The organism is Nocardia sp. NPDC001965, assembly GCF_053594175.1.
This window is the reverse complement of the sequence record NZ_JBSFDZ010000013.1, coordinates 1-56,350: the sequence shown is the minus strand read 5'-3', so window position 1 is coordinate 56,350 and position 56,350 is coordinate 1. Positions and strand designations below refer to the sequence as shown.

Genomic DNA, 56,350 nt, shown 5'->3' with positions numbered 1-56,350 from the left:
ACCGGCCGAACCGATATCTCGACCGGCGTCCCGTTCTACGACCATATGCTCACCGCGCTCGGCGCCCACGCCAGCTTCGATCTGATGGTACGCGCCGACGGCGATATCGAGATCGAAGCGCACCACACCGTCGAGGACACCGCCATCGTGTTCGGGCAGGCGCTCGGGCAGGCACTCGGGGACAAGAAAGGCATCCGCCGGTTCGGCGACGCCTACATTCCGATGGACGAGACGCTGGCGCATGCCGCGGTGGATGTCTCCGGACGGCCCTACTGTGTGCACACCGGAGAACCGGATCATCTACTGCACGCCGTGATACCCGGCGCGCCGGTCCGGGGCCGCAACGATCCCGGGGCCCCGTACTCGACGGTGCTCAACCGGCACGTCTTCGAATCGATCGCCCTCAATGCCCGGATCGCGCTGCACGTCCGGGTGCTCTACGGCCGCGACCAGCATCATGTGACGGAGGCGGAGTACAAAGCGGTGGCCCGCGCACTGCGCGCCGCCGTGGAGCCCGATCCGCGCGTACCGGGTGTGCCGTCGACCAAGGGAGCGCTGTGATGCGATACCTCCGCCTTCGCTCCGGCCGCCGCGGACCGTTCGAATACCGGCTGGTGGAGGCATTATGACGTCGGTGGTGCTGCTGGACTACGGTTCGGGCAATCTGCATTCCGCCGAACGAGCGCTGGTCCGGGCCGGTGCGCGAGTCGAGGTGACCGCCGACCCCGAGGCCGCGCTCGCCGCCGACGGGCTGGTGGTCCCCGGTGTCGGTGCCTTCGCCGCCTGTATGGCCGGCCTGCGCGCGGTGCGCGGGGAGCGGATCATCGGGCAGCGGCTGGCCGGTGGGCGACCGGTGCTCGGTATCTGCGTCGGTATGCAGATCCTGTTCGACCGCGGCGTGGAGTTCGGGGTGGAGACCGACGGCTGCGGTGAGTGGCCGGGCACCGTCGACAAGCTGGAGGCGCCGGTTCTGCCGCATATGGGCTGGAACACCGTTTCCGCACCCGCCGACAGCGTGCTGTTCGCCGGCATGGATCCGGCCACCCGGTTCTATTTCGTGCACACCTACGCCGCCCGCACCTGGGAACTACCGCCCAGCGACCATCTCGCCGCCCCCCGGTTGACCTGGTGCGAATACGGCACCGGCCGGTTCCTGGCCGCGGTGGAGAACGGCGCGCTCTCCGCGACCCAGTTCCACCCGGAGAAATCGGGCGACGCCGGTGCGCAGTTGCTCTCCAACTGGGTGAAATCGCTCTGACCCGGCGGATATCCACCGCACGTCGGTGGCCTGCGCGTCTGCGCCCGCTATTCGGCGACCGGCCACCGAGTAGCCGGGCCGACCGGTAGCCCCGGCCGGCCCGCTAGGCGGCGCATTTGGCGTTCGGTGGGGGCGGGGGCGCGGCCACGACGCCCCGCGCCACATCGACCACATAGTCGCGGTTGCCGTCGAGCGGTTCGGTGCCCAGAGCGAGCCGCTCCACCACACAGCCCGCCTCGAAAAGCGCCGGGCCGATATTGTGGCGCCCGGGTTCGACCGCGCCGGTCAGGGTGCGCCCGCTGACGATGGAGTACAGCGTGCTGGGTTTACCAGCGAGCATGAGCGCGGCCCGCATCTGGGTGCTGGCCGTATACGGCACCACCTCGTCGGCCGTTCCGTGGATGAGGAAGGCATGCCGGATACCCATCCGGCCGGCCTGGAGCGCCGGGGAGCGGTCGGCATAGGCGAGTGGGCAGACGACGGGAACGCAATTGCCGGCGTCGCGCTGGATCTGCGCCTGCAGGGCCGGGTAGTCGGCGGCCGGACCCGACCAGTGGGTGAAAAGGTCGGACGGGCCGAAGGTGTCCACCCAGTAGTCGAACAGTCCGGCGGGGCCGTAGGCGGCCGCCAGCCCCGAGGTCATCGCCCCCTGGCTCCAACCCCACAGGATGGTGCGCGCCACACCGGGATGTGTTCCCTTGTACCACTGCGTCGCGGCGACCAGATCCTGCCAACCGGCCCACAGGTTCCACTCACCGGTACGCCACTGGGCACTACCCCGCATATCCATCGACACGACCGGTGTCCCGGTGCGGGCGGCGATCGAGGTGAGGTACTCGGCGTACTGGGCCGCCGAACCCTTGTGCCCGTGCGCGGCCACGATCAACGCGTTGCCGACCGCGCACCCGTGGGGTTCGTAGGCCAGGCCGGTGGCCCGCTCACCGTCGACCGGCACCGAGATCGGCTGGGTCACGACCGCGCACGCCTGGGTCGCGGCGGCGGGCGCCCCGGCCAGCAGCGTCGCCGTCAACGCCGGTAACAGCACCCCGGCCAGGAAGCTCACTGCGCGTCTGCTCATCCTTCGAATATTCCACGGCGCGGGCCACATTCGCAGGAACCGGGCCGGAGCGGCTCAGGGGTGTCGGATCCGGCGGCTAGCATCCGGGCCATGTATTCGATCAGTACCGCGCAGCGCCGCGCCCGGATCGGCGTCCGGCACCGGCTCGCCGATCCGCACCGCGGCTCCGATCCGGGTGAGATCACGCGGTCGATGGTGGTCCTGCATGCCACCGATCCGGCCACCGTGCACCTTTCGGTGGCGGCCCGTGGTCGCGACCTGGGTCCCGTGCAGGTGGAGCACGCGCTGTACGAGGACCGGTCGCTGGTACGGATGCTGGCGATGCGGCGCACCATGTTCGTCGCGCCGGTCGATCTGGTACCCGTGCTGCACGCGTCCTGCGGTGCCGAGCTCGCGGCCAAACAGCGCCGGACCTATGCGCGGTACCTGGAGCAGGCGGGAGTCGGGGCCGGCGATGCCGCCGGCTGGCTCGCCGAGGTCGCCGATCGGACGCATCGGGCGTTGCTGGCCCGCGGCAGCGCCACCGGCGCGCAGTTGAGCAAGGACGTTCCCGAGCTCCGCACGCAGGTCGATACCGCGCCCGAGAAGTCGTATTCGCGACCGTCCAACATCACCAGCTGGGTGCTGGTACTGCTCGGTACCGAGGGCCGGATCGTCCGGGCCCGGCCGAACGGTACCTGGTCGAGCAGTCAGTATTCGTGGGCACCGGTGGAATCCTGGCTGTCGGGCCCACTCGGCGATATCGGGGTCGACCGCGCCCGTAGCGAACTCGTCCGAGCCTGGTTGCGCACCTTCGGCCCGGCGCCGATCGGTGATCTCAAATGGTGGACCGGATGGACGCTGGGACAGGTGCGCAAGGCACTCACCGATATCGAGACCGTCGAAGTCGATCTCGACGGTGCCCCGGGTCTGCTGCTGGCCGACGACCTCGAGCCGGTCGCGGATCCGCCGCCGTGGGCCGCGCTGCTCCCCCCGCTCGATCCGACTCCGATGGGCTGGCAATCGCGGTCCTGGTACCTGGGCGACCATCGGTCGCCACTGTTCGACCGCAACGGCAATATCGGGCCGAGTATCTGGTACGACGGCCGGATAGTCGGCGGCTGGGCACAGCGCAAGGACGGCGAGATCGTGACACGGATCCTCGAGGACATCGGGGCCGACGGCGCCGCGCTGGTCACGGCCGAGGCCGAACGCGCGGCCGGCTGGTTCGGTGCGGTGCGGCCGATTCCCCGGTTCCGCACGCCGCTCGAACGGGAACTCACCGCCTGAGGTAGCCGCAACGAAGTAGATTGTCCGATATGCGGATTCGGCCTTTCGAGGAAACCGACCGGGATGCGTTGCGCGAGCTGTTCGTCCGCGCCGGGGCGGGATCCCCCACCGAAAGCCTCTGGGGTCACCCCGAATCGGAGGCGGCCATCTATCTGGAACCGTATATGGACCATGAGCCGGAGTCGCTGCTGCTCGCCGAGGACGACGGCACGCTCGTCGGCTACCTCACCGGCTGCCTCGACAGCGCGGCCTTCCCGAGCGAGGACCGGCGGATAGCCGATGCCGTCCGGCGGCACCGCCTGGTCCTGCGCCGGCGGCCGGCCGCGTTCTTCGCGCGCAGCGCTTTCGACGCGGCCACGGTGGCACTGCGTCGTGCTCCGTCGGCGGGCGAGATCAGCGATCCGCGCTGGCCGGCCCACCTGCACATCAACGTCGTGCCGGAGGCTCGCGGCACCGGCGCGGCCGACCAGCTGATGGACCGGTGGTTCGAACGGCTGCGATCACACGGCGCACCGGGCTGCCACCTGCAGACGCTGGTCGAGAACCCGCGTGCGGTCCGGTTCTTCGAGCGGACGGGATTCACCCCGTACGGTCCGACGCCGCTGGTACCCGGTGTGCGGTACGCGGGCGGGCGGGTCCATCAGCGCACCATGATTCGCGACTGCTGATCGCGCGGCGGGCGTCGGGGCCGACGGACGTCCGGTGCGGTTCCCGGGGACCGGCCCTCCGCCTGCGGCCGGTCTGCGCGTGGTTCAGCTCCTTGCGACTGCCGCGGCGCCGGTCCGCGGGCCCGCCCGGTGATCATCTGCCGGTGTGATCGTCCAGTATCCGGGTGAGCAGGGCGACCAGGGTGCGACGCTCGGCGCCGGACAGGGCGGCGAGCAATTCGTCCTGCGCCGAGTCCAGCCGGCGATCCAGTTCGGCGAGGTGTTCGGCACCCGGTTCGGCGAGGGTGACGATATTGCGACGGCGGTCGGCGGGGTCCGCCTCCCGCACCGCGAATCCCCGGGCCACCAGTTCGTTCAGCACCGCCACGATATCGCTGCGATCGATCCCGGTGCGGCGACCGAGCTCGGCCTGGCTCGCCGGACCGCCTTCCCGGAGCGTGGTGAGCACGGCGTAGTGGTACCGCCGTGATCCGGTATCGGCCAGCGCCTGCTCGGTGGCCCGGTCGGCCAGTAGCGCGGTCTGGTTGATCAGTCGCGTCGGCAGCGAGCGAAGCCTGCCGGGGACGTCCTCGTGCGCGATCTTCATACCGGAAATGTAGCAAGCAATTGTTGGCAATCCCCACAAGTTGCTATATCGTTGGCTATACCAACATTGGTATAGCCAACAGATAGTGGAGGGCTTCCGCCGTGAATTTCCGTAGCCGCCAGATATCCCTGACCATCCTCGCCGCCATCGTCGCGGGCGCGATCGGCGCAGCCGGAGCGCACGCCACCACCGATCGTCCCGCGCGCGGACTGCACGAACTCACCGACCGCACCGAACTCACGGCCCTCGTGGACCGCCTGGCCGGGGCGCTGGACGCCGGAGATCTCGAACAGTTCCGCACGATCTACACCGCCGACGCCACCGCTCGCACCCCGGGCGGCGAGGCGACCGGCCGCGACGCTCTGATCGCACAGGCAGCCCGTAACCATTCCCCGGACAAAGTGATCCAGCATTTCGTCAGCAATATCGCAATCGACCTGGATACCGATACCGCCGAGATCCGGGCGAACCTGCTCGCCGTGTTCGCCCCCGCCGCCACCGGCACCGCCCTGCCGAACCCCGGTTTCACGCTGGGTGAGGTCTACCGCTTCTCCGCGCGGCGCCTGCCCGAGGGCTGGCGGCTGACCCGGGTGCACTCGACACCGGTCTGGTCGGTCGGCACCCGGTTCTGATCGAATCATCGGCGCCCGCGAACCCGGTCAGCCGACGGCCCACGGGGCGTGGACCAGCGCCTCCGAGTCCCCGTCGGCGAGCTCGATATCGAACACTTCGGCGAGGACCTTCGGCAATTCGGTGAGCCCGAGTTCCCGGGAGTCGCTCGACCCGTCCGGATACTCGGTGGTCAGGGTGCGACCGTCCAGCGTGTGATGCACCCCGGGCAGGAACCGCTGGACGAACGGCCGCTGGGTGAACGGGGAACGCGGCGAGGTGGCGACGAAATGGTTGCCCACCTCGTAATCGATCCGGTATTGCGGGTTCGTCGTGAAGGTGTAGCGGTCGACCCAGCCCTCCCGCGCGAACTGATGCAGTACCCACCGGTCGGCACCCAGTTCGCCCGGGGTGCGTTCGAGCCGGAACCGCCAGCCGCCGAGCCGGAACTCGCCGGGCTCGTCGACGAGGGCATACGGTTCGGACGGTCCGGCGCCGAACCCCACATCGGCCAGCCATACGCGGTCGTCGTCGGCGACGGTGACCCGCAGCAGCGCGTGGGTGGCCGGACGGAGACCACCCGAACCCATGGTGACCCGGCCGGAAAGGCCGGTGACGCCGAACCCGAATCGTTCCAGTGCCGCCGCGAACACGGTGACGTTCTCGTAGCAGTAACCCCCACGCCGCCGCCGGATCAGTTTGTCCTGCAGGGTTTCCAGATCCAACGGAACCGGCCGCCCCAGCACCGCCTCCAGATTTTCGAACGGTACGGCGGTCGTGTGCGCGGCGACCAGATCGCGCAGCACGGACAAGGTCGGGGTGCGCGGGCCGGTATATCCGATCCGCGCCAGATACGCGTCCAGATCCAATGCGTCGCCGTTCCAGTGACAGGCGGCATCCGCGGGCTTCGACATCAGCATCCCTCTTTCGTCCGGGTCCGACACGAGCAACCGCGCGAGCTCCGCGGATGTTCCGCACCGCCCGGTCCGCCATCGCCGACCGGCAGCCGGTCGGCGGCTGTGCGCTTTCCTGGAGGAAGTCGCACGGTCTCAGACGTGCAATGCCCTCCGTATCTCATCGGCCGATGCCGGGTTACCGGCGGCGATGAACTTCTCACGCCGATCCATGGCTCGACCGATGGTCGATATCGACCCCAGGTCGTAACCCGGTCACCGCCGCCGCTCGAGGCATCGATGAAGTCTCGTTGCCGGGCGAGCGGTGCGAACCGCTGCGCGGGACGCTTGAGGTAGTCGGTGACCAGTGCCTCGGACAAGCTTGCGGGGTGCCGAATGACAGATGGGACACATCAGCGCAACGGGCACCACGCTTCGAATTCCGGCGACTCGGCCGGCGACGCGTCCACCGAGATACCCGGCCGCAGCGGGTTGCCACCGCTTCCGGGCAGATCGCCGATCGTCAACCATGTCCCAGCGAGGTTTCCTACCCCTGCGACCGCGACCGATCCAACGAGATCACCGTGCTGAGGCGGATCATGGATCGGGGACGGTATCCGCCTCTCCTGAAACCCGAGTGATCCGAATGTGGCCACATCCAGCGCAAACGATTGTGCTCGTACCGCTACATATCGAGGCCGAGGTCGAGTACCCGAACCGAATGGGTCAGGGCCCCGACCGCCAGGAAATCGACCCCGGTACGGGCGTAACCGGCGGCCATGTCGAGAGTGAGGCCACCGGAGGATTCCAGCTTCGTGCCCGGAGCGGTGGCGTTGCGGCGCTGGACCGCGGCCTGGGTCTGCCAGAGCGGGAAGTTGTCCAGCAGGACCAGCGCGACGTCCTCACCGAGTACCGCGTCGAGCTGGTCGAGATCGTCGACCTCGACCTCGCAGTCGATATCCGGTGCGGCGGTGCGCACGGCGCGCAGCGCCTCGACCACCGATCCCGCGGCGGCGACATGGTTGTCCTTGATCAGAGCGGCGTCGCCCAGGCCCATCCGGTGGTTCACCCCGCCACCGGCCCGGACCGCGTACTTCTGCAGGCCCCGCAGGCCCGGCAGCGTCTTGCGGCTGTCCCGGATCCGGCAGCCGGTGCCGTCGACCGCGTCCACCCAGGCGGCGGTGGCGGTGGCGATTCCCGACAGGTGACACATGAGATTGAGCATGGTGCGTTCGGCGGTGAGCAGGCCGCGGGTCGGTCCGACCAGGCCCAGGACCGTTTCACCGGGGGCGATCCGGGTGCCGTCGGGAACCCGGTCGGTGACCTCGTAGCTTCCGGCCCCGATCACCTCGTCGAGAACGAGCAGGCCGATATCGATACCGGCGACAGTCCCCGGCTGCCGGGCCACGACCGCCGCTTTCACCACCGCGTCCGCGGGGACGGTGGCCGTGGTGGTGATATCGGGCCCGTAGCGCAGATCTTCGTCCAGCGCCGTCCGGATGACACCGCGCACTTCGTCGAGATCCAGACCGGGATCCAATGTCATTGCCTTCTCCTCGTTTACGATTCGCCTCGGGCGGTTCCGTGGGGGCGGCCCCGATCGGACGACGGGTCGGCGGCGCGTGCCGGCGTCCCGGTTATCATGACGGCGTCGTCAGCGTGGTGGGTTCGGTGACCACTCGCGGTGCGCCCCGATCGTCGAGTCGCAGCACGGTCGAACGGGCGGCGCTCGGCACCGAACGCGGATGATCCGAGCGGGTATGGCAGCCGCGGCTCTCCGTCCGTACTCGCGCTGCCAGCAGCAGCGCCCGGGCCGTCACGGTGAGCGCGGCGTCCTCGAATCGGGCCACGAGATCGCGGGCGGTGCGGGCGGCACCCGCCCCGGGTGTCACCGCACCGGGCACGGCCTCGAGCGTCCGCGCCGCTCGTGCGAGACCGGCACCGGCACGGACGACCGAGGCGTGATCGGTCATGGTCTGCTGCAGGACGGTCCGGTCGACCGCCGGGCGGATCGTCGCCGAGCCGACCGCCACGTTCGCGGGTTCGCCGAGACGCTCCAGTGCCGCGAGCCCGGCCCGCTCACCCATCACCAGGCCTTCGAGCAGGCTGTTGGAGGCCAGGCGGTTGGCGCCGTGCAACCCGGTGCGCGCGACCTCACCGGCCGCGTAGAGCCCGGGTACCCCGGTGCGTCCGTGCAGATCGGTGTGGACACCGCCGCACTGATAGTGCGCCGCGGGGGCCACGGGTATCAGTTCACGGCGCGGATCGATCCCCGCGGCGCGGCAGGACATGGTGATGGTCGGAAAACGCCGGGTGAATTCGGGGACGTCCCGGGCATCCAGGTACACATGATCGTCACCGAGCAGCCGCATCCGGGCGGCGATGGCCCGTGACACCACATCCCGTGGCGCCAGATCGCCGCGCGGATGCACGCCCGCAGTCACCGACTCGCCCCGCGAATCCACCAGCCGCGCACCTTCACCGCGCACCGCCTCGCTGATCAGCGGCTGCCTTCCGAAACCGTCGGGCGTGTAGAGAACGGTGGGGTGGAACTGCACGAATTCCAGATCCGCCACCGCCGCGCCGGCCCACAGTGCCAGCGCGACGCCGTCGGCGGTGGCGCCGACCGGATTGGTGCTCAGCGCGTACAACTGGCCGAACCCGCCGGTGGCCAGCAGCACCGCGGGCGCGTGCACCGCACCGACACCCCGATCCGAGACCGCGAGGACGCCCTGGACACCGGTGGCGTCGGTGACGATCTCGAGTACCGCCGTGCCGAACAGCACGGGTAATCCGGCTGCCGACAGCGCCCGCTGCACCTCCGCGCCGGTGGCATCGCCCCCGGCATGGATGATGCGGCGCGTACTGTGCCCGCCTTCCCGGGTCCGGGAGACCTCCCCGTCCCGGCCGAGGTCGAATACCGCGCCCAGGTCGGTGAGGGCGGCCACTGCATCCGGTCCGCTTTCGACAATGGAACGTACCGCGTCGGAATCGCACAGGCCGCCACCGGCGCCGAGAGTGTCGGCGACGTGGGAATCCACCGAGTCCCCGTGTGGCGCGACCACGGCGATGCCGCCCTGCGCGTATTGGGTGGCGGTATCGGCCGGGCCGCCCTTGCTCAGGATCAGCACCCGCAGTCCGGCTCGCGCGGCGGCCCGGGCCGCGGTGAGCCCGGCGACCCCGCCGCCGATCACGACCAGGTCGGCGCTTGTCTCCCACTTCCGATCCAGTTCATCGGTCATCACGTACTCCGCACCGGTCGAACCGAGGTCACTTCCGGGCCCGCGTCATTCCCCGCCGCCGGGGTTACCGATCTCGATCATCCGCTGCACCGAATGCCGGGCCAGTGCCGCGGTCTCGGGGTCGACGTGGACCTCGTCGCGGTTCTCTTCGAGGCAGCGCAGCAGCGCGGCCGGGGTGATCATCTTCATGTACTTGCAGGCGGCGCGGTCGTTGACTGCCTGGAAATCGATTCCCGGGGCGGCTTTGCGCAACTGGTGCAGCATGCCGACCTCGGTCGCGACCAGCACCTGACTGGATTTGGCGGCCCGCGCGGCGTCGATCATGCCGCCGGTCGACAGGATGTGCACCCGGTCGGCCGGGAATTCGCCCGCACCGGCCAGATACAGCGCCGAAGTGGCGCAACCGCATTCGGGGTGCACGAACAGTTCGGCGTCGGGGTGGGCGCGCGCCTGCTCGTTGAGCTCGTCACCGTTGATCCCGGCGTGCACATGGCATTCACCCATCCAGATGTGCATGTTCTCGCGACCGGTCTCGCGCTTCACATGCGCGCCGAGGAACTGGTCGGGCAGGAAGAGCACTTCGCGATCCGGATCGATCGAGGCGACCACGTCCACAGCGTTCGAGGAGGTGCAGCAGATATCGGTGAGCCCCTTCACCGCGGCAGTGGTGTTCACGTAAGAAACCACCACCGCTTCCGGGTGTTCGGCCTTCCATTCGCGCAGTTCCTCGGCCGTGATCGAATCCGCCAGCGAGCAGCCCGCGCGCTCGTCGGGGATCAGCACGGTTTTCTCCGGGCTGAGGATCTTGGCGGTCTCGGCCATGAAGTGCACACCGCAGAAGACGATCGTCTCCTCGGGCGCTTCGGCCGCGATCCGGGACAGTGCCAGCGAATCCCCGACGTGGTCGGCCACGTCCTGGATTTCGGGCAGCTGGTAATTGTGCGCGAGAATGGTGGCGTTGCGCTGGCGCGCAAGACGTTTCACCTCGGCCGCCCATTCCGGTGTCGCCTCGACCCCGGTGTAGCCGGCCGGCCCGTCGCTGATCCGCTCCCGCAGTGCGGTACCCGGCGCCGGGGCCAAATCTGCTCCCATCGTCGCCATGGTCGCTCCTTCCTCCGTGCGATCGTCGTCTCTGCCGATTCGCACTCACCAGGTTTTCGACTTATGATCGAAAACGTGGACCAGTTTAGCACCATCCATGAATCGCTCACCGCAGTGTTCCAGGTTCGCCGCTTCCCCGCCGTCATCCCCGCAGGTGAGAGCACTGCGAGCGTGCGCAGTCGTCGCCCGCACCGCCAACAGCGGGAACTCGCGGTCCTACTGTGGCAGCGGGCGCTGGACCCTCAGCGCGGCACCTGGTCGCTACCGGGCGGCCGGTTGCGCAACGACGAGGACCTCGACACCTCGGCGCGCCGGCAGCTGGCCGAGAAGGTGGACGTCCGCGAGGTGGACCACCTCGAACAGCTGTCGGTGTTCAGCGCCCCCGACCGTGTCCCGGGACCGCGCCGGATCGCCTCGGCCTACCTCGGCCTGGTCCCGCTCACCGCCGATCCACAACTCCCCGACGACACCTCCTGGCACCGGGTGGCCGCGCTGCCGGAGATGTCGTTCGACCACGGCACGGTCGTCGAACACGCCCGGGCCCGCCTCGCCGCCAAACTGTCCTACACCAATATCTCGTTCGCCCTGGCACCCGATCGGTTCACCATGTCCACTCTGCGGGAAATCTATTGCGCTGCACTGGGTTACGACGTCGATACGACGAACCTGCAACGTGTCCTCACCCGGCGCAAGGTCATCACCCCCACCGGTGACACCGCGGCTCCCGGCCGCGCGGGCGGGCGGCCCGCCTCGGTGTACCGGTTCAGCGATTCCGACCTGCGTGTCACCGACGAATTCGCCGCACTACGCCCCCGCGCCTGACCGGAGCCGATTCCCGACCGCCGACGCGGCGCTACACCCGGCCGGAGCGGATCAGGTCCGCAGATCGGGACGCGGCACCGGTTTCGTTTCCGGATGCCGCACCGAGCGATCCAGCGGCCAGGCGATCAGTTCGATCACCCAGAACAGCAGCAGGAACACCGTGACCACGACCGTGGGAATCACCAGGAACACCAGGGAGAGCACCGCGACCACGGTGCACACCGCGAAGGCGGCCGGCGAGATCCCCTGCAACCGGCTGCCGAAACGCACCGCGGTCCACATCATCCACCGGCGCGGTAGCGATACCGCGCATTCGCGCAGGGCCCGGCGGAACAGGCCGTCGGCGTCGACCTTGCTCACCAGTCCCGAGCGCAGCAGATAGTCGTGCAGGATCGCCGCCCGCGTGTACACGCCGTACCGCGGTATCAGCCACACCACCGGACGCGGTACCGAGGCGAAATCGGTACGGAAGCCGACCGGTACCTCGAAATGCTCCGCCGCACCCGCGTAGCCCAGCGGCTCGCGGACCGTCCAGAACGTCCCATCGATCTCCTCGACCACGAGCGCACTGGTGAACCCCACGACGTCCTCTCCCTGCCGGCCGGATCCGGTCAGCCTACGACCGCCCGGGACGACACGCGCATCCGGACGGGATCCCGGCCCACCCACCGGGACTCCGGGATGTTCACGAAATGGTCGGGGCCGCTACATGATCCCGCCCCGTACGCCAACGCCGGACGCGATTCGCCGGGCGTCAGTGCGCCGGGTTCGGTGGGCCCTCCGGCGGCGCGCCGGCCTGTCCGCCGGACCCGGTCGCGGCACCGGCCCGGGCCGGATCACCGGTGGTCGCGCCATCGGGCGGGACCGGCCGGTACGACCCGTCTCCCGGCTCCGGATCGGCGTAGGGCTGGGGCCGGGTTTCGCCGAACGGGCTCATGAACCCGGTTCCCAGATCCTCCGCCGGACTGAGCCCGGCCAGGATCAGAATCACCAGGCCCGCCATCAACGGCTGCACCACCAGCGCGAACTGACTGCCCAATTCCACGGGCAGCGCAACGATCCGGCCGACCGCCGGATCATCCGGGCGCGGATTGTCCAGATCGACGACCAGATTCCCGATCCACGCCATGAGCCATGCTCCGGCCACCGAACCCAGCACCAGTCCCGCACCCTGGATGGGACCGCGCATACGGCGCCACCGCCACGCGGCGATCGCGGACAGGAAACCGGTCACCGCTCCGGCGCCGGCGAACAGTGCCGTCGCGTCGAACCGGTGCAGACTCTCCCCGACCAGTGCGGCACCGCGACCGGGTTCGACCACCAGTACCCGTTCGGTGGGCGCCAGCAGCCCCCACAGTGCGCCGACCACCAGACTCACCAGCACCACCACGAGCAACAGGACGAGGGCGGCCCGTAGCTCGCGGCGCGTCCCGGCGCGACTCCCACCGGGCATCGCTACCGCCTCTCCAGGTTCGCGGAATCGATCAGACCGTGCCGCGAGCATTTCGCCCACCAGCCGTCGGGGTCGATCTGCACGATCATCCGGCGGCCGCACTGTTCGCAGAACCGCGGCGGTTCCAGTCCCAGCTCCACCGCCCGGGCGATCGGTTCGTCGAGCCCGGGCCCGGCAGGCCGGCCCGTGAACGGGTTGTAGCGCGCGTCCATATCGCCGACAGTACTCACGGGTTCGGCCTTTCCCCGGCTGACGTCGCCGATCAGAAGGTCTCGTTGAGTGCCTTGATGGGCATTTCGAGCTCGCCCAGCAGGTCCAGATCCTTTTCGGCGGGACGTCCGAGCGTGGTGAGGTAGTTGCCCACGATCACCGCGTTGATCCCGCCGAGGATGCCCTGGCGGGCGCCGAGATCGCCGAGGGTGATCTCCCGGCCGCCCGCGAACCGCAGCAGGGTGCGGGGCAATGCGAGACGGAACGCCGCGACCGCGCGCAGCGCGTCGGCGGCCGGGAGGACCTCGAGGTCACCGAAAGGTGTACCCGGACGCGGGTTCAGGAAGTTCAGCGGGACCTCGTCGGGATCGAGCTCGGCCAGGTCGGCGGCGAATTCGGCACGCTGCTCCAGAGTTTCGCCCATACCGAGGATGCCGCCACAGCAGACCTCCATCCCGGCCGCGCGCACCATCCGCAGGGTGTTCCAGCGTTCCTCCCAGCTGTGTGTGGTGACGACGTTGGGGAAGTAGGACCGCGCGGTTTCCAGGTTGTGGTTGTAGCGGTGCACACCCATCGCGGCCAGCCGGTCGACCTGGTCCTGGGTGAGCATGCCCAGCGAGCAGGCGACCTGGATGTCGACCTCGTTGCGGATCGCCTCGACACCGGCGGCCACCTGGGCCATCAGCCGCTCGTCGGGCCCGCGCACCGCGGCCACGATGCAGAATTCGGTGGCACCGGTCTTGGCGGTCTGCTTGGCCGCCTCCACCAGACTCGGGATATCCAGCCAGGCCGCGCGTACCGGCGACTGGAACAGGCCCGATTGGGAGCAGAAGTGGCAGTCCTCCGGGCACCCACCGGTCTTGAGACTGATGATGCCCTCGACCTCCACCTCGGGTCCGCACCATTTCATCCGTACTTCGTGGGCGAGTTCGAGCAATTCTTCGAGGCGGTCGTCTTCGAGGCGCAGGACGGCGAGCGTCTGCTCCCGGGACAGGCCGATCCCCCGGTCGAGCACCTGCTCGCGGGCGACAGCCAGTACGTCCTCGACGGTGACGGCGGTTTCGGAGTTCCTCACGGGTGCCCGGTTCACTGGCGGATCCCTTCGTCCGGCGGGTTTCCTGGTCCCGGCCTTCGCGGAACCCAGAACTTGAACAGTGTTCAAGGCAGGGTAGCGCCAAAGCTTGAACGGTGTTCAGGCTGGGGTAGCGTCGAGAGGAACCGCCGCCAGACCGGGAGGGACTCCACCGTGCAGCTACACCGGGACGACGTCGTGGACGGCGCCGTCGCCATCCTCGACCGGTACGGTCTGGCCGACCTCACCATGCGCCGCCTCGCCGGGGCGCTGAAGGTCCAGCCCGGCGCGCTGTACTGGCATTTCCCGAACAAGCAGGCCCTGCTCGGCGCGGTGGCCGACCGGATCCTCGCACCGATGGAGCAGCCGGTGCGCGCCGGCGACTGGGCGGGCGCGCTCGCCGAGTTGGCCCACCGGCTGCGCGACTGCCTGCTCACCTACCGCGACGGCGCGGAACTGGTCTCGGCCACCTACGCCTCCCGCCTGACCACCAGCAAGGGCCGGGAACGCCTGGCGGCCGCCGTCATCCGGGCCGGTATCCCCCGCGACGAGGCCGAACTCGCCGCGTACACACTGCTGTACTACGTGCTCGGCCATACGGTCGACGAACAGTCCCGGATGCAGATGGACTCGGCCGGCGCCCTCGCCGGCGATTCCGGCACGCTGGTCGAATCCGAGGATCCGACCAGCCGCTTCGATTTCGGTCTTCAGCTGTTCACCGCTGGAATCCGGCACCGGCTCGGCGCCGATATCCGCTGACGCGCAGGGCCGGTTTCCGGCACCGATCGGGACACCGGCGACAACCTTGAACACCGTTCAAGTATGGTGCCCACGTGACCTCCGATCCGCTGGCCTGGCTCGACGACCGCGCCGCCGCGCGCGAGACCGCCGGACTACGCCGCCGCCTACGGCCGCGTACGGCCACCTCGACGAGCCTGGATCTGGCTTCCAACGACTACCTCGGACTGGCCCGGCACCCCGAGGTGATCGCGGGTGCCCTCGAGGCGGTGAACCGGTGGGGCGCGGGGTCCACCGGTTCCCGGCTGGTCACCGGCACGACAACCGAACACGAGCTGCTCGAAGCCGAACTCGCCGAATTCACCGGGTTCGCGGCGGGGCTGGTGTTCGCCTCCGGCTACGCCGCCAATCTGGGTGCCGTCACCGCCCTGGCCGGGCGGGGATCGCTGATCGTCTCCGACGCCGGCTGCCACGCCTCACTGGTGGACGCCTGCCGGCTCTCCCGGGCGCGGGTGGAGATCGCTCCCCATCGCGATATCGGCGCGGTGCAACGGCTGCTGGCCACCCGCGCCGAGGAGCGGGCGCTGGTGCTCACCGATTCGGTGTTCAGCGCCGACGGTGACCTCGCGCCGCTGGCCGGACTCCACCGGGTGACCCGCGCGCACGGTGCGGTACTGCTGGTCGACGAGGCCCACGGACTGGGTGTACGGGGGACCGGCGGGCGCGGACTCGTCCAGGAGTCCGGCCTGGCAGGCGAACCCGATGTGGTCGTGACCGGCACCCTGTCGAAAGCCCTCGCCGCCCAGGGCGGGGTGGTACTGGGCGGCGAACGGGTGCGCGCCCACCTGATCGATACGGCCCGCACCATGATCTTCGATACCGGTCTGGCGCCCGCGGCGGTGGGCGCGGCGCGCGCGGCCCTACGGATCCTGCGCCGCGACCGGGAACTGCCGCGACGGGTACTCGACCGGGCCGGTGAGATCGCCCGGATCGCCGGTGTTCCCACTCCCGATTCGGCGGTCGTGCCGGTGATCCTGGGCGAGCCACGGATCGCCTACGAGGCCGCCGTAGCCTGTCGCGAACAGGGCCTCGAAGTCGGCTGTTTCCGGCCGCCGTCGGTACCCGAGGGCACCTCGCGATTGCGGATCACCGCCCGCGCCGACCTGTCCGCCACCGACCTCGCCACCATCGATTCCGTGCTGACACCGGTCCTGTCCCGCGCCCGCAGCACCGGGGTGGTAGCGGTATGAACCTGCTCTTCGTCACCGGAACCTCCACCGAGGTAGGCAAAACCGTCACCACCGCCGCCCTGGCCGCGGTGGCCCGCGCCGCCGGACTCGAGGTCGCCGTCTGCAAACCGGCCCAAACCGGTGTGGGCGCGACCGAACCCGGCGACCTCGCCGTCGTATCCGCGCTCGCCGGAGTGACCCGGACCGCCGAACCGGCCCGCTACCCCGAACCGCTGGCCCCCGATACCGCCGCCCGCCGCTGCGGCGCCCCACTGCTCACCCTGGCCGAAACCGCCGCCGCGATAGCGGAGCTCCGATCCGCCGACCTGGTGCTGGTGGAGGGTGCCGGGGGGCTGCTGGTGCGGCTGGGTGAATTCACCCTCCTCGACCTCGCCCGGGAAATGTCGGCGCCGGTGCTGGTGGTCGCCGCGCCGGGGCTCGGCACGCTCAACCACAGCGAGCTCACCACCTGGGCCCTGCGGCAGGCCGGTGTGGAATGCGCCGGACTGGTGATCGGCTCGTGGCCCGCACAGCCCGACCTGGCCACGCGGACCAACCGGACCGATCTGCCCCGGGTCACCGGCACGCCGCTGGTGGGCTCCGTTCCGGCGGGGGCGGGCGCGTGGAATCCGCGGCGCTTCCGGGCAGCGGCCCCGGACTGGTTCGACCGGCAGTGGGCGCATCGCCGCCTCGGAAGCACCGGTACCGACCCGGAGATTCACCCGTCGGCCGGGGCATTCGCTCCCTAGAGTTCGGGAATGGCCGCGATCGGAATCCCCCGCCGCCGGCCGGAAAGGCATGGCATGCGCCCGGACCCGCCGACCGAACCCGATCCGGCCGATGCCGCGACCGCTCCGCTGTGGCGGGCGGTGCAGGCCTTCCGGCTGGTCACCCTGCTGTACGCGGTCGGACAGCAGATCGCCTCCGTGCAGTACTACGAGAACCAGCGGCTGAGCTGGGTTTTCATCGCGCTCATGGTGCTCTGGTCCGGAGTTTCGGCGCTGTTGCTCGCCCAGTGGCACACGCCCGAGACGGTGCGGACCCGGACGCTGGTGGTCGTCGGCGACCATCTCGTGGTCCTCGGCCTGATCGCGGCGACGCCGCTGGTCGCCGATTACCAGTGGTATCACGGGCATCAACCGCTGCCCACCACCATGTGGTCGGCCAATGCGGTGATCTCGGCCGCGATCCTGCGCGGACCGGTGGCGGGAGTGACCTCCGGGCTGATCGTCGCGGCCGCCATCATCACCATGCGACAGCAGTGGGGGCAGGACGTCTGGGCCGATGCGACCGCGCCGGTACTGGTCTCGGTGGGCCTCGCGCTGGGCCTGGCGGCGAACACCGCGCGGCGCGCCCAGGAACAACTCCAGCGCGCGGTCCGGCTCACCGCGGCGGCCGAGGAGCGCGAACGACTGGCCCGGCAAGTACACGACGGCGTCCTGCAGATCCTCTCCTACATCAGGCGGCGCGGAAACGCGATCGGCGGACCGGCCACCGAACTTGCCCAGCGGGCCGGGGAACAGGAGATCGCGCTGCGGCGGCTCATCTCCGAACAGAGCGCCCCGGCCTCCACCGATACCACCACCGTCGACCTGCGCCCGCTGCTCACCGCGCACGCCACACCGGATGTGGTGGTCTCCACGCCGGGCGACCCGGTGCGGCTCGGCCGCTGGACCGCCGACGAGATCGCCGCCGCCGTCGCGGCGGCACTCACCAATGTGGCATTACACGCGGGTCCCGCGGCCCGGGCGTTCGTCCTGCTGGAGGACACCGGCACGGAACTCATCGTGAGCGTGCGCGACGACGGTGTCGGTATCGCGCCCGGCCGGCTCACCGAGGCCGAACACGAAGGCCGGATGGGGGTGTCGCGCTCGATCAGCGGACGGATCGCGGCCCTGGGCGGCACCGCCGAACTGCTCACCGCGGCAACCGCCGGCGAGGGCACCGAATGGGAGTTCCGTATCCCGCGCGGCTGAGACACCGCCGATCACTGCCCCGGCCGAATCGGCGGTTCTGGCAGTATGAGGACGCCCGAACACAGAAGGAGCGTCGGTGACCGGACAAGACGCGGAGACGATCTCGGTGATGGTCGTCGACGACCATCCGATCTGGCGAGAAGGCGTATCCCGCGATCTCACCGAGGCCGGCTTCCGGGTGGTCGCCACCGCCGAGAGCGCCGCGGCCGCCGCGCGCCGCGCGGCCGCCGCCCGGCCACAGGTGGTGCTGATGGATATGCACCTGCCGGACGGTAACGGCGCCCCGGCCACCGCCGAGGTACTGCGGGTATCCCCGGAGAGCCGGGTGCTGGTGCTCTCGGCCTCGGGTGAACGCGACGATGTACTGGACGCGGTGAAAGCCGGAGCGTCCGGATACCTGGTCAAGAGCGCCTCCGCCGCCGAACTCGTCGCCGCGGTCCGGGCGACCGCCGCCGGGCAGGCGGTGTTCACCCCCGGTCTCGCCGGACTGGTGCTGGGTGAGTACCGCCGGATCGCCACTGCCCCGGCCGATCCCGGTGAACCGCACCGGCCCGCGCTCACCGATCGGGAGACCGAGGTGCTGCGCCTTGTCGCGAAAGGCCTGTCCGCCAGGCAGATCGCCGCCCGGCTGGATCTGAGTCACCGGACGGTCGAGAACCACGTGCAGGCCACCCTGCGCAAACTACAGCTCGCGAACCGAGTCGAACTCACCCGCTACGTGATCGAGCAGGGCCTCGACGACTAGCGCGGCACCCGGCCGGGCGGCGCACGGAGTGCGCTCGGGCCCCTTCGCACCGGACCCCGGCGGATTCCGTGATACCGCCCGGCCGGGAACGTTCGCGGCCACGCTCGACCGCGCCACGGTCGGCGGCCACCGGAAATCGGGTAGATCCCGGCCCCGGCCCGAGTAGTCCTACTCATCCGTCCGACCCGTGTGCGGCCGACCATCGAATCATGACGACTTCGATCGATCCGGCGCTGGTCGCCCGCCTGTCCGGCGAGTTCACCACCATGGCCGGAGATTTCACCGCGCTCGGCGGTCAGCTGAGCACTCTCGGCCGTGATCTGGAGGATCTGCACCGGCAGGTGCGCGCGGCGGCCCCGGCGCGATCGGACGCGGCGGCTACCGGCATCACCGCCGGGCCGTCGACCGAACCCGGTACCGCGACTCCGGCGACTCCGGCGACGGAAACTACCGGATCCGCCCCCGCACCGGCCGCGGCGGGGACGCCCGGTGCGGGGGCCACCCCGGCACCGGGGCACCGCGTTCCACCAGCGGGTGCGACGCCGGTTCCCCCCGGCCACGCCCCGTGGGGTGTCCCGGCGCCCGGTGCTCCTCGGCAGTCGTGGCCGGTTCCGCCGCCGCACAGCAGATATGCCGGGGCATACCCGATTCACCCGGACCGGCCGCCCGCACCACCCCGTCCGCCCGGCCGTCCGGCCGTACCCCGCACGCCGTGGTGGCAACGCGAGGGCGTGATCAGCCGGCTGCTCGCGGTCGCGGGTGTGGCGGTGACCCTCATCGGAGTCGTGATGTTGCTGGTGCTGGCCGCTCAGGCCGGTATCTTCGGGCCGGTCCCGCGGGTGATCGCCGGGGCCGCGTTCTCGGCTGCCCTCGTCGGAGCCGGTATGCGGGTCTACCGGCGCACCGGCGGCCGGGTCGGCGGGATCGCGCTGGCCGCTACCGGTTTCGCGGGCGCCTACCTGGATGTCGTCGCGACGACCACGATCTACGACTGGCTGCATCCGGTACCGGGCTTCGCGGTCGCACTCGGGGTGGCGGCTGCCGGGTTGGGCCTGGCGGTGCAATGGCGCGCCCAGTCGCTGGCGGTTCTCGTCGTCGGCGCAGCGGCGGTGCTGGCGCCGTTCGTGAGCACCGAACTGTCGCTGCTCGCGTTCCTGATCGTGCTCCAATTGGCCTGTGTACCGGTGCAATACCGGCACGACTGGCCGTATCTGCACCTCGTGCGCACCGTCCCGGCCGTCCTCGCGACCCAGATCGCCGTCGTCGCCGCGGCGATCGGCACAGACGACCCCGGCCGATCGATCCTGGTCCTGGTGGCGGCGGTCGCGATCGCCACGGTCGGTCTGGCGGGTACGGTGCTCGTGGTCCGGCAGTGGCCCGGCGATATCGTCGCCACCCTGACCTGCGCCCTGGCCACCACACCGTTGCTCGCCGCCCCCGCGCTGTTCGGTCCACCGGCCGCGACGGTGATCTCATCGGTGTACGCGGTCGTACTACTGGCTCTTGCCGCGACCCCGTTACTGCCGAAGATCGGCGATATCGCCCGCATCCCGGGTCATACGGCCACGGTCGCGGCCGTCGCGGGTTCTTTCGCCCTGTTGGAGACCTGCTGGGGTGTGACCACCGAGGCCACGCTGCCACTGGGCCTGTTCCTCGTCGCCGGCTGCCATCTGACGATCGCGGGCCGCACCCACAACCGGGTGGCGGCGGCGCTGGGCGCCGGGTACGCCGCCCTCGGTGGCCTCGCGTTCCTCGTGATCGCGGGACCGGGCACGCTGGCGGACGAACGGATCGCCGTCGGTGAACTGTCGGCCGGTACCGCGGCCTCGGCGGTCGCCGGACTCGCGGTGGTCGCGGTGGCGTTGTGGGGGTCGGGCCGGTTCACCGGGACCGGCGCGCCGCGGCTTCCCGGCGGTCCGGCCGCCGCCGGCACCCGCTCCTCACTGCTGTGGATCGGCGCCAGCCTCGCGGCGCTGTATCTGGTGACCGCGGCCACCGTATCGCTGGGGGTGATCGCCGGTCTCGCCGACGGTTTCGTGGTCGGACACAGTATCGCCACCATCGCCTGGATGGCCGGGGCACTGGCCGCGCTGCTCTACGGTCTGCGTTCGCTGAGCGCGGAGACGCCGACCACCGCCAAGATCGCGCTCGGATCCGGCCTGCTGGTCACGGCCGCGGCGCTGGCGAAACTGTTCCTGTTCGACCTGGCCACCCTCGACGGACTCGTCCGGGTGACGGCGTTTCTCGTGGTCGGTGTGCTCCTCCTCGTCGCCGGGACCCGCTACGCACGGGCGTTCGCCGAAACCGGTACCCGGCACGACGATTCCCGGTCATCGACCGAACCTCGCTGATCGGGCCGGGCCCGGTACCGCCCCCGGTGGCATCCCGCCGCCGGGGGCGGCGGCGGTCGCGGTGCTCAGGAGCCGGTGCGGGCCGCCGCGACCATGGCGGCGGTGACGGTCGCGATATCGGCGGTATCGCTGATGTAGGGCGGCATCGCGTAGATCAGGTTCCGGAACGGTCTGATCCAGGCACCCGCGTCGACGGCGGCCGCGGTCGCCGCTCGCATATCCACCGGCCGCTGCAGTTCGATCACCCCGATACCGCCCAGTATGCGCACCTCGGACACACCCGCGATATCCCGGGCGGGAGCCAGGCCCGCCCGTAATCCGGCACCGATCCGCGCCACCTCACCGCGCCAGTCCCGCGACAGCAGCAGTTCCACCGACGCGACCGCGACGGCACAGGCCAGCGGATTGCCCATGAAGGTCGGGCCGTGCATGAGACCGCCGTGCGCGGCACTGATCGTCTCGGCGATCTCGGCGGTGCACAGGGCCGCGGCGAGTGTCATGTACCCGCCGGTGAGCGCCTTGCCCACACACATCACATCCGGCGAGACGACGGCCTGCTCGGCGGCGAAAAGGGTTCCGGTGCGGCCGAATCCGGTCGCGATCTCGTCGAACACCAGCAGCACCCCGTGCTCATCGCAGAGACGTCGCAGATCGGCCAGGTAGCGGGGGTCGTGCCAGCGCATCCCGCCGGCCCCCTGGACCACCGGTTCCACCACGATCGCCGCCAGTTCGGCCGCGTGCTGCGCCACCGCGGTCTCGAGTTCCCGGACGTAGTCGTCGTGGTAGTCGCGGGGCGGGGCGGGAACGAAGATCTGTTCGGTCAGGACATCGGTCCACAGCGCGTGCATCCCGCCCGCCGGATCGCACACACTCATCGGCGTGAACGTGTCGCCGTGATATCCGCCGCGCCAGGTGAGCAGGCGGCGTTTGCCCGGACGGCCCACCGACCGCCAGTACTGCAGGCACATCTTCACCGCGACCTCCACCGAGACCGAGCCGGAATCGCAGAGGAACACCCGGTCGAGCCCGTCAGGGGTGTGGCGCACCAGTAGTTCGCACAGCCGGGCGGCCGGTTCGTGGGTGAGGCCGCCGAACATCACGTGGCTCATCCGGCGCGATTGCGCCACCAGCGCCTCGTCGAGTACGGGGTGGCGATAGCCGTGCACCGCGGCCCACCACGAGCTCATCCCGTCCACCAGCTCCCGCCCGTCGGCCAGGGTCAGCCGGGTACCCGCGGCCGCGGCGACCACGAGCGGTTCGGTGCTGGGCGGGAAGCCCCCGTAGGGGTGCCATACGTAGCGCGCGTCGAGTTCGGAGATCTGCGCGGCGGTGAGTTCTGCGGGTGCGACGAGCACGGCGGTCCTCCACGTCGTAGTGCGACCGGATCCGGCCGTACGAAACCTTGAACGCCGTTCAAGTTACCAACCCGGGTCTCGGCCCTCACGCCGAACCGTCCAGCACCGCCACCACCCGGGCGAGCAACCGGCGCAACTCCACGGCCCCGGCCTCCCCCACATCCGCCCGGATCCGGTCCTCGATCAGCCGGATCCGCTCCCCGGCCAGCCCGAGAGCCGCCCGGCCGGCCTCCGTGCACACCACCTGCCGGGCGCGCCCGTCCCGGGGGTCGACCCGCCGGTACACCAATCCGGCACGTTCCAGTTGCCCGACCAGTTCGCCCATCGACTGCTGCGTCATGCCCGCGGCCTCGGCCAGTTCGCCGACCCGGGATCCCGCCGGATCCAGATACCGGAACACCGCATAGTGCGCCGGGCGCAGCTCACCGGACAGCCGCGCGCGCAGTTCGCCGTGCAGTTCGGTTTCGACCGCCTTCGTGGCCAGGGTGAGCAGCTTCAGCAGCGAGGGCTGCGGGTGGGTTGACATATCAAGAAGGTTACCTTTCTAATTGACCCATGCCAGACCGGGTCATCACCTTCCGCAACGGCCACCGGGTCACCGTCCTCGCCGAGGGCACCGACGAGACCGGCCCGTATCTCAGGTTGCGGCACGAACTGCCCACCCCCGGGCGGCAGGCGGGCCCGCACTGGCACCCCGTACTCACCGAGGCATGGACAGTGCGGCAGGGCACTCTCGTCTTCCGCATCGACGGACGCGAGGTCACCGCCGGCCCCGGCGATACGGTGCGCGCGGCGGCCCGTACCGTGCACGAGTTCCGCAGCGCGGCGGCCGATACCGTGCTCGATCACGAGATCCGGCCACCGTTGCGCCATCTCGATATGTTCACTTTCTGGAGCACCCTGGATCGCGCCGGTGCCACCACGAACTCCGGGGTGCCGCGCAATCCGCTGGCACTCGCCCTGCTCTGGGAGTTACAGGACGGCTACCTCGCCGGAATCCCGGCCGTGCTCCAACGCGCCGTATTCGGCAGCCTCGCCGCAATCGCCCGGCGAACCGGCTATGCGAAGCGATGGACCGCCCCCGGCGACCCGAGCTGAACAATCGGCCGGCGACCCCTGCCATCCGCGCGCCGCAATGGCGCTAATGTCATGTCCATGCACGCGTCCGATTCGACGACCGAGGCAGCGGCACCGCCGGTGCCATAGCCCGAGCAGTACCGGTCGTCGGCCGATGCCGAGCATCCACGCCGACGCCGGTCCCCGCACCCGCGCCGCCGGATCCGGCGCCTCCCCGCCCGCCGCGCTCCTCAGGACCCCGACCGAGAAACGTATGCCCGCAGACCCGCCGAGCTTCCACCGCCAACCGCGCGTCACTCCGGTCCGCAGCACCTACCGGCTACAGCTGCGCCCGGACGGACTCACCTTCGCCCAGGCCGCCGCCACCGCCGAATACCTTCAGCAACTGGGTGTCTCGCATATCTACCTCTCCCCGGTGATGACCGCCGCCCGCGGCTCCGCCCACGGCTACGACGTCACCGACCCGACCACCGTATCCGCCGCCCTGGGCGGCCCCCTCGGTCTGAAGGCTCTCGCCGACGAGGCGCACAACCGCGGAATGGGCCTGATCATGGACCTGGTACCCAACCACGTCGGGGTCGCCGATCCGCAGCAGAACCTGTGGTGGTGGCATGTGCTGCAATACGGTCGGAAATCCCAGTTCGCCTCGTTCTTCGATATCGACTGGAGCCCGGGCAACGGTGTGGGCGGCCGCCTGGCGCTCCCGGTCCTGCGCGGTGCCAACGACCCGGCCGCGCTCACCGTCGACCGGTCCGGCCCCGAACCGCTGCTCGCCCTGCACGAACTGCGCTTCCCCATCGCTCCCGGTACCGACGGCGACAACGCGCTGCGTATCCACGACAAACAGCACTACCGGCTGGTGAGCTGGAAATCCGGGATGTGCGGTTACCGCCGGTTCCTCTCGATCAGCGGATTGGCCGCGCTCCGCCAGCAGGACCCGCGAGTCTTCGAGGCCACCCACCGCGAACTGGCGGCCTGGTGCGAACACGATCTGATCGACGGCGTCCGGGTCGACCATCCCGACGGCCTCGCCGACCCGGCCGGCTACCTGCAACGCCTGCGGCAGCTGATCGGACCCAACCGGTTGCTACTGGTGGAGAAGACGCTCGCCAACCGCGAGCCGCTCGACCCCACCCTGCCGATCGACGGGACCACCGGCTACGACGGCATCGCCGATTTCGGCGGCGTCCTGCTCGAACCCGCCGGGGAGCAGATCCTGACCGAACTGTCCCGCCACATCACCGGCCACGGCAGCGACCGGGTATGGGTCGGTGAGAAGGAGCATCGCATCAAACGGGCGGTGGCCGAGAGCATTCTCGTCCCCGAGATGCGGCGCCTGGTCGCGGCGATCAAAGCCGACGCGGGGGCCGCGGATTTCGACACCATGGCCCTCACCAACGCCACCATCGAGGTGCTGTCGTTCCTGCCCGTCGCCCGGGCCGACTACACCCCGCTGGCCGGGATGATCAGCGCGGTCGTCGCCGAGGTGGAGAAGCGCAACGCCGAGCTGCGGGTACCGCTGGCCGTCCTGGTGACGGCATTGGTGGCGGGCGGAACCGCATGGACCCGGTTCCATCAAGTGAGCAATGCGATCGGCGCGAAAGCTGTGGAGGACATTCTGTTCTACCGCGCGGTCCGGCTGGTCTCGCTCCAGGAGATCGGCGGCAATCCGGCCCGTTTCGGCCGCACGGTCAACGAATTCCACCTGGCCAACGCATCGCGGGCCCGTCGCTGGCCCGCGTCGATGACCACACTGTCCACCCACGACACCAAACGCGGCGAGGATGTGCGGGCCCGGATCGGAGTCCTGTCGCAGGTACCGCGGATGTGGGCGCGGGCGGTGACCCTGTGGCTGGAGAAGCTCCCGCCGCCGGACGGCGCCACCGCGCTGTTCCTGTTGCAGAACATGTTCGGGATGTGGCCGGCCGACGGCCGTCCGGCACCGTCGGTACCGGGGTTGCGGGACCGGGTGCACCGTTTCGCCGAGAAGGCGATGCGCGAATCCGGCGAGCACACATCCTGGGAGGAACCCGATACCGAATTCGAGAATGCCGTGCACGCGTGGCTCGATCAGGTGATCGAAGGACCGGTCGGGCGTCAGCTCACCGACCTCGCCCACGATCTCGCGCCGCACGCCTGGTCCGATTCGCTGGCCCAGAAACTGTTGCAGCTGTGTGCGCCGGGAATTCCGGATATCTACCAGGGCTGCGAGATCTGGGAGGATTCGCTGGTCGATCCGGACAATCGGCGGCCGGTCGATTTCGGATCCCGGGCCGCAATGCTGCACACTCTCACCACCACTCCGCCGCTGGACATCACGGGCGCGGCCAAGATGTGGCTGGTCGCCTACGCGCTGTGGCTGCGCCGGGAACGCCCGGAATGTTTCGTCGGCGGCACCTACACGCCGGTATTCGGGCTCGGCGAGCACGCCGACAAACTGGTCGCCTACGCCCGCGGCCAGGCCGGGTCGGAACCGGAGATCATCGTGGCCGTCACCCGGCACAGTGTCGCGATCGGCGAAACCGGCTGGGGCGATACCTATCTCGAACTGTCCAGCGGCTCCTGGACCGACCGTCTCACCGGTCATACGTTCCAGAACCGCGCGCGCATCGAAAAACTGTTCGCCCGGCTTCCGGTCGCGCTCCTGGTCCGCTGACTCGATTCGGGCCGGCGGTCAGGACTCGGTGGCCGCGGCGGCGATCCGGGGGAACGGTGCCTGCGCCTCCAGCAGGAAACCCAGTTCCAGCAGAGTGCGCTCGCGACCGTAGGCGCCGCTCAGCATCACCCCGATCGGTAGCCCGCCCGCGGTGAGCCCGGCCGGTACGGCGATGGACGGCGAACCGGTGACATTGTTGATGGGCGTGTACCCCACGAAATTCGTGACCCGCTCGATCGATTCGGCGAACGGCACCCCCGGATTCAGATAACCGATCTCGGGTGTGGTGTGGGTGAGCACCGGCGAGAGGATCGCGTCGTAGCGGGTGAGCACGGCATCGTAGTCGGCGCGGGCGCGGTTCAGGCGGTACAGCGCGCCCGGGGTGGCGAGCAGACGCCGGCGGAAGGACGCGGCCAGCCCTTTGGTGAAGGTCTCGAGCCGGGCAGCGTCGAAGGACCGGCCGTGGCTCAGTTTCCCGGTGACTTCCGACATCTGCGCCAGGAATCCCCAGTACTGCAGGAAGTCGGCGACGAGTTGCCCCGAGACCGGCGAGGCCATCGGCTCGATCGTATGCCCCGCGGCCGCCAGCACCCCCGCGGTCGCGGTCACCGCCGCCAGCGTCTCGGCGTCGGGTTCCAGACCGTTCGCCGCCGTGGTCAGCAGGCCGATCCGCAGCGTGCGCTCCGCCGGGCCCTCGACGATGCCGATCGGCGGGAGTTTCGGATTGCGCCAGTACTTTTCGGCCGCTGCGTAATAGGCCGCCTGATCGCGGACCGACCGGGACAGCACCCCCTCGGAAACGAGCTTGATCGGCAACTGCCGCGCCTGCGCATTGTCCAGGTGCCGGAAGCGGCTCGGTTTGAGCGACACCAGTCCCGCACAGGCCGCCGGTATCCGCAGCGAACCGCCGCCGTCGTTGCCGTGGGCCACCGGAACCACACCGGCGGCGACCAGTGCGGCCGATCCGCCCGAGGATCCGCCGACCGTGTACCCGGTGTGCCACGGATTGCGGGTAGGTTCGCCGTTCTCGAACTCGGTGGTCGAGGTGAATCCGAATTCGGGCATGGTCGTTTTACCCAGCACGGTCACCCCGGTGCTCAGCAGCTGCGCGGTGAACCGGTCGTCCTTGCCGGCGGGGTGGGGGGTGATCGCCGCGCTACCGTACCGGCTCGGCAGTCCGGCCACATCGGCGTTGTCCTTGACGAAGGTCGGCACGCCGAACCAGGCGCCGTCGCCAGTCGCGGCCGCCCGTGGGACGGGCGCCCGGTACGCGATCGCGTTCAGGCGCGAGTTCACCGCCTCGAGCCGGGCCAGCGCCGCGCGGGTCAGTTCGTCCGGACTCACCACACCGTCGCGGACCAGCGCGGCCGATGCCACCGCGTCGTGTTCGCCCAGCGCGTCGTCGGTGAAGGCATGTACTCGATCGGTCATGAATCGGCTCGCGTGTACCTCGGGGACCCGGATACCTCGATCCGGAACCAAGTGGACGTGTGTTCAACTCGGCCCAGACTAGTACGGGAAGCTGCCGCGCGGCACAGTTCCCGGCAGGGCGGCGGGCGGGAACCCGTATGGCTACCGACGGGTCGCACGCCAGCGGCCGGTGGTCCACAGCAGCGCACCCACGGCAGCACCGAACAGCACTGCGACCTGCACCGAACCGAGGACCACGGCCAGCGCCAGGAAGACGAGCAACCCCGCGCCGAGCGCCTCCAGCTTGTACACCGGCCAGCGCGACCCCGCGATATCGACGACCGCCGCGCCGCGAACTGCGTGCGGGGCGGTGAGATGGGAGGCGGTCATTGCTTCAGGCTACCCGTAACAGCAGTGTTCGGTCCATCGAACTTTTGTCTTCCCGCACACATATAACGCCGGGGCGACCGGCCCCGGCCCTCACGCCGGATCGCCGATCTCACCAGGTCGGAGTGACCGGGGAACAACAGACCCCGCTCGGGGCGTTTCGCAGACATGCCATTGACCGGAGAGTATGCACCGTCCACATCCGATTGGGCCCGTGAACAGGCCGAGAGGATCGAACAGTCCGGCGGTACCGAGGGCACCACCATGCAGGGCATGCCGGTGGTGGTGCTGACCACCACCGGCAACAAGACCGGAAAGCTCCGCAAGACCGCCCTCATGCGGGTCGAGCACGACGGCGAATACGCGGTCGTGGCCTCGCTGGGCGGCGCCCCGAAGCACCCCGTCTGGTACCACAACGTGGTCGCCGACTCGCATGTGGAACTGCAGGACGGCACCGTCACCAAGGACTACACCGCCCGTGAGGTGTTCGGCGAGGAGAAGGCGCTCTGGTGGGGGCGGGCGGTCGCCGCCTACCCGCCCTACGCCGACTATCAGCTCAAGACCGATCGCCAGATCCCAGTTTTCGTTCTCACCCCGCGCTGACGGATCCCGGCGCAATACCGGGTGCCCGGTCCCACGCCGCCCCGATGAACGAAAACGCAGGACAGAGCCACCCGCCGCATGCTCCGGCAGCGGTGGGTGGCAGCATGGACCGGGTGTCCGATGTGCTCACTCACCTGCCAGAAGCCCGTCCCGCGTTGTCCGCGGACGAGATCGACGCCGCAGCCAAACGCATCGCCGACATTATCGAGCCCACTCCCCTACAACTATGCCCGCGCCTATCCCAGCTGACCGGCGCTCAGGTGTACCTGAAGCGCGAGGATCTCACCGTGGTGCGGTCCTACAAGCTGCGCGGCGCATACAACCTGGTGGTCCAGCTCACTGATTCCGAACGCGCCGCCGGGGTTGTCACGGCCAGTGCGGGCAACCACGCCCAGGGTGTCGCGTTCGCCTGCCGGGCCATGGGGATCACCGGCCGGATCTACGTCCCCACCACCACTCCCAGGCAGAAGCGCGACCGGATCCGGGTGCACGGTGGCGAATCCGTGGAACTGATCGCCGTAGGCGAAACCTTCGACGCCGCCGCCGCGGCCGCCGCCGCCGATGTCGCCCGGACCGGAGCGACCATGGTGCCCCCGTTCGACGACACCCGCACCGCCGCGGGCCAGGGCACCATCGCCGCAGAGATACTGGACCAGCTCGGCGCCGCGCCGGATCTGGTGGTGGTCCCGGTCGGCGGTGGCGGATGCCTCGCCGGAATCGGCACCTACCTGCGCGAACGCGCACCGCAAACCGCGATCCTCGCGGTCGAGCCCGCGGGCGCCGCCTCGATGACCGCGGCACTGGTCGCCGGCCGACCCGTCACGCTGCCCGAGGTGGACCCGTTCGTCGACGGCGCCGCGGTACGCCGCGTCGGCCAGGTGCCCTACGACGCTGTCGCCGGTTTCGGCGGGCGGGTGATATCGCACGGTTCGCTACCGCTGCTCATCTCGACCGATCTCCCCGGCGACGCCGGGCCCTTCCATCTGCTGCGGGTGGACGAGGGAGCGATCTGCACCGCGATGCTGGAGCTGTACCAGAACGAGGGGATCATCGCCGAACCCGCGGGCGCGCTCGCGGTCACCGCACTGCTGGAATCGCCGCCCGAACCCGGTTCCACCGTGGTCTGCCTGGTTTCGGGCGGGAACAACGATGTCTCCCGTTACGGTGAGGTCATCGAGCGTTCCCTGGTCCACCAGGGCCGCAAGCACTACTTCCTGGTGGACTTCCCGCAGGAACCCGGCGCGTTGCGGCGGTTCCTGGACGAGGTACTGGGCCCCGAAGACGACATCACCCTGTTCGAATACGTCAAACGCAACAACCGCGAGACCGGTGCCGCGCTGGTCGGTATCGAACTGGGCGAACGCGCCGGTCTGCAACCGTTGCTGGACCGGATCACCCACTCGCCCATCCAGTGCGAGCGGTTGGATCCGGGTTCCCCGGCCTACCGCTACCTGACCTGAGCGATCAGGCCGCGGCCTCGCGGGCAGCGCCGCGGCCGATCCGGGACGCCGAGCGCGCTCCCGACATGACCAGCGGGAGCAGCCAGGCGAACGCGGGCTGATCCACGGCGAGGGTCTCCATGGCGAGCCGGTTGTGCACGAAACCGAGCGAGATACCGCTGTCGGGATCCGCCCAGCCGAACGAACCGCCCAAGCCGATATGGCCGAAGCCGCGCGGGGCGCCGACCGTGGGCATCGAGTGGTACCCCAGATGCCACAGCGGGCCCATGTAGAGGAAGAGCCCGGTGTCGGGCCGGTACCGCTCGATCCGGCGGATGGCCTGCACGGCGGCACCGGACAGATACCGCCGACCCCCGGCGAGGCCGTTACAGGCGAGCGGTTCGTATACCGCGGCCAGGCCGTCGGCGCTGCACACACCGTTGGCGGCCGGCATCTCGCTGTCCAGCAGTGGCGGGTTCGGCCCGGTGAGGATCGCTTCCGCTCCGGGAATGAACAGTGAGCGGCTGCTGACGCCCAGTGCGCCGGGGATGCCCTGCAGCAGGGTGACCAGCCGGGAACCGCGCGGGGTGCCGGCGAAGGAGAACCCCGAGCCGAAGCTCTCCGCCGCCACGGTGACCGAACCCGCGGGCGGGCGGCCCAGGTGTACGCCGTCGGTACCCAGCGGTACGGCGACTTCCCGCTGGAACAGTTCCTTCATGCTCACCCCGGTGACCGCCCGGGTCAGGCCGGCCAGCAGCCAGCCGAACGTCATCGCGTGATAGGCCGGAACCCCGAGCAGCCGGTCGGGGGCGGCGGCGGCCAGCCGTTCGGCCATCAGGTCGTGGTCGAGCAGTTCGGCGCCCTGGGCGGCCAGGGCACCGACCCCCGACAGGCCCGCGGAATGGGTGAGAACCTGGCGGACAGTGATCCGATCCTTGTTGTTGCAGCCGAACTCGGGCCAGTATTCGCAGACCGGGGCGTCGTAGTCGATGAGACCGCGGTCGGCGAGCCGGTGGACGACGGTGGCGGCGATGCCCTTGGTCGCCGAGAACACCACCGCGCCGGTATCACGAGTCCAGGGCCGGTCCGGTGCCGACTCTCCCGTCCAGATGTCGAGAATCGGTTCCCCGTGCCGGTACACCGCCAGCGCCGCGCCTACGCCCTTCCGGCCACCGTAGACCCGGGTGAAAGCGGACGTCAGCCGCCGGAATTCTGCTCCGGCGTTGCCGGAATAAGCGACACTGCCCATCCTTACACAGTAAGGTCATCCGATGCTTCCGGCAATGGCGTCCCGGACGGTGTTCCGCCGGGACGCGGCCACAGCTGCCGAGGTCGGCACGCCGGAACCGGTCGCCGGACCGGGTACACGCCGACACCCGAGCGCGATCGTCCCGGACAGCTATCGCCCGGACAATTCGATGTGGACAACTTTTGGGGTTCGACCGGGAATTCCGGTCTCTTCAGGAAACGAATCGGTAAAGAATTTCCATCCGGGTTCCGGGCCGGAAATCGGGCCACCACGCCGCGCGGGCCGATTCTCGTCCCGGCAGTACCGATCGTCCGCCGTATCACGCGGATCACCCGTTCGAGGGCATATTCCGGGAGATGCGGACCGGCCGGCCGCACCAGCGACACCACCACCTCCCCGAACCGCCGGCCGACAATATCGACGACACTTGATAAACATGTGAAAGACGACTTTCTCGGATCGAATATGCTCCGCCGATATAGTGACCCCATGACCTCCTTGGAACCGCCGGTCGTGCGGGACCAGGTGCGCGGCGACGCGCTCCCGGTCGCCGACGCGACCATCTACGCAGGCTGGTTTTCCTGCCTGGCCGACCCGACAAGGGTCCGGTTACTGCACCAGGTCGCCACGAGCCCCGCCGGAATCCACATCGGCGAAATCGCCGAAGCACTCGGTATCGGACAGCCCACCGTCTCCCACCATGTCCGCAAACTCACCGACGCCGGGTTCGTGACAGTACACAAAGAGGGCACCGCCACCCTCGTCACCGTCAATCCGCACCGCTGCACCGAGCTGCCGCATACCGCCGACGCGGTGATGGGCATCCTCACTCCGCAGCCGTTGTGCCCCGACGACCTCCCCCGCGACGTGACAGTCCGGGCGATGACCGATGCCGACTGGGAGCCCGTCCGCGTCATCTACGCCGCGCGCGGTACCTCCTACCCCACCGTGGTCGCGGCCGACGCACCCGACCGGGACGCCCTCGATCGCCAGTGGCTGCCCGGGCATCGCTGGGTCGCCGAGGCCGACGGCCGGATCGCGGGCTGGGCGGCCCTGACCCCGGTCTCGGGTCACGAGTTCTACCGGGATGTGGCCGACAGCTGTGTGATGGTCGACGACGCGCTCGAGGGCCGCGGCGTCGGCACCGCACTGCTGCGGCAGCAGATCACGGCCGCCGAGAACGCGGGTCTGCGCGCACTGCAGACCACCGTCTTCCCGGACGACCGGACCGGTATCTCGCTGCACCACGCGGCGGGTTTCCGCACCGTCGGGATCCGGGAGCGCAGCGGCCGGTCGGAAGGGCGCTGGCGCGATGCCGTCCTGCTGGAACGGCGCAGCCCGCTGAACTGAGGCCGGCGGGCCGACCCGCGCCGGGCCGTACCGCAGCACGCGCGGTCCCTACCGTCCGGCGTAGGTCGGCCGCAGGATGACCTTCAACCACATGGTCGACAATCCGCACAGCACACAGAGCACCGCCACGGCCGCCGCCGACCAGTCGGCGACCGACAATCCCGGGAAACCGGCGTCGCCGTAGCGGGCGAGCGGGTAGATCCCGACCATCAGCATCGCCGCCGTCCCGATCAGCGAGACCAGTGAGGTGGGCAGCCACCGCAACCGGCGGAAGGGCCGCACCACCTCGTCCGGCGCGGCGCCGGCGAACACCTGCCGGACCCGCTGCCAGGCGGTCCCGTTGACCAGCAGCACCGCCAGGTCCAGCAGCAGCGAACCCACCGCCACCGCGAGCACCGCCCCCGGCACCGCCGCGGGCGGCCGGCGCAGTGGGAGCAGACCGGCGATCAGCACGAAAACGGCGAGCGCGAGACCTGCGCCGGTGACGACCGACCACACCAGCGCCCAGGTCCGGCGGGAGGCGGCCAGCGCCACCGTGGCGGCGCGTTCGTCGGGAGAACACGCGTCGTACCACCCGGGGTCACCGGCAGCGATCTTCATGGAGCCCCCCGTACCGATTCGATCGAACAACAACAGCAGCACCGCGTACGGTCCGGTACACGGCCCCGCGTCGCCCGCCGACTCTATCCGGCAGTGACCGGCGCGGCACCGGTTCGGTCCGTACCGGACTGTGGCGCGCACCAGCCGGAGCATCCGACGCACCGTTGCCGCCGCCCGGGCGGCGGTCCGGCCGCCCAGCGCGCGATCATTACTGCTGTGGAACAACAACAGGTGGCGCGCAGCACCGAAGAGGTGGTCGCACTGGTCGCGCAGACCTTCCTCCGGGACCGCGACCAGTTCGTCGACGAGCTGTCGCATCTGATGCGCACCCAGGTGCCGATACTCGACCGGGACGAGCGGCTGCGCGAACTGATGGAAGCGGGGACGACCGACAATCTGATGGAAGTTCTGCAGTATCTGCAGAACGAGGCCGGCGAAGACGATGTCCGCGCCCCGGAACGGGCCCTGGTCTATGCCCGGATACTGGCCCAGCGCGATGTCCCGGCGTCGGCGCTGATCCGGGCCTACCGGGTGGGGCAGGCCGGATTCCTGGACACCGGTATGCGCTACGCCATCGAGTTCGGCGGCGGCGGACCGATCACCACCTCGGCCATCGTCCATATAGTCAACCGCACCTCGGTCTATATCGATCGGGTCTGCGAGCAGGTCGGTGTCGCCTACGAGAAAGAACGCGACCGGTGGGTCGGCAACCGGGGCGGGCTGCGGCAGCAGTGGGTGACCCGGCTGCTCAACGGCACCACCACCGATATCGACGCGGCGGAGCAGGCCCTGCAGTATCCGCTCGCGCGCGGGCACCTCGCAGTCGACACCTGGACCGACCCGCATATCGACGCCTCCACCGCGGTAGAGGTCTTCGACCATCTCCGGATCGCCCTGGGCACAGTATTCGACCGTGCCAACGGCACCCTGCTGGTACCGGTGGACGAACACGAAGCCCGGCTGTGGTTCGCCCTGCCGCACGAACCGGCCGTCGACAGCGCGGTGATCGAACGGCTGCTGTCGGATCGGGCGCTGCCGGTCCGGGTGGCGATCAGCGGCTACGACACCGGGGTCGCCGGCTTCCGGCGGACCGCGGCCCAGGCCGACCGGGTGCGTAAACTCGCGCTGCTGAGCGGGGAGCACGGCGCCCGGGTCGTCTGCTACCCCGATGTATCGGCCGTCGCCCTGCTGGCGAACGATATCGATACGCTGCGGGAATTCGTCGCCGACCAACTCGGCGAGCTCGCGGTGGACAACGAGCGCAATCTCTGGCTGCGCGAAACACTGCGCGTATTCCTCGCCGGGAACCGGAGTTACGCGGCGGCCGCCACCCGGCTGGCCGTCCATCGCAATACCGTCCAGTACCGCGTCCGGCAGGCTCTCAATCTCATCGGCGTGAGCACCGACACCCCCGGCGCGGACCTGTATCCACGACTTGCTCTGCAGGCCACCCATCTGCTCGGCACCGCGGTGCTGCGCACGGAGCCGACCCAGAGCTGAACTCGCGCCGGCCGGCCGGACGCACACCGCCGGATTCCCGCCGCACGACACTGCCCGGCCCGGGCTCTGTGCTGCGCGCACAAATGCGGGCCGACCTTTCATGCGGCCGGGATATGGTCGCGCCCCGGGCCGGCATCGTAGGGTTCAGTCATCCCCGAAAACCGGTGTCCACCTGAGTAGATGGTTCGCCGGAGATCGAATCGCCGCGCCCGCCACGGGTGGTGTCGCGGATTCTGGAAACCATCCGTCGTGCCGGTGTCCTCGCGCTGCGCGCTGCCCTCTTCAAGGAGTCCTCTGTGCCCTCGATCCAGACCGTCCGCGGCGCCGTGGACACCGCCGACCTCGGTGTCACCCTGATGCACGAACACGTCTTCGTACTCAGTTCCGATGTACAGCAGAACTATTCGCAGGAGTGGGGGTCGGAGGAGGAGCGGGTCGAGGACGCGGTCCGGCAGCTGACCCTCGCCTACGACGCCGGCGTGCGCACGATCGTGGATCCGACCGTGGTGGGGCTGGGCCGCTATATCCCGCGGATCGCGCAGATCGCGCAACGGGTGCCGCTGCAACTGGTCGTGGCCACCGGCCTGTACACCTACAACGACGTCCCGTTCTTCTTCCACTACCGCGGTCCGGCGTTGGATCCGCTGGTCGGCACGCACGTTCCCGACCCGATGGTCGATATGTTCGTCGGCGATATCCGCGACGGTATCGCCGGCACCGGTGTCCGCGCCGGCATGCTCAAATGCGCGATCGACGCGGAGGGGCTGACGCCCGGCGTCGAACGGGTGATGCGGGCAGTGGCCCGGGCCCATCACGAGACCGGGGTGCCGATCACCGTGCACACCCACCCCGAATCCGGTACCGGTTTCGAGGTCAAACGCGTCCTGTGCACCGAGGAGGGCGTCGACCCGGCCAGGATCGTGCTGGGGCACAGTGGCGACACCACCGACCTGGACTATCTGACCGCCCTCGCCGACTCCGGTTTCGTCCTCGGTATGGATCGTTTCGGGATCAACCTGGAGACCACCTTCGAGGCGCGCGCCGACACCCTCATCGAGATGGTGCGCCGCGGGTATGCCGAACGGATGGTCCTCTCACAGGATTCCAGCTGCTATATCGACTGGATGGAACCCGCCACCCGGGCGGCGGTCCTGCCGCAGTGGCACTACACCCACCTGTTCGACGACGTCTTCCCCTACGTGCTCGATCGCGGTATCGAGGAGCGGCAATTGCAGACGATGCTGGTGGAGGTACCCCGCACCTTCTTCGCCGCCGGCTGACCGCGGGCCCGGTCCGGGTGCCGCCGTACCCCGACCGGGTTCCCGAACCGGACGGGACCGGCAGCTAGTGTTGTCGATCATGCCTGGTCTGCCCGCCCCGCGCTCCCGTGCGCTGCTCGCCGCGCTACTGCTCGCCGTCGCTCTCCTGGCGACCGCGTGCGGCAGCGGCGGCGGCGGTGACAGCGCCACCCGTGACCTGTGCGCGCCACCGGGACCGGAGGCGGCGTCGGCCGCACCCGCGAATCTGTCCGCGCCGGGCGCCGGCAAAGAAGACCGGTTCACCACCGCATCCACCGAGCCGCCGACGGCCGTGGACACCGCGCGGCTGGGGTTGATCCGGCCGGGCGTCCTGAGTGTGGGCACACTCTCCGACGCGCCGCCGAGTATCTGCGTGAACTCCGCCGGTGCGTTCACCGGCTTCGACAACGAACTGCTGCGCGCGGTAGCCGCGAAGATCGGCCTGCGGGTCGAGTTCTCCGGCACCGAATTCGCCGGACTGCTCGCCCAGGTCGCGGGTAAGCGGTTCGACGTCGGCTCCTCCAACATCACCACCACCGATGCCCGCCGCGAAATGGTCGGTTTCACCAACGGCTACGATTTCGGCTACTTCTCGCTGGTCGTGAAGGACGGCAGCCCGGTCCACGGATTCGCCGACCTGGGCCCCGGTTCCCGGGTCGCGGTGGTGCAGGGCACCGTTCAGGACGAGTACGTGGTCAACCAGCTGGGCCTGGACCCGGTGAAGTTCCCCGACTACAACACCGCCTACGCGAATGTGAAGACCGGCCAGGTGGATGCCTGGGTGGCCCCGTCGGCGCAGGCCGAGGGCGCAATCGCGCCGGGGGATGCGACCTCGGTGGTGGAGAACTCGTTCAGCCTGGACAATTTCGTCGGCTGGGCGGTCGCGAAGGACAACACTCCGCTGATCGACGCGCTCAACTCCGGACTGGACGCGGTGATCGCCGACGGCACCTACGCCCGGCTCTACAGCGACTGGGTCCCGCGCGAGATGCCGCCGGGCTGGAAACCGGGTTCGAAGGCCGCGCCCGCCCCGCAGCTACCGGATTTCGCCGCGATTGCGGCCGAACGCGGTCCGCAGGAGCAGACGGTCCAGGCTCCGAAATCGACCCTGCAGCAACTGCGGGACACCTTCTTCGACTGGTCGCTCTACCGGCAGGCCTTCCCGGACCTGCTCGAGACCGGCCTGCCCAACACCCTGATCCTGGCGCTGGTCTCCGGTGCGCTCGGCACCCTGATCGGCATGCTGCTCGCGGTCGCCGGCATTTCGCGCACTCGCTGGCTGCGCTGGCCGGCCCGGGTGTACACCGATATCTTCCGCGGTCTGCCCGCGGTGGTCATCATCCTGCTCATCGGCCTCGGCATCGGACCGGTGGTCAGTGGCCTCACCGGCAACAACCCCTACTGGCTCGGCGCGGTGGCGCTGGCCCTGCTGGCCTCGGCCTATATCGGCGAGATCTTCCGCTCCGGAATCCAGTCGGTCGAGCCGGGCCAGCTGGAGGCGGCCCGCGCGGTCGGTTTCGGGTACCGGCAGGCGATGACTCTGGTGGTGATCCCCCAGGGTGTGCGCCGGGTACTGCCCGCGCTGATGAACCAGTTCATCGCGCTGATCAAGGATTCGTCGCTGATCTACTTCCTCGGTCTGCTCGCCACCCAGCGCGAACTGTTCGCCGTCGGCCGCGACCTCAACGCCCAGACCGGTAACCTGTCACCGCTGGTGGCCGCCGGTCTGGTCTATCTGGTGCTGACCATCCCACTCACCCATCTGGTGAACTACATCGACCGGCGGATGCGCACCGGCCGCCCAGATCAGCCGATCGACCAGGTCGAGCAGGCCACCATCACCGAAGGGCGGGGGTAACCGATGAGTGCCTCACTGACCGGCACCGGATTGCACCTGCGGCTGGGTGGCAACCACATCCTGCGTGGGGTGGACGTGCACGTCGATGCGGGTAGGACCACGACCGTGATCGGCCCGTCGGGCTCCGGGAAATCCACCCTGCTGCGGGTGCTGAACCGGCTCCACGAACCCGATTCCGGCGATATCCTGCTCGACGGCGATTCGGTACTCACCGAGAATCCGGACCGGCTGCGCCGGCGCATCGGGATGGTGTTCCAGCAGTTCAACCTGTTCCCGCATCGGACGGTCGCCGAGAACATCGCGCTGGGCCCGCGGAAGCTACGCGGCCTGTCCAAGGACGAAGCCCGCACCCTGGCACTGGAACAGCTCGAGGTGGTGGGCCTCACCGGCAAGGCCGATTCCCGGCCCGCGAACCTCTCCGGCGGCCAGCAGCAGCGGGTGGCGATCGCGCGGGCGCTGGCCATGGAACCGGACATCATGTTCTTCGACGAGGCCACCTCGGCACTGGACCCGGAGCTGGTCAAAGGTGTGCTCGCGTTGATGTCGGATCTGGCCGCGGGCGGTATGTCGATGATCGTGGTCACCCACGAGATGGGATTCGCCCGCAGCGTCTCCGACCACGTGGTGTTCATGGACGGCGGTCTGGTGGTGGAATCCGGCAGCCCGGACGCGGTATTCGACAATGCCGAAACACCGCGGCTGCGAAGGTTTCTCGACCAGGTGCTCTGAGGCGACGATACTGGAACCCATGAGCGAGGACTCCGGAACCGGCAACCCGTACGGCACACCGACCACCAGCGGACCCAAGCCCATCGGCCGGGCCCAGGGCGTGACCAACCGGGTGGTCCGTACCCTGCTACGCGTCCCGGGCCTGTCCGGGGTGGTCGGGAAACGACTGGCGACCCTGCATGTGGTGGGCCGCAAGTCCGGGAACACCTACGACATTCCGGTGGCCTACACCACCCACGGGCAGACGCTGCTCATCGGGACAGCGCTGCGACCGTGGGTGAAGAATCTGGCACCCGGTACTCCGCTCGCCGTCACCCGCGGCGGGCGTCCGGAGCGGTTCGACCCGATCGTGTACACCGAAGCCGACGATGTGCTGCGACTGTTCGAGATCATCGCCCGTGACAACAAGACCAATGCGGACTACAACGGCATCGGTTTCGATGCCGAGGGCAATCCGAACAAGGCCGATATCTACCAGACCTGGCAGCAGGGCGGTGTGGTGATCGAACTGCGCCCGATCTGATCGTGCCGGTTTCCGGTCACGGCCGGCCGGGTCAGCGCTGACGCCAGCTCAGCGGCCCCGGTAGATCGACGCTGTTCTTCTTCGTCCGGGAGTTCCACGACCACGGGCCGATTTTGATACTCCACGACGACAGACCCGATTGGGTGTAGTTCAGCTTCAGCGGTCCGAAGGACTGGCGTTTACGGAACCTGATGGGCATGAGCAACCTCCTCAGCTCAGGGCCAGGATAGCGGATCAGGGTGAGTCCCCATAGCTTTCGCTGGTCAGGGGTGCCAGAGTGGAAGGCGTGGGAATCTATCGCGATCGTTTCGTACCGCGCCTGGTGAACGTGGCCTGCGGGATGAAGGCCAACGAGCCGCTGCGTGAGCGGGTCTGCGCCGGATTGGCCGGGCGGGTGGTCGAACTCGGCTTCGGCTCCGGGCTGAACGTGCCCTTCTACGCCGCGGCGGTGGAATCGGTGAGCGCTGTCGAACCGGCCGACCTGGGCTGGCAACTGTCCGCGCGGCGCCGCGCCACGGCCCGGGTCCCGATCGAACGCGCGGGCCTGGACGGGCAGTCGCTCCCGTTCCCGGACAGCAGTTTCGATACCGCACTGTCGACCTGGACGATGTGCACCATTCCCGATATCGAGGCCGCGCTGAGGGAGATCCGGCGAGTACTCGTTCCCGGCGGCACCCTGCATTTCGTCGAGCACGGCCTGGCCCCGGACCCGAAAGTACAGCGCTGGCAGCATCGTCTCGACCCGCTTCAGCAGCGCATCGCGGGCGGCTGTCATCTGGACCGGAACATCCGGGCCCTGGTCGAGACCGCGGGATTCGGTATTCGCGAGCTGGAGATCGTCCGCGGGCAGGGCCCGGCGTTCCTCGATACGCAGTCGGTCGGGGTGGCCGTCGATCCGTGAACGCCGCCGGGCCGTACCGGAATGGGCGGCGGCGTGTACGACACGCAGCGCCGCCCCGCGCTCAGCTCGCCAGGCAGCCCGGGCCGAGCAGCGCCTTCAGATCACCCATGAGCGCCGACGAGGGCTCCACGCGCAGACTGTCGTCCAGTTTCAGCAGGGTGGTCTTCTCCCGGGCACCCACATGCCGGACGTGGACATCCGAAGTGCCCGGATGGCGCGACAGCACCCGCTTGAGTTCACCGATCTTGTCGGGTGTGCACATGCGGGTGGAGATGGTCACCGCCAATGGTTTCGCCACCCCGATCGCCGACAGATCCGGGACGGCGAGATCGTTGGCGATCAGCGAGATCCGGTCGTCCCGCATCGAGACCCGGGCCTTCACCAGTACGACAGCGTCCTCCACCACATCCATCCCGTACACGGAGTAGGCCTGCGGGAAGAACAACACCTCGATACCACCGGTGAGATCCTCGAGCTGGCACGAGGCCCAGGCCAGGCCGTTCTTGTTGATCCGGCGGTTCACCGAGGCGAGGATGCCGCCGACGGTGACCTGGGTGCCGTCCTTGATATCCCCCTCCAGAATCGTGGGGATCTGGGTATCGGCCTGGGCGGCGAGTACATGGTCCACCCCGTTGAGCGGATGACCGGATACATAGAGACCGAGCATCTCCCGCTCCAGCGCCAGGCGGTGTTTGCTCTCCCATTCGTCGTCGGGGACCTTCACATCGAAGACCGACGCCACCGAATCGGCGCCCTCGTCACCCATCCCGCCGAACAGATCGAACTGGCCGATGGCCTCGGCCTTCTTGGTGGACATGACGGCGTCGATCGCGTCGGAGTGCACCAGCAACAGCCCCTTGCGGGGATGGTTCAGCGAATCGAACGCACCGGCTTTGATGAGCGATTCGGTGACTTTCTTGGTGCAGGCCACGGTGTCGATCTTGTTCAGATAATCCGAGAAATCGGTGAACTTCGATTTCTCGGTGCGGGCGTTGATGATCGAGTTCACCACGTTCTGACCGACATTGCGCACCGCGCCCAGACCGAACCGGATATCGGCGCCGACCGAGGCGAAGTTGGTCTCCGATTCGTTCACGTCGGGCGGCAACACGGTGATACCGAGTTTGCGACAATCCGAGAGGTAGATCGCGGCCTTGTCCTTGTCGTCACCGACCGAGGTGAGCAGACCCGCCATATATTCGGCTTTGTAATTCGCCTTGAGATAGGCGGTCCAGAAGGAAACCAGCCCGTAGCCGGCGGCATGCGATTTGTTGAACGCGTAACCGGCGAACGGGAGAATGGTGTCCCACAATGCCTTGATGGCCGGTTTGGAGAAACCGTTCGATTGCATACCGGCTTCGAAGCCCTCGAATTCGGCTTCGAGCACCTCGGCTTTCTTCTTACCCATCGCGCGGCGCAGGATATCGGCTCGGCCGAGCGAATATCCGGCGACCTTCTGCGCGATCTGCATGATCTGTTCCTGATAGACGATCAGGCCGAAGGTATCGGCGAGAATCTCTTTCAGGGGCTCTTCCAGCTCGGGATGGATCGGCTTGACCTGTTGCCGGCCGTTCTTACGATCCGCGTAGTCGTTGTGCGCGTTCATGCCCATCGGCCCGGGGCGGTAGAGCGCGAGCACCGCGACGATGTCCTCGAAGCCGGTGGGCTGCATCCGGCGCAGCAGATCCCGCATGGCGCTGCCGTCGAGCTGGAAGACACCGAGAGTGTCACCGCGCGAGAGCAATTCGTAGGTGGCCGGATCGTCGAGCGGGAGATTGTCCATATCGAGGTCGATACCGCGGTTCGACGAGATGTTGTCGAGTGCGTCACCGATGACAGTGAGGTTGCGCAGGCCCAGGAAGTCCATCTTCAGCAGGCCGATGGCCTCACACGACGGATAGTCCCAGCCGGTGATGATGGCACCGTCCTGCGCCCGCTTCCACAGCGGAATCGCGTCCATCAGCGGCTCGGAGGACATGATGACCGCGCAGGCGTGCACGCCCGCATTGCGGATCAGGCCCTCGAGGCCGCGCGCGGTCTCGTAGATCTTCGCGACATCGGGATTGCTGCCGATGAGCTCACGGACCTCGGCGGCTTCCTTGTACCGCTCGTGCTCGGGATCCATGATCCCCGACAGCGGGATGTCCTTGGCCATGATCGGCGGCGGCAGCGCCTTGGAGATCTGGTCGGCGATGGCGAAACCGGGCTGGCCGAACTGGACTCGCGCGGAGTCCTTGATGGCGGCCTTCGTCTTGATCGTTCCGAACGTGATGACCTGGGCCACCCGGTCGCTGCCCCAGCGGTCCGTCGCGTAGCGCACCATCTCGCCGCGACGGCGATCGTCGAAGTCGATATCGATATCGGGCATCGACACGCGTTCGGGATTGAGGAAGCGCTCGAACAGCAGCCCGTGCGGAATGGGGTCGATATTGGTGATCCCCATCGCGTAGGCGACCAGCGAACCGGCCGCCGACCCGCGCCCCGGACCGACCCGGATACCGACCTCGCGGGCGTGGTTGATCAGGTCACCGACCACCAGGAAGTAGGCCGGGAAACCCATTTCGATGATGACATCGAGCTCGAACTCGGCACGTTCGACGTATTCGCGCGGCACCCCGCTCGGGAACCGGCGTTCCAGGCCGCGGTGCACTTCCTTGCGCAACCAGCCGGACTGATCCTCGCCTTCGGGCACCGGGAAGACCGGCATCCGGTCCCGGTGCTCCCACACCTCGGCGTAGGACTGGACCCGCTCCCCGATCCAGACGGTGTTGTCGCAGGCACCGGGAATCTCCGCGTCCCACAGGGCGCGCATCTCGTCGGCGGATTTCAGGTAGTAGCCGTCACCGTCGAATTTGAACCGGGTGGGATCGGACAGGGTCTTACCGGTCTGGACGCACAGCAGTGCCTCGTGGTTGCGCGCGTGTTCCTTGGTGACGTAATGGCAGTCGTTGGTGGCCAGGGGCGGAATGTCGAGCGCCCGGCCGACCTCGATCAGGCCCTGACGGACCCGGGTCTCGATGGACAGACCGTGATCCATCACCTCGAGGAAGAAATTGTCGCGGCCGAAGATCTCCTGCCATTTGGCGGCGGCCTCGAGCGCCTCCCGCTCGTGCCCCAGCCGCAACCGGGTCTGCACCTCGCCCGACGGGCAGCCGGTGGTGGCGATGATGCCCTCGGCGTGCGCGGCGATGAGCTCCTCGTCCATCCGCGCCCATTTGCCGAGCTGGCCCTCGATACTGGCCAGCGAGGACAGTTTGAACAGGTTCCGCAGGCCGGTCGCGTTCTCCGCGACCATGGTCATATGGGTGTAGGCGCCGGAACCGGATACATCGTCGCTCTTCTGCCCGGGATCGCCCCACTGGATGCGCTTGGTGTCGAAGCGGGAGCCGGGCGCGATATAGGCCTCGATGCCGATGATCGGCTTGATCCCGGCCTTCTTCGCCGAATGGTAGAACTCGGCCGCGCCGTACATATTGCCGTGGTCGGTCATACCCACCGCGGTCATTCCCAGCCGGTCGGCCTCCGCGAACAGCGGCGATATCTTGGCGGCACCGTCGAGCATCGAGTACTCGGTGTGGTTGTGCAGATGAACGAATCCGGACGAGGCGGCCAAGATCTGTCCTTCCTCCCAATGGCTCGGCGGGGGTTGGTGTAGCGAGTTTATGCGCACGGTCCGACCGCTTCGGCGCCGGATGGGCGTGCCCGCGGGGCCCGGGCGTGTCGTACCGGACGCCGGGCGCGGGAAACCGATTCTGCCACCGGCACGCTCGGCCACTGGTAGGGTCGTGCCGCGTCACGTCCGGCGGACGACCGCCCCACGATCGACCCGCAAGTGCACGATCGACCAGCGAGGTGAACGATGACTGCACGTACGACCGCACTCGCGCTGCCCGCCGCCGCGGTGCTGGCGGTGGGAACGCTGGCGGCCACCGCCGCGCCCGCCGCGGCCGACGGTGGTTCGTTCCAGACCCTCTACTCCCTCACCGACGGTCCGTGTGTGGCCCAGGTCGATACTTCGGTCAACGGCCCCGGCTATCCCGAGCACGCGTCGTTCACCGTCTCGACCATCATGTTCGGCGTGGGTTCGTGCAGCCTGCCGATCACGCTGAACTGGCGCAATCTCGACACCGGCGAGACCGGGTCGACCACCCGGACCGCGAACGGTCCCGGCCACTGGATGAACGACGGCCGCTCGGCGCTGTTCCATCCCGGGATCGGCCGCTTCACCGCGACCGTCACCGTCGGCGCGGCCCATCTGCCGGAATCGGGGTCCGTGGACTTCGTCGTCGAGAAATACCAGGGGTGATCACCGGCCCTCGTAGCGCGCATCCGGCCCGTTCGGCGTGATCGGCGCCCGGCGGCCCCGACAACTGTTTCCTCGACCTCCCACCACCCGGCACGACAGTGCTACCGGGTTCTCGACCTCGGCTCGCCGGTGCGGGCCGGTCATCGCTTCCGGAGAAGGTTTCTCACGGCAATGGCGGTTGCCGCGGGAAGCGTGAGACGATGGCCGGCCCACACCGGCGAGCCGGAACGGCGGAACCGGGGCGATCGCGGATGTCCCCGAGTCGGCTCGTAGCATCTGCCCGGGTCACGATGGTCTCCGGTGCGGCGCGCGGATGACCGCCGGACCCGCGATCGGGACAGCGGCGGGTAAGGCCGGGACGGGACGGGAGCAGCGATGACCGCGACCTTGCTCACCGTATTCGCCGCGGCGGTACCGATCGCCGCGGCACTGCTGATCTGGGCCCGGCCCCGGCGGATGGTCACCACCCCCGCAGAACGGGCGGTACACGCCGCATTGCATACCGCTTCCCTGGCGGCCCGCCCGCTGCGCCGGGGGCTCACCCGGGAGTCCGCGCACGAAGCCGCGCCGCATCTGCGGGCCCTGGTCGGGGCCGAAGGTCTCGGGGTGAGCGATCCCGAGGGCGAACTGCTCGCCTGGGACGGCAGCCACGAGATCCTGGCCGCCGAGTTCACCGGGACGGCCCGGCGGGCCGTCGGGGCGCAGCGGCCGGTGCTGGCGCATCTGCCCGATACCGACCATCCGGGACGTACTCTGGTCACCCAGCCGCTGCTCAGCGACAGCGGTGCCATCGTCGGCGCGCTGGGAATGGTCACCGGGAACCGGCCCGGGCCCGGTGCGCTCGGAGCGCTGGCCGAAGTCGCCCGGTACGTCTGCGGTCAACTGGAACTGGCCGAACTCGACGCGTCCCGCGCCCGGCTCGATCGCGCCGAGGTGCGCGCGCTCCGGGCACAGATCAGCCCGCATTTCATCTACAACGCGCTGAACACCATCGCCTCGTTCGTCCGCACCGATCCCGACCGGGCCCGTGAACTCGTGCTGGATTTCGCCGATTTCACCCGGTATTCGTTCCGCGACGCCGGGGAATACACGGTGCTGGCCGACGAACTCAGCAATATCGAACGGTATCTCGAACTCGAACGTGCCCGATTCGGGCCGGCCCTGCAGGTACGGCTGCGGATCGCCCCCGAGGTGCTCGGCGTGACGTTGCCCTTCCTGGCCTTACAACCGCTGGTGGAGAATGCTGTCCGGCACGGATTGGCGGCCACGCCCGGCGGCGGCACGGTCACCATCGAGGCCCACGATGCCGGTACCGACTGTGTACTGAGCGTGGAGGACGACGGTGCCGGTATGGACCCCGATCTGCTGCGGTCCGGTGCGCCGGGGGCGGGCGCCACCGACGGTGCGCATATCGGATTGGCGAATGTCGACGACCGGTTACGCGCCGCTTTCGGCAACGATTACGGCCTGGTCGTGGACACCGCTCCCGGGGCTGGAACGAAAGTGAGCATGCGGGTGCCCAAGTTCCGCCCCGGTATCCGGCCGTGACACCGAAACGGCCGGGCCCCGCTCACCCTCACAGAGCGGGGACCGGCCGGCCTGCACCAGGATTCGGTCCCGGATACCGCCACCACGGCATCCGGGACCGGATTTCAGTGCACGACCGCTTTCTCGGCGCCGACGCCGGTCAGCGCCCGCACCTCCATTTCCGCGGCCTTCGCCGGGTCCTCGCTGTCCTTGCCGCCCAGGTAGGTGCCGACGATGCCGAGCACGAACGCCAGCGGGATGGATACGATCCCCGGGTTGGACAGCGGGAACCAGTCGAAATCGAGGTCCGGCAGCATCGCCGTCGAGGAGCCGGAAACCGCCGGGGAGAAGACGATCAGCACGATGGTGGAGATCAGCCCGCCGTACATGCTGAACAGCGCGCCGGTGGTGTTGAAACGACGCCAGAACAGCGAGTACAGGATCGTCGGCAGATTCGCCGAAGCGGCGACCGCGAAGGCCAGGGCCACCAGAAAGGCGATGTTCTGGCCGTTGGCCAGGATGCCCAGTGCGATGGCCAGGATCCCGATCACCACCGCGGTGATCCGGGAGACCCGGACCTGCGCGGCGTCGTCGGCCTTTCCGCGCCGGATGACATTGGCGTAGATATCGTGTGCGAACGACGCCGACGCGGTGATCGTGAGACCGGCTACGACCGCGAGAATGGTCGCGAACGCCACGGCCGAGATGATGCCCAGCAGGACGACTCCACCCAGTTCGAAGGCCAGCAGCGGGGCCGCGGCATTCTGCCCACCGGCCGCGCCGAGGATGCGATCCGGTCCGACGATCGCGGCCGCGCCGTAGCCGAGCACCAGGGTGAACAGGTAGAAGGCGCCGATCAACGCGATCGCCCAGACCACCGAGCGCCGCGCTTCCTTTGCCGTCGGCACCGTGTAGAACCGCATGAGCACATGCGGCAGACCCGCCGTGCCCAGGACCAGCGCCAAGCCGAGCGAGACGAAGTTCAGTTTCGACATCTCGGTCCCGCCGTACTGCGCGCCGGGCGCCAGTACATCGCGGGCGGCGACCTTCGCGTTCTCGGAACCGCCGATCGCACTCTGCGCCCCGGACAGGATCTCCGACGGGTCGAAACCGAATTTCGCCAGCACCATCACGGTCATCACCGCGGCGCCCGCGATGAGCAGCACCGCTTTGATGATCTGCACCCAGGTGGTGCCCTTCATCCCGCCGACCAGTACGTACACGATCATCAGCACCCCGACCACCGCGATCACCACGGCCTGGCCGGTCTTACTGGATACATCCAGCAGCAGCGCCACCAGGCCACCGGCGCCGGCCATCTGAGCGAGCAGATAGAACAGCGAGACCGCCAGGGTGCTGATCGCGGCCGCGGTCCGCACCGGCCGCTGCTTCAACCGGAAACTCAGCACATCGGCCATGGTGAATTTGCCGGTGTTGCGCAGCATCTCGGCTACCAGCAGCAGAGCGACCAGCCAGGCGACCAGGAACCCGATCGAGTACAGGAAGCCGTCGTAGCCGTAGACCGCGATGGCTCCGGCGATCCCGAGGAAGCTCGCCGCGGACAGATAGTCACCCGCGATGGCGATACCGTTCTGCGGCCCGGTGAAACCACGGCCACCGGTGAAATAGTCGGTGGCACCGGAGGTATTGCGGCCGGCCCAGAACACCACCACCATGGTGACCAGGACGAACGCCGCGAAGATGGCGATATTGGCAACCGGGTTGCCGACCGTGGCGTCGGCGGCGTACAGCGAGTTCACGACCGATCTCCTTCCAGTTCGGCGCGCAGCGCGGCGGCCCGCGGGTCCAGTTCCCGGTTGGCGAACCGGACGTAGAGCCCGGTGATCACGAAGGTCGAGACGAACTGGCCCAGCCCGAGCAACAGTCCGATATTGATCTCACCGAATACCGGGGTGGCCATGAAATCGTGCGCGTAGGCGCCGAGCAGGACATAGCCGAGGTACCAGAGCAGAAACAACGCGGCCATGGGGAAAATGAAGCGGCGCAGCCGGTTACGGAGTTCCTGGAACTCCGGACTGTGTTGCGCGGCGACGAAATCGGGCGGCGGGTCGGCCCGCCCGTCGCTGGTGTCGAGATCGATTTCGGTCATGCCGGGTCCCTCATCATGTGACGTGTATTACCTGTGCAGAAGGTAGCGGCCCCACAGCCTTTCGGAACCCCTGTGACGACGGTCACTCGGTAGAGGTGGGTAAGTGTGCGGTGAGCGGTCGCCGTGCCGCGACGAACGGTCCGGCGCGACGGGTCCGATGATCAGTCCGGCCGGTGTCCCGGCACCCGGTCCGCACCCATTCCCAGCCGCTCCGGGGCGTGCATCCGGACGAATGCCCGGCGCACTCCCGGTGACCCCGGAGTCCAGCGGCTGACCAGCACCATCGTCCCGAAGGCCAGCGGGACCGCGACCGCCGCGGGATAACCGAGCAGCGCCGCGGGCCACCCGCCCGCCAATCCGTCGGAAACCCCGCCCAGCACCGAGACCAGCGTCGCCGCACCAGCCACGACTCCACCGGCCGTCAGCCCGGCCGCCGCACCCGCCGCCGTGAGACCCCGCCACCAGATCCCCAGTACGAGTAGCGGGCACAGCGTCGCGGCCGCGAGCGAGAAGGCCAACCCCACGGTGCGGGACAGGTCCAGCGAGACCACACCCAGCGACAGGGCCAGCGGTACCGCCCCCGCGACCACCGCGCCGACCCGGAAGTCGCGGATCCGCCCGCGCAGCACATCCGTGCTCAGCACACCCGCGATGCTCACCACCAGCCCCGACGATGTCGACAGGAAGGCCGCCATGGCACCCGCCGCCACCAGCGCCGCCAGCAGTTGCCCCGGCAACCCGGCCAGCGCGGACGAGGGCAGTAACAGCACTGCCGCGTCGGAGGTTCCGGTGATCAGCAGCTGCGGGACGTAGAGCCGGGCGAAGATACCGAGCAGTACCGGAAACAGATAGAAGGTCCCGACCAGGGCGATCACCGCGACCGCCGTGGACCGGGCCGCCCGGCCGTCACTATTGGTGTAGAACCGCACCAGCACATGCGGTAATCCCATGGTGCCCAGGAAGGTCGCGATGATCAGCGAATACACCTGATATCGCGGATGGGGCCCGGCGAAGCCGCCACCGGGTAACAGCCAGTGCGCCCCGTCGGCCGGAGCTCCGGCCACCACCGGCACGGCCGCACCCGGTTCGAGGACGAGCCGGGTATCCCGGTCCAGTCGATGCGTACCCGCCGACAGCAGTACCGGCCCGTCCACCCCGCGGTCGTCCAGCACTCCGTGCACCGCCGCCCACTGCGGGGCAGCCAACTGCACGACCACCGGTGTGGTCACCTCGACCGTGGTCTGTTCGCTCACCGTCGGCGGTGCCGGGGCGCCGAGTTCGCGATCCCCGTCCGGCCGGTCGGCCGCGAAGAAGTGCACCAGCAGGACGAGCGTCGGCAGCGCCACGGCGGTCAGTTTCAGCCAGTACTGGAAGGCTTGCACGAGAGTTATCGACCGCATGCCCCCGGACACGACATTGGCCACCACGATCACCGCCACCGCGACCGCACCCACCCAGCCCGGCACCCCGAGCAGAATACGCAGTGTGAGCCCGGCCCCCTGGAACTGCGGGATCACATACACCGCGCACACCAGCACCACCACCACGGCGGCGAGCCGCCGTAACCGCGATGAACCCCACCGGAACTCGGCGAAATCGGGCACGGTGTAGGCGCCGGAGCGGCGCAGCGGGGCGGCCACGAAGAGCAGCAGCGCCAGATACCCCGCGGTGAACCCCACCGGATACCACAGCGCGTCGGCACCGTATTTGGCGATCAAACCCGCCACTCCGAGAAACGAGGCGGCCGAGAGATATTCACCCGAGACCGCCGCGGCGTTCCACCGCGGCCCCACACTGCGCGAGGCCACCAGGAAATCGGAGGTGGTACGCGCCCAGCGCACCCCGTACACCCCGAGGAACACGGTCGCCGACGCCGCGGCGAGCAGCGCCGCCACCGTCAGACCGGACGCGTTCACCACTGCGGCCCGCGCATCCGCTGCGGCACCGGCGGGACCTGCTCAATCACCGGTGAGCTCGAGGAAATCGTTCTCATTGCGTTCGGACAGCCGCACGTACACCCGGCCGGTCAGCCACAACAGCGGGTAGGCGGCACCGCCCAGCGCCAGCCACGGCAGCCGGATACCCAGGACCACGGTCTCGGCCACCGCCGTCACCCCGAACAGCAGCGGTAGCGCCGCCAGGAGCAGAGCGATCACCAGCCCGCAGCTCAGGGCCAGCCCCAGCTGCGCGCGGATCAGCCCGCCGATCAGGGCTTCCCCTATCTCGGTCTGCTCGGCGACCTCCACCCGGGTCCGGACCGGGCGCGCGCCGCGCCGTTCGGCGAGCACCACCCGGCGACGCGGCGGTCGCGGTGCGGGGCCGATCATCGCCGATCCGGCGCCGGATGCGGTCCGTGCACCAGCCGCTGTTTGAGTTCACGCACCTGCCGGCGGCTCACCGGCAGTTCCACCCGCTGTGCCCCGCGCAGACAGACCAGCGTGCCCGACCCCACCGCCCGCAGTCCGGTCACCCGGCCGAGCGCTACGAGATAGGAGCGGTGCACTCGCAGGAAATCGTCGTGCCAGCGTTCCTGCAACGCCGAGAGCGGAATACGCACCAGATGGGAGCCGGTATCGGTGTGCAGCCGGGCGTAATCGCCCTCGGCCTCCACCCAGTTCACCTGCGATCGGTGCACCAGCGTGGTGACACCGCCCAGTTCGACCGGAATGACCTCGTGGTTGCCGCCCGGATCCGGTCCCGGACCGGGTTCGGTGCGGGCACGGCGTTCGGCGATCCGCCGCACGGCGGCGGCGAGACGCTGCTGCCGCACCGGTTTGAGGAGATAATCGACGGCACCCAGGTCGAACGCGGCGACCGCGTGGTCCTCGTGCGCCGTGACGAAGACGATCGCCGGTGGGTTGACGAATTCGGCGAGCACACCCGCCAGTTCCATCCCGTTCAGACCCGGCATGTTGATATCCAGGAAGACCGCGTCCGCCCCGTGCGCGCGCAGTATCCGCAGCGCACCGGTCGCGTCGGCGGCGCCGTGCAGTTCGCTCACGGCGGGCTCGGCGCGCAGCAGATAGAGCAGCTCGTCCAGCGCCGGCTGCTCGTCGTCCACGGCCAGCACCCGCATCACGCCAGACCCTTCCTGCTTCTTCGACTCGACCATGGTAGTCATCGGGGCCGGGCCGCGGGTCCGGTACTGCCGTTCCCGGTCAGGATCCCAGCTGGTCCATCCGCCGCTGCATCTCCTCGGGCTCGATATCCTCGACGTGGGTCGCCACGGTCCACTGATGGCCCCACGGGTCCACGAACGCGGCCGTCCGGTCGCCGTAGAACTGGGTTTCCGGAGCGCTGATCTCGGTGGCGCCCCCGGCGAGCGCGGCGGCGTGGGCGGCGTCCATATCCGGGACGTAGACATAGAGATTGACCGGGGTACCGCCGATCGAATGCGGATCCCGGAACGCCATATCCGGCGCCGGGTCGCCCAGCATCAGCACCGAATTGCCGATCAGGAGCTCACAGTGCATGACGGTGCCGCCGGGCCCCGGTATCCGCATCCGCTCGGTGGCCCCCAGCACCCGTTTGTAGAACTCCACCGCGTCCGCGGCACCGGCAACGGCCAGACCCGGGGAAATAGTCGGATAGCCGTCGGGAACGGGAGAAACATCGGACATCACACGACCTCCGGTTTCGGGGTGGTTCGTCGGACAGTGTCGAGCCTATGCCCGGCCACCGCCGCCGGGGCCCGATCCGACGCCCGCTGTCAGTCGCCCCAGCTGACGTTCGTCTCGATGACCTGACGCAATACCGTCGAGGTCCGCGGGTCACGGTAGGACTGGTGGCCGCCGATCGAGATCGATCCCGCGACCGGCAGCGGCAACCCGAGATCCACGGTGATATCGCCGTTGCCCTGCATCGCGTAGTCCTCGATATCGAGCGTGCCGGCCTCGTTCGGGAGGTCCCAGATACTGGATTTCGGCGTCTGGGTGACGTCGAGGTGGATGGACAACCGCCCGCCGTCCCGGTCCACCAGAGTGGCGGTGGTGACCTGGTCGAGGTCCACGCCGCCGCCGACGGTCTGCTGGACCCGCCACACCGCCCCCACCCCGACCGGTTCGTCGGGGAAGGTGACGGATCGGTAGACGGCCTGGTAGAAAGCCTGCTCCAGGGCGGCTCGCGCCGAATTCGAGGTATCCGGCGCGGGAGCCAGGCGCAGCGCCGTGATACCACCGAGTTCGCTCATCTCGAAACCGGCATGCGTACCGTCGGCGGCGGTCAGCGCCTCCGAAAGGGCCGGATCCGGGGTCGTCACCGAGCCCAGGGTGAGCTCCACCCCGCCGGAATCGGTGGTGGCGGTCATCGGGATGGTCAGCGACGGACTGGAGAAATCGCGTACCTGCTGGGAATCGATCTGCTGCTGGATCCGGTGATCGGTGCGCAGCGTCACCGCCTGGATCGTGCCGTTGTAGTAGGAGGGCCGCAGCATGGACCGCGGCTCCTCGCCGGGATCCACGGTCGTCACCGCGGCCGCAGCGATCGGTACCGTGACCTCGTTACCTATCCCCAGCGGTTCGGTGCCGTCGGCGTCGCCCCCCGCGTCGCCGCCGTCGCTGCAGCCGGAACCGAAAGCGGTGAGCCCTACCGCGAGAACCACCATCAGCACTCTGGACCGCGCCAGCCGGGGCGTGGGAAACGAACACAACACCGTCACGACCGACAGCCTACGAGGCGTACCTGAGCGTGGGCTGGGACATCGCCCGAACTTCGGGCAAGGGCCCCGGACACCCGCGGCGCCCGGCCGCGACCCGCCGCGGCGACCGGCCCGGCCGGGTATGCGCGGGTGCCCACGCTACTGCGTGGATACACCTCGAGAGATGATGGTCGGCGTGAGTGAGGACCGGCCTACGCCAGAGCAGGACCCCGACGACCGCCCCGGCGGGACCGCCGCCCAGCCCCGGCAGCGCCTCCGGCTACTGCTGCTGGTCGCCGCGACACTGTTCGCGCTCGACCTGATCACCAAGGTGATCGTGGTCGCGCGGATACGGCCCGGCGAACCGGTTTCGGTCATCGGCGACGTCGTCGAACTCGTCCTGATACGCAACCCGGGGGCGGCGTTCTCCATGGCCACCGGGATGACGTGGCTGCTGACCCTGATCGCCGCGGCGGTGGTGATCGGGGTGCTGCGTATCGGCCGCACGCTGCGCTCGCCGCTGTGGGCCATCGGTCTCGGCGGGGTGCTCGGTGGTGCGCTCGGCAACCTGATGGACCGGCTGTTCCGGGCGCCCGGACCGCTGCAGGGCCATGTGGTGGATTTCGTCTCGGTCGGCTGGTGGCCGGTGTTCAACGTGGCCGATTCGTCGATCGTCTGCGGGGCGATCCTGCTCGTGGCCCTGACCGTCTTCGGTTACGAACCGGACGGCACCCGGTACAAGGACAAGGCCGCCGCGGACGCGGCCGCCGGCGGACCGGCCGGGGACACCGCGCCGGATCCGGCCGCGGACCCCGGCCGGGACGGATCCACCGGCGACACCACGCCGGAGGCCGCCGCACCGGGATCCGCCCCGGCCGGAGCCGAGACGAGTACCACGACGGGCCCGGTCCCGGGCGATACCGCCGGCCCGGCCGCTACCGCCGACGGCAAGGAGACCGCCGCATGAGAGAGACCAGGACGATGCCCGTACCCGACGGCCTCGACGGGATGCGGGTGGACGCCGGCCTCGCCCGGCTGCTCGGACTGTCGCGGACCGCGGTCGCGGCCATGGCCGAGGACGGATCGGTGCATCTCGACGGCACAGCCGCCGGGAAATCCGACCGGCTCACCGCCGGCGCCTGGCTCGAAGTGGTGTTCCCCGAACCCCGGCGCGAGCTGAGCATCGAAGCCGAACCGGTCGAAGGTATGAAGATCCTCTACGCCGACGACGATATCGTCGCCGTCGACAAACCGGTCGGCGTGGCCGCGCACACCGGGGTCGGCTGGACCGGCCCGACCGTGGTCGGCGGACTGGCCGCGGCAGGCTACCGGATCTCCACATCCGGCGCCCACGAACGCCAGGGGATCGTGCACCGCCTCGATGTCGGCACCTCGGGAGTGATGGTGGTGGCGCAGTCCGAACACGCCTACACCGTGCTCAAACGCGCGTTCAAACAGCGCACCGTGGACAAGCGATATCACGCCCTGGTCCAAGGCCATCCCGATCCCAGCAGCGGCACCATCGACGCCCCCATCGGCCGGGCCCGGGGCAACGACTGGAAGTTCGCGGTCACCTCCGACGGCCGGCCCAGCGTCACCCACTACGACACGGTGGAAGCGTTCCAGGCGGCGAGCCTGCTCGATATCCATCTGGAAACCGGCCGCACCCATCAGATCCGGGTGCATTTCTCCGCCGTCCGCCATCCGTGCTGCGGCGATCTCACCTACGGCGCCGACCCCCGGCTCGCCGAACGGCTCGGACTGCAACGTCAATGGCTACATGCCCGGTCGCTGGGCTTCCAGCATCCCGCGGACGGCCGCTACCTCGAGATCACCAGCGAATACCCGGACGATCTCACGAACGCGCTCCGCGTCCTGCGCGACGCCTGACCCGAATGCCCGAGGCACCCGCACCGACCGGGCCCCGCCGCATCGGCCGGGGCCTTGCCTTCGGCGCGGCCGCGGCGGCGTGCGGCGTCCTCGTCGTCGCACTGGGATATCTGATCCCACCCGCGGAGCCGGTGGTGTCCACCGACCGCCTCGGACCCGACCAGGGCGAAACCGTCACCGGTTATCTCGACCGGGCGCACGAAACGCTGACCGGACCGGACGACGGCGACCGGTGGGCGCTGGTGTCGTTCACCGGGTACCGTCCGGCCGCCGGCCTCCGCGAGCAGGTGGGCGATATTCGGATCGGACAGGCGCTCTACCAGGTACCGCTGCCTCGCGTCGCGACCCCGCTGACCGCGGTCCCGACACCCGACTCCGATATCGCGCTGCGCCGGTCGGGCGCCGATGCCGCCTGGCAGCTGGCCGATCGACGCGGTTACGTCGGCGGCGAACGCGCGGCCCAGGTCCTGGACGTGACCGTCGCACGCCTACGCGACGGCTGCGCGTGCTCCCCCGGTGTCGTCGTCCGGGCCCCGCTGTCCCGGTTGCGCGAACTGGCCGGCCGCCCCGGAATCCACGCGGTCGAGGCCCTGCCCGCCGACGCCGTAGCCGGACGATTCGCTGTCGGACCCCTGCTCCCCGACAGCACCGACCCGGTCGGACCGCAACCCGACGACGGCCCGGTCCCACCGGCCTGATCAGAAGTCCAGCGTCACCACACCGTCCAGATACCGATGACAGCGACCGGTCAGCAATACCCGGTCACCGGCCAGCTCCACCCCCAGCGACCCACCCCGGCGCGACAACTGGCGAGCAGTCAACCGTGTCCGGCCCAGTTCGGCCGCCCACAGCGGGGCCAACTGCGCATGCGCGGAACCGGTCACCGGATCCTCCGGCACCCCGACCCCGGGCGCGAAGAAGCGCGAAACGAAATCCACCTCGTCACCCCGCGCGGTCACCACCACACCGCGCTGCACCTTCGGGAACGCGCTCAACGTCGGCGCCAGCTCCCGCACCTGCCGTTCGCTGTCCACCACCACGACCACATCCGCCCCGGAATAAACTCGCACCGGCTCGACCCCCAGCGCCGCCACCAGCACCTCGTCCGGTTCGGCGGGGTCCGACGCGACCACCGGCAGATCCAGCACGTACTCGTCGTCATCCGTGCGATCCACCCGCAACCAGCCACTGTGGGTGAAGAAACTCACCCGATCCTCGCCCGGCTGGATATCGCAGAGAATATGCGCCGCCGTCGCCAGCGTGGCATGCCCGCACATCACCACCTCGGTCATCGGGGTGAACCAGCGCAGGTGATAGGCGGGCCAGCTGCCCGGCGGCGGCCCGGCCTCCGGGGGTAACCGAGAGGTATAGAAGGCCGTCTCCGCGAGATTGTTCTCCTCGGCCAGCTGTTGCAGCACGGTATCGGGCAACCACGTGGGCAACGGCATCACCGCCGCCGGGTTACCGGAGAACGGTGCGTCGGCGAACGCGTCGATCTGGTGCAACAGTACCTCCATGCCACGAAGGTACTGTGTTTTTTTGCGGCGCCTTCGGCGCCGCGGGGTCGGGGCCCTCGTGACCCCGGTTCTTCACTCCTGCGCTCCTCCGCTTCGCTCCCCCGCTCCGTCGCTCCAGAACCGGGGCGG

Annotated in this window: 54 protein-coding genes (1 of these 54 cut by a window edge); 28 read left to right on the top strand and 26 right to left on the bottom strand. The window is 69.2% G+C overall.

The window, feature by feature from the left end:
- Nucleotides 1–561 carry the 3' portion of an imidazoleglycerol-phosphate dehydratase HisB gene (hisB, locus tag ACWCPQ_RS19605; RefSeq protein WP_449900716.1) on the top strand. The gene continues 72 nt to the left of window position 1, outside the view, so 561 of the gene's 633 nt are visible here — the last part of the coding sequence; its start codon lies off the left edge, out of view; its stop codon occupies nt 559–561.
- Between the two features lie 64 nt (nt 562–625).
- A complete protein-coding gene (gene hisH / locus ACWCPQ_RS19600; RefSeq protein ID WP_449900714.1) occupies nt 626–1,258 on the top strand; it encodes an imidazole glycerol phosphate synthase subunit HisH in 633 nt (210 codons plus the stop codon).
- Nucleotides 1,259–1,361: 103 nt separating this feature from the next.
- Here hisH and ACWCPQ_RS19595 read toward each other — a convergent pair whose 3' ends face one another.
- A complete protein-coding gene (locus ACWCPQ_RS19595; RefSeq protein ID WP_449900712.1) occupies nt 1,362–2,336 on the bottom strand; it encodes an alpha/beta hydrolase family protein in 975 nt (324 codons plus the stop codon).
- 90 nt (nt 2,337–2,426) lie between these two features.
- Between ACWCPQ_RS19595 and ACWCPQ_RS19590 the strand changes: the two genes are divergently transcribed.
- Together ACWCPQ_RS19590 and ACWCPQ_RS19585 are read left to right on the top strand one after the other, a co-directional pair.
- On the top strand, nt 2,427–3,605 hold the full coding sequence (locus ACWCPQ_RS19590; protein WP_449900710.1) for a winged helix DNA-binding domain-containing protein: 1,179 nt from the start codon (nt 2,427–2,429) through the stop codon (nt 3,603–3,605).
- A 29-nt stretch (nt 3,606–3,634) separates the two neighbouring features.
- Nucleotides 3,635–4,273, top strand: coding sequence for a GNAT family N-acetyltransferase (locus tag ACWCPQ_RS19585; protein ID WP_449900707.1), 639 nt, complete (start codon nt 3,635–3,637; stop codon nt 4,271–4,273).
- Between the two features lie 133 nt (nt 4,274–4,406).
- On the opposite strand, the gene ACWCPQ_RS19580 is transcribed toward ACWCPQ_RS19585, so the two are convergent.
- A complete protein-coding gene (locus tag ACWCPQ_RS19580; protein ID WP_449900704.1) occupies nt 4,407–4,859 on the bottom strand; it encodes a MarR family winged helix-turn-helix transcriptional regulator in 453 nt (150 codons plus the stop codon).
- 101 nt (nt 4,860–4,960) lie between these two features.
- Here ACWCPQ_RS19580 and ACWCPQ_RS19575 point away from each other — a divergent pair, with 101 nt between their 5' ends.
- Entirely contained in the window at nt 4,961–5,491 is a 531-nt protein-coding gene (locus tag ACWCPQ_RS19575) for a nuclear transport factor 2 family protein (protein ID WP_449900702.1), read from the top strand.
- Nucleotides 5,492–5,518: 27 nt separating this feature from the next.
- On the opposite strand, the gene ACWCPQ_RS19570 is transcribed toward ACWCPQ_RS19575, so the two are convergent.
- The 4 genes from ACWCPQ_RS19570 to nadA form a co-directional block, all read right to left on the bottom strand.
- Nucleotides 5,519–6,382 (bottom strand): arylamine N-acetyltransferase family protein, encoded by an 864-nt coding sequence (locus ACWCPQ_RS19570; RefSeq protein WP_449900699.1) that lies wholly within the window; start codon nt 6,380–6,382, stop codon nt 5,519–5,521.
- 664 nt (nt 6,383–7,046) lie between these two features.
- Nucleotides 7,047–7,907, bottom strand: coding sequence for a carboxylating nicotinate-nucleotide diphosphorylase (gene nadC, locus ACWCPQ_RS19565; protein WP_449900697.1), 861 nt, complete (start codon nt 7,905–7,907; stop codon nt 7,047–7,049).
- Between the two features lie 94 nt (nt 7,908–8,001).
- The gene (locus ACWCPQ_RS19560; RefSeq protein WP_449900696.1) at nt 8,002–9,603 is read right to left on the bottom strand and encodes an L-aspartate oxidase; all 1,602 of its coding nucleotides are present in this window, start codon (nt 9,601–9,603) and stop codon (nt 8,002–8,004) included.
- A 45-nt stretch (nt 9,604–9,648) separates the two neighbouring features.
- A complete protein-coding gene (gene nadA, locus ACWCPQ_RS19555; protein ID WP_449900693.1) occupies nt 9,649–10,704 on the bottom strand; it encodes a quinolinate synthase NadA in 1,056 nt (351 codons plus the stop codon).
- A 75-nt stretch (nt 10,705–10,779) separates the two neighbouring features.
- Between nadA and ACWCPQ_RS19550 the strand changes: the two genes are divergently transcribed.
- Nucleotides 10,780–11,526 (top strand): NUDIX hydrolase, encoded by a 747-nt coding sequence (locus tag ACWCPQ_RS19550; protein ID WP_449900691.1) that lies wholly within the window; start codon nt 10,780–10,782, stop codon nt 11,524–11,526.
- A gap of 51 nt (nt 11,527–11,577) precedes the next feature.
- On the opposite strand, the gene ACWCPQ_RS19545 is transcribed toward ACWCPQ_RS19550, so the two are convergent.
- From ACWCPQ_RS19545 to bioB, 4 genes are all read right to left on the bottom strand, one after another.
- A complete protein-coding gene (locus ACWCPQ_RS19545; protein ID WP_449900689.1) occupies nt 11,578–12,108 on the bottom strand; it encodes a DUF1353 domain-containing protein in 531 nt (176 codons plus the stop codon).
- 172 nt (nt 12,109–12,280) lie between these two features.
- Complete coding sequence (locus ACWCPQ_RS19540) at nt 12,281–12,979, bottom strand: DUF2567 domain-containing protein (RefSeq protein WP_449900688.1); 699 nt, start codon at nt 12,977–12,979, stop codon at nt 12,281–12,283.
- Nucleotides 12,980–12,981: 2 nt separating this feature from the next.
- On the bottom strand, nt 12,982–13,191 hold the full coding sequence (gene bsaP / locus ACWCPQ_RS19535) for a biotin synthase auxiliary protein BsaP (RefSeq protein ID WP_449900963.1): 210 nt from the start codon (nt 13,189–13,191) through the stop codon (nt 12,982–12,984).
- 50 nt (nt 13,192–13,241) lie between these two features.
- Nucleotides 13,242–14,279: a biotin synthase BioB gene (gene bioB, locus ACWCPQ_RS19530; RefSeq protein WP_449900686.1), complete on the bottom strand. Its 1,038-nt coding sequence runs from the start codon at nt 14,277–14,279 to the stop codon at nt 13,242–13,244.
- A 156-nt stretch (nt 14,280–14,435) separates the two neighbouring features.
- Here bioB and ACWCPQ_RS19525 point away from each other — a divergent pair, with 156 nt between their 5' ends.
- The 6 genes from ACWCPQ_RS19525 to ACWCPQ_RS19500 all read left to right on the top strand — a co-directional run bounded on the left by ACWCPQ_RS19525 (nt 14,436) and on the right by ACWCPQ_RS19500 (nt 21,300).
- On the top strand, nt 14,436–15,020 hold the full coding sequence (locus ACWCPQ_RS19525) for a TetR/AcrR family transcriptional regulator C-terminal domain-containing protein (protein WP_449900684.1): 585 nt from the start codon (nt 14,436–14,438) through the stop codon (nt 15,018–15,020).
- 74 nt (nt 15,021–15,094) lie between these two features.
- The gene (locus ACWCPQ_RS19520; RefSeq protein WP_449900681.1) at nt 15,095–16,249 is read left to right on the top strand and encodes an 8-amino-7-oxononanoate synthase; all 1,155 of its coding nucleotides are present in this window, start codon (nt 15,095–15,097) and stop codon (nt 16,247–16,249) included.
- On the top strand, nt 16,246–16,977 hold the full coding sequence (gene bioD, locus ACWCPQ_RS19515; RefSeq protein ID WP_449900679.1) for a dethiobiotin synthase: 732 nt from the start codon (nt 16,246–16,248) through the stop codon (nt 16,975–16,977). Before ACWCPQ_RS19520 ends, bioD begins: the two co-directional genes overlap by 4 nt.
- A 54-nt stretch (nt 16,978–17,031) precedes the next feature.
- Nucleotides 17,032–18,204, top strand: coding sequence for a MacS family sensor histidine kinase (macS, locus tag ACWCPQ_RS19510; protein WP_449900961.1), 1,173 nt, complete (start codon nt 17,032–17,034; stop codon nt 18,202–18,204).
- A gap of 109 nt (nt 18,205–18,313) precedes the next feature.
- Complete coding sequence (locus tag ACWCPQ_RS19505; protein ID WP_449900959.1) at nt 18,314–18,949, top strand: response regulator; 636 nt, start codon at nt 18,314–18,316, stop codon at nt 18,947–18,949.
- A gap of 209 nt (nt 18,950–19,158) precedes the next feature.
- On the top strand, nt 19,159–21,300 hold the full coding sequence (locus tag ACWCPQ_RS19500; protein ID WP_449900676.1) for a DUF2339 domain-containing protein: 2,142 nt from the start codon (nt 19,159–19,161) through the stop codon (nt 21,298–21,300).
- A 65-nt stretch (nt 21,301–21,365) separates the two neighbouring features.
- Here the strand turns inward: ACWCPQ_RS19500 and ACWCPQ_RS19495 are convergent, their stop codons facing one another.
- Nucleotides 21,366–22,655, bottom strand: coding sequence for an adenosylmethionine--8-amino-7-oxononanoate transaminase (locus tag ACWCPQ_RS19495; RefSeq protein WP_449900673.1), 1,290 nt, complete (start codon nt 22,653–22,655; stop codon nt 21,366–21,368).
- An 85-nt stretch (nt 22,656–22,740) separates the two neighbouring features.
- On the bottom strand, nt 22,741–23,181 hold the full coding sequence (locus ACWCPQ_RS19490) for a MarR family winged helix-turn-helix transcriptional regulator (RefSeq protein WP_449900671.1): 441 nt from the start codon (nt 23,179–23,181) through the stop codon (nt 22,741–22,743).
- A 29-nt stretch (nt 23,182–23,210) separates the two neighbouring features.
- Here ACWCPQ_RS19490 and ACWCPQ_RS19485 point away from each other — a divergent pair, with 29 nt between their 5' ends.
- Together ACWCPQ_RS19485 and treY are read left to right on the top strand one after the other, a co-directional pair.
- Nucleotides 23,211–23,753 carry a cupin domain-containing protein gene (locus ACWCPQ_RS19485; protein WP_449900669.1) on the top strand — a complete coding sequence of 181 codons (543 nt, stop codon included), beginning with the start codon at nt 23,211–23,213 and terminating at the stop codon, nt 23,751–23,753.
- Between the two features lie 232 nt (nt 23,754–23,985).
- Nucleotides 23,986–26,388, top strand: coding sequence for a malto-oligosyltrehalose synthase (gene treY, locus ACWCPQ_RS19480; protein ID WP_449900667.1), 2,403 nt, complete (start codon nt 23,986–23,988; stop codon nt 26,386–26,388).
- 18 nt (nt 26,389–26,406) lie between these two features.
- On the opposite strand, the gene ACWCPQ_RS19475 is transcribed toward treY, so the two are convergent.
- Complete coding sequence (locus ACWCPQ_RS19475; RefSeq protein ID WP_449900665.1) at nt 26,407–27,819, bottom strand: amidase; 1,413 nt, start codon at nt 27,817–27,819, stop codon at nt 26,407–26,409.
- A gap of 141 nt (nt 27,820–27,960) precedes the next feature.
- Nucleotides 27,961–28,188 (bottom strand): hypothetical protein, encoded by a 228-nt coding sequence (locus tag ACWCPQ_RS19470; protein WP_449900664.1) that lies wholly within the window; start codon nt 28,186–28,188, stop codon nt 27,961–27,963.
- A gap of 165 nt (nt 28,189–28,353) precedes the next feature.
- Between ACWCPQ_RS19470 and ACWCPQ_RS19465 the strand changes: the two genes are divergently transcribed.
- Nucleotides 28,354–28,788: a nitroreductase family deazaflavin-dependent oxidoreductase gene (locus tag ACWCPQ_RS19465; RefSeq protein ID WP_449900662.1), complete on the top strand. Its 435-nt coding sequence runs from the start codon at nt 28,354–28,356 to the stop codon at nt 28,786–28,788.
- Between the two features lie 104 nt (nt 28,789–28,892).
- Complete coding sequence (gene ilvA, locus ACWCPQ_RS19460) at nt 28,893–30,248, top strand: threonine ammonia-lyase IlvA (RefSeq protein ID WP_449900957.1); 1,356 nt, start codon at nt 28,893–28,895, stop codon at nt 30,246–30,248.
- A 4-nt stretch (nt 30,249–30,252) separates the two neighbouring features.
- On the opposite strand, the gene ACWCPQ_RS19455 is transcribed toward ilvA, so the two are convergent.
- Nucleotides 30,253–31,476 (bottom strand): serine hydrolase domain-containing protein, encoded by a 1,224-nt coding sequence (locus tag ACWCPQ_RS19455; protein ID WP_449900660.1) that lies wholly within the window; start codon nt 31,474–31,476, stop codon nt 30,253–30,255.
- A gap of 489 nt (nt 31,477–31,965) precedes the next feature.
- Between ACWCPQ_RS19455 and ACWCPQ_RS19450 the strand changes: the two genes are divergently transcribed.
- A complete protein-coding gene (locus ACWCPQ_RS19450; RefSeq protein WP_449900659.1) occupies nt 31,966–32,826 on the top strand; it encodes a helix-turn-helix domain-containing GNAT family N-acetyltransferase in 861 nt (286 codons plus the stop codon).
- Between the two features lie 48 nt (nt 32,827–32,874).
- Here the strand turns inward: ACWCPQ_RS19450 and ACWCPQ_RS19445 are convergent, their stop codons facing one another.
- Nucleotides 32,875–33,426 (bottom strand): hypothetical protein, encoded by a 552-nt coding sequence (locus tag ACWCPQ_RS19445; RefSeq protein WP_449900657.1) that lies wholly within the window; start codon nt 33,424–33,426, stop codon nt 32,875–32,877.
- 216 nt (nt 33,427–33,642) lie between these two features.
- On the opposite strand from ACWCPQ_RS19445, the gene ACWCPQ_RS19440 reads away from it, so the two are divergent.
- From ACWCPQ_RS19440 to ACWCPQ_RS19420, 5 genes are all read left to right on the top strand, one after another.
- Nucleotides 33,643–34,926, top strand: coding sequence for a PucR family transcriptional regulator (locus ACWCPQ_RS19440; RefSeq protein ID WP_449900655.1), 1,284 nt, complete (start codon nt 33,643–33,645; stop codon nt 34,924–34,926).
- Nucleotides 34,927–35,222: 296 nt separating this feature from the next.
- Nucleotides 35,223–36,206: a phosphotriesterase family protein gene (locus ACWCPQ_RS19435; protein WP_449900652.1), complete on the top strand. Its 984-nt coding sequence runs from the start codon at nt 35,223–35,225 to the stop codon at nt 36,204–36,206.
- Between the two features lie 79 nt (nt 36,207–36,285).
- Complete coding sequence (locus ACWCPQ_RS19430) at nt 36,286–38,082, top strand: ABC transporter substrate-binding protein/permease (protein WP_449900650.1); 1,797 nt, start codon at nt 36,286–36,288, stop codon at nt 38,080–38,082.
- A gap of 3 nt (nt 38,083–38,085) precedes the next feature.
- Complete coding sequence (locus tag ACWCPQ_RS19425; RefSeq protein WP_449900648.1) at nt 38,086–38,811, top strand: amino acid ABC transporter ATP-binding protein; 726 nt, start codon at nt 38,086–38,088, stop codon at nt 38,809–38,811.
- 19 nt (nt 38,812–38,830) lie between these two features.
- Nucleotides 38,831–39,334 carry a hypothetical protein gene (locus tag ACWCPQ_RS19420; protein ID WP_449900645.1) on the top strand — a complete coding sequence of 168 codons (504 nt, stop codon included), beginning with the start codon at nt 38,831–38,833 and terminating at the stop codon, nt 39,332–39,334.
- A 31-nt stretch (nt 39,335–39,365) separates the two neighbouring features.
- On the opposite strand, the gene ACWCPQ_RS19415 is transcribed toward ACWCPQ_RS19420, so the two are convergent.
- Nucleotides 39,366–39,533 carry a DUF4236 domain-containing protein gene (locus tag ACWCPQ_RS19415; protein WP_081877120.1) on the bottom strand — a complete coding sequence of 56 codons (168 nt, stop codon included), beginning with the start codon at nt 39,531–39,533 and terminating at the stop codon, nt 39,366–39,368.
- An 87-nt stretch (nt 39,534–39,620) separates the two neighbouring features.
- Here ACWCPQ_RS19415 and ACWCPQ_RS19410 point away from each other — a divergent pair, with 87 nt between their 5' ends.
- A complete protein-coding gene (locus ACWCPQ_RS19410; RefSeq protein ID WP_449900642.1) occupies nt 39,621–40,235 on the top strand; it encodes a class I SAM-dependent methyltransferase in 615 nt (204 codons plus the stop codon).
- A gap of 61 nt (nt 40,236–40,296) precedes the next feature.
- On the opposite strand, the gene dnaE is transcribed toward ACWCPQ_RS19410, so the two are convergent.
- Nucleotides 40,297–43,848 carry a DNA polymerase III subunit alpha gene (gene dnaE, locus ACWCPQ_RS19405; protein ID WP_449900640.1) on the bottom strand — a complete coding sequence of 1,184 codons (3,552 nt, stop codon included), beginning with the start codon at nt 43,846–43,848 and terminating at the stop codon, nt 40,297–40,299.
- A gap of 246 nt (nt 43,849–44,094) precedes the next feature.
- Between dnaE and ACWCPQ_RS19400 the strand changes: the two genes are divergently transcribed.
- Nucleotides 44,095–44,541 carry a hypothetical protein gene (locus ACWCPQ_RS19400; protein WP_449900638.1) on the top strand — a complete coding sequence of 149 codons (447 nt, stop codon included), beginning with the start codon at nt 44,095–44,097 and terminating at the stop codon, nt 44,539–44,541.
- A 375-nt stretch (nt 44,542–44,916) separates the two neighbouring features.
- On the top strand, nt 44,917–46,089 hold the full coding sequence (locus ACWCPQ_RS19395; RefSeq protein WP_449900635.1) for a sensor histidine kinase: 1,173 nt from the start codon (nt 44,917–44,919) through the stop codon (nt 46,087–46,089).
- A 104-nt stretch (nt 46,090–46,193) separates the two neighbouring features.
- Here ACWCPQ_RS19395 and ACWCPQ_RS19390 read toward each other — a convergent pair whose 3' ends face one another.
- The 7 genes from ACWCPQ_RS19390 to ACWCPQ_RS19360 all read right to left on the bottom strand — a co-directional run bounded on the left by ACWCPQ_RS19390 (nt 46,194) and on the right by ACWCPQ_RS19360 (nt 52,835).
- On the bottom strand, nt 46,194–47,828 hold the full coding sequence (locus ACWCPQ_RS19390) for a solute symporter family protein (RefSeq protein WP_449900633.1): 1,635 nt from the start codon (nt 47,826–47,828) through the stop codon (nt 46,194–46,196).
- Nucleotides 47,825–48,178 (bottom strand): DUF485 domain-containing protein, encoded by a 354-nt coding sequence (locus ACWCPQ_RS19385; RefSeq protein WP_449900630.1) that lies wholly within the window; start codon nt 48,176–48,178, stop codon nt 47,825–47,827. The genes ACWCPQ_RS19390 and ACWCPQ_RS19385 overlap by 4 nt, the downstream gene beginning before the upstream one ends.
- A 161-nt stretch (nt 48,179–48,339) precedes the next feature.
- On the bottom strand, nt 48,340–50,097 hold the full coding sequence (locus ACWCPQ_RS19380; RefSeq protein WP_449900627.1) for a sodium/solute symporter: 1,758 nt from the start codon (nt 50,095–50,097) through the stop codon (nt 48,340–48,342).
- A 39-nt stretch (nt 50,098–50,136) separates the two neighbouring features.
- Entirely contained in the window at nt 50,137–50,505 is a 369-nt protein-coding gene (locus ACWCPQ_RS19375) for a hypothetical protein (RefSeq protein ID WP_449900625.1), read from the bottom strand.
- Nucleotides 50,502–51,290, bottom strand: a complete 789-nt coding sequence (locus tag ACWCPQ_RS19370) for a LytR/AlgR family response regulator transcription factor (protein ID WP_449900622.1) — start codon at nt 51,288–51,290, stop codon at nt 50,502–50,504. The genes ACWCPQ_RS19375 and ACWCPQ_RS19370 overlap by 4 nt, the downstream gene beginning before the upstream one ends.
- Before the next feature lie 46 nt (nt 51,291–51,336).
- Nucleotides 51,337–51,798, bottom strand: coding sequence for a VOC family protein (locus ACWCPQ_RS19365; protein WP_449900620.1), 462 nt, complete (start codon nt 51,796–51,798; stop codon nt 51,337–51,339).
- Between the two features lie 89 nt (nt 51,799–51,887).
- The gene (locus tag ACWCPQ_RS19360; RefSeq protein ID WP_449900617.1) at nt 51,888–52,835 is read right to left on the bottom strand and encodes a hypothetical protein; all 948 of its coding nucleotides are present in this window, start codon (nt 52,833–52,835) and stop codon (nt 51,888–51,890) included.
- A 163-nt stretch (nt 52,836–52,998) separates the two neighbouring features.
- Between ACWCPQ_RS19360 and lspA the strand changes: the two genes are divergently transcribed.
- The 3 genes from lspA to ACWCPQ_RS19345 are packed head-to-tail and all read left to right on the top strand — an operon-like array spanning nt 52,999 to nt 55,402.
- Entirely contained in the window at nt 52,999–53,781 is a 783-nt protein-coding gene (gene lspA, locus ACWCPQ_RS19355; RefSeq protein WP_449900615.1) for a signal peptidase II, read from the top strand.
- Nucleotides 53,778–54,704: an RluA family pseudouridine synthase gene (locus ACWCPQ_RS19350; RefSeq protein WP_449900613.1), complete on the top strand. Its 927-nt coding sequence runs from the start codon at nt 53,778–53,780 to the stop codon at nt 54,702–54,704. The genes lspA and ACWCPQ_RS19350 overlap by 4 nt, the downstream gene beginning before the upstream one ends.
- Before the next feature lie 5 nt (nt 54,705–54,709).
- On the top strand, nt 54,710–55,402 hold the full coding sequence (locus ACWCPQ_RS19345) for a hypothetical protein (RefSeq protein ID WP_449900611.1): 693 nt from the start codon (nt 54,710–54,712) through the stop codon (nt 55,400–55,402).
- On the opposite strand, the gene ACWCPQ_RS19340 is transcribed toward ACWCPQ_RS19345, so the two are convergent.
- Nucleotides 55,403–56,221 (bottom strand): PhzF family phenazine biosynthesis protein, encoded by an 819-nt coding sequence (locus tag ACWCPQ_RS19340; RefSeq protein ID WP_449900609.1) that lies wholly within the window; start codon nt 56,219–56,221, stop codon nt 55,403–55,405.
- Between the last annotated feature and the right edge of the window lie 129 nt (nt 56,222–56,350).

Coding starts and splice junctions, on each gene's coding strand:
- hisH (WP_449900714.1), top strand. CDS start 626: ATGACGTCGGTGGTGCTGCTGGACTACGGTTCGGGCAATCTGCATTCC.
- ACWCPQ_RS19595 (WP_449900712.1), bottom strand. CDS start 2,336: ATGAGCAGACGCGCAGTGAGCTTCCTGGCCGGGGTGCTGTTACCGGCG.
- ACWCPQ_RS19590 (WP_449900710.1), top strand. CDS start 2,427: ATGTATTCGATCAGTACCGCGCAGCGCCGCGCCCGGATCGGCGTCCGG.
- ACWCPQ_RS19585 (WP_449900707.1), top strand. CDS start 3,635: ATGCGGATTCGGCCTTTCGAGGAAACCGACCGGGATGCGTTGCGCGAG.
- ACWCPQ_RS19580 (WP_449900704.1), bottom strand. CDS start 4,859: ATGAAGATCGCGCACGAGGACGTCCCCGGCAGGCTTCGCTCGCTGCCG.
- ACWCPQ_RS19570 (WP_449900699.1), bottom strand. CDS start 6,382: ATGTCGAAGCCCGCGGATGCCGCCTGTCACTGGAACGGCGACGCATTG.
- nadC (WP_449900697.1), bottom strand. CDS start 7,907: ATGACATTGGATCCCGGTCTGGATCTCGACGAAGTGCGCGGTGTCATC.
- ACWCPQ_RS19560 (WP_449900696.1), bottom strand. CDS start 9,603: ATGACCGATGAACTGGATCGGAAGTGGGAGACAAGCGCCGACCTGGTC.
- nadA (WP_449900693.1), bottom strand. CDS start 10,704: ATGGCGACGATGGGAGCAGATTTGGCCCCGGCGCCGGGTACCGCACTG.
- ACWCPQ_RS19540 (WP_449900688.1), bottom strand. CDS start 12,979: ATGCCCGGTGGGAGTCGCGCCGGGACGCGCCGCGAGCTACGGGCCGCC.
- bsaP (WP_449900963.1), bottom strand. CDS start 13,191: ATGGACGCGCGCTACAACCCGTTCACGGGCCGGCCTGCCGGGCCCGGG.
- bioD (WP_449900679.1), top strand. CDS start 16,246: ATGAACCTGCTCTTCGTCACCGGAACCTCCACCGAGGTAGGCAAAACC.
- macS (WP_449900961.1), top strand. CDS start 17,032: ATGCGCCCGGACCCGCCGACCGAACCCGATCCGGCCGATGCCGCGACC.
- ACWCPQ_RS19505 (WP_449900959.1), top strand. CDS start 18,314: ATGGTCGTCGACGACCATCCGATCTGGCGAGAAGGCGTATCCCGCGAT.
- ACWCPQ_RS19500 (WP_449900676.1), top strand. CDS start 19,159: ATGACGACTTCGATCGATCCGGCGCTGGTCGCCCGCCTGTCCGGCGAG.
- ACWCPQ_RS19490 (WP_449900671.1), bottom strand. CDS start 23,181: ATGTCAACCCACCCGCAGCCCTCGCTGCTGAAGCTGCTCACCCTGGCC.
- ACWCPQ_RS19485 (WP_449900669.1), top strand. CDS start 23,211: ATGCCAGACCGGGTCATCACCTTCCGCAACGGCCACCGGGTCACCGTC.
- treY (WP_449900667.1), top strand. CDS start 23,986: ATGCCCGCAGACCCGCCGAGCTTCCACCGCCAACCGCGCGTCACTCCG.
- ACWCPQ_RS19475 (WP_449900665.1), bottom strand. CDS start 27,819: ATGACCGATCGAGTACATGCCTTCACCGACGACGCGCTGGGCGAACAC.
- ACWCPQ_RS19470 (WP_449900664.1), bottom strand. CDS start 28,188: ATGACCGCCTCCCATCTCACCGCCCCGCACGCAGTTCGCGGCGCGGCG.
- ACWCPQ_RS19465 (WP_449900662.1), top strand. CDS start 28,354: ATGCCATTGACCGGAGAGTATGCACCGTCCACATCCGATTGGGCCCGT.
- ilvA (WP_449900957.1), top strand. CDS start 28,893: ATGGACCGGGTGTCCGATGTGCTCACTCACCTGCCAGAAGCCCGTCCC.
- ACWCPQ_RS19455 (WP_449900660.1), bottom strand. CDS start 31,476: ATGGGCAGTGTCGCTTATTCCGGCAACGCCGGAGCAGAATTCCGGCGG.
- ACWCPQ_RS19450 (WP_449900659.1), top strand. CDS start 31,966: ATGACCTCCTTGGAACCGCCGGTCGTGCGGGACCAGGTGCGCGGCGAC.
- ACWCPQ_RS19445 (WP_449900657.1), bottom strand. CDS start 33,426: ATGAAGATCGCTGCCGGTGACCCCGGGTGGTACGACGCGTGTTCTCCC.
- ACWCPQ_RS19430 (WP_449900650.1), top strand. CDS start 36,286: ATGCCTGGTCTGCCCGCCCCGCGCTCCCGTGCGCTGCTCGCCGCGCTA.
- ACWCPQ_RS19425 (WP_449900648.1), top strand. CDS start 38,086: ATGAGTGCCTCACTGACCGGCACCGGATTGCACCTGCGGCTGGGTGGC.
- ACWCPQ_RS19420 (WP_449900645.1), top strand. CDS start 38,831: ATGAGCGAGGACTCCGGAACCGGCAACCCGTACGGCACACCGACCACC.
- ACWCPQ_RS19415 (WP_081877120.1), bottom strand. CDS start 39,533: ATGCCCATCAGGTTCCGTAAACGCCAGTCCTTCGGACCGCTGAAGCTG.
- ACWCPQ_RS19400 (WP_449900638.1), top strand. CDS start 44,095: ATGACTGCACGTACGACCGCACTCGCGCTGCCCGCCGCCGCGGTGCTG.
- ACWCPQ_RS19395 (WP_449900635.1), top strand. CDS start 44,917: ATGACCGCGACCTTGCTCACCGTATTCGCCGCGGCGGTACCGATCGCC.
- ACWCPQ_RS19385 (WP_449900630.1), bottom strand. CDS start 48,178: ATGACCGAAATCGATCTCGACACCAGCGACGGGCGGGCCGACCCGCCG.
- ACWCPQ_RS19375 (WP_449900625.1), bottom strand. CDS start 50,505: ATGATCGGCCCCGCACCGCGACCGCCGCGTCGCCGGGTGGTGCTCGCC.
- ACWCPQ_RS19370 (WP_449900622.1), bottom strand. CDS start 51,290: ATGGTCGAGTCGAAGAAGCAGGAAGGGTCTGGCGTGATGCGGGTGCTG.
- ACWCPQ_RS19365 (WP_449900620.1), bottom strand. CDS start 51,798: ATGTCCGATGTTTCTCCCGTTCCCGACGGCTATCCGACTATTTCCCCG.
- lspA (WP_449900615.1), top strand. CDS start 52,999: ATGATGGTCGGCGTGAGTGAGGACCGGCCTACGCCAGAGCAGGACCCC.
- ACWCPQ_RS19350 (WP_449900613.1), top strand. CDS start 53,778: ATGAGAGAGACCAGGACGATGCCCGTACCCGACGGCCTCGACGGGATG.
- ACWCPQ_RS19345 (WP_449900611.1), top strand. CDS start 54,710: ATGCCCGAGGCACCCGCACCGACCGGGCCCCGCCGCATCGGCCGGGGC.
- ACWCPQ_RS19340 (WP_449900609.1), bottom strand. CDS start 56,221: ATGGAGGTACTGTTGCACCAGATCGACGCGTTCGCCGACGCACCGTTC.